We start from the raw sequence: 57,167 nt of genomic DNA on the forward strand, positions 1-57,167 counted from the left end.
TAAATGTACCCAAGCGATATAAGTGACAAAGAATGGAAGATAATAGAGCTATATTTTGAACCTAAAAAGACCGGTAGACCAAGAAAACATAGTATTAGAACAATTATTAACGCAATCCGCTATATGATGAGAACAGGATGTCAATGGAGACAACTGCCTAAAGATTTTCCACCATGGAAAACAGTGTATAGTTGTAATTAGCGATTGAAAAAAAGTGGAATATGGCAAGAGATTCATGATTTTCTAGTTAAAAAAGTAAGAGAGATAATTGGTAAGAATGAAACTCCATCAGTGGGAATAATAGATAGCCAATCAGTAAAAACTACTCAAAAAGGGGATCCAGAGGATATGATGCTGGCAAGAAAGTAAAGGGTAGAAAGCGCCACATCGTTGTAGATACTGTAGGTCTTGTAATTGCTGCTGAAGTACAAAGTGCAAGCATTCAGGATCTTGATGGTGCACTAAATCTTTTTGTTCAAGCCAAATGCAAAGCTCCAACATTACATAAGTTTTTTGCTGATCAAGGATACACAGGTAAATTGCAAAACCTCTGCTTATTGGAAACTGGATGTTTATTGACGATTACCAAGAAAATAGTTGATACAGGATTTCAGGTTATTCCCAAACGTTGGATTGTTGAGAGAACCTTTGCTTGGCTCTCCAATTTTAGACGTATGAGTAAGGATTATGAGCATTCTCCTCTCACTTCAAAAAATAACATCTTCTTTAATATGATCACTATTATGCTTCACAAATTAGCTCATTCTTGAGTTTGAAGACAGGCTCTAAGCAAGCTACAACACAGAAGTGTTTGGTATTCAGAAAGCAAGACAGAGTGGCATAGACTTATTAGTTTACTACAAGCCCTTTTTCGTGTATAAATCTTCAGAAGATTCTAACAGAGGATTGTGTTGTTAACAAAGAGCAGAGTAAAAAGGGATCTAGTCTATGCCTATCAGATTTTGTCTTACCTTAAACTGGATGATCATACATATACTCACCTCTCGGTATGTTCTGAAGATCAAAAGTCGTTTTATATTTACCCATTTGGTATACGCTTTGACGAAGTGAATGAAAATTCATTGATGAGAGTATCACTAGATGGAAATGTGATTGAGGGTACAGAATATCAATATAATAAAACTGGCTATATAATTCATGGTTTTGTTTATCAAGCAAGGAAAGACATTCAAGCAATTTTTCACCTGCATACACCTTCTATTGTAGCAGTTTCCTCTCTAAAAGATGGACTACTTCCAATAAGTCAATGGGCACTGCACTTTTACAATAAAATCTCTTACCATAATTATAATTCCCTAGCACTTAGCAATACAGAAGGAAAGAGGTTAATAGCTGATCTGAAAGAAAATTTTGTCATGTTAATGCGCAATCATGGATCTATAACGTGTGGTCGGACTATACAAGAAGCAATGTTTTACACGTATCATTTAGAACGAGCGTGCAAAACTCAATGTTTAACGTTAGCAATGAATAGGGAGTTATCAATTCCAAGTGAAGAAATTTGCTCAAAAGCTGTAAAGGATCTCCTATCTTTTGAAAGCAATCTTGGTGAGAGGGATTGGCACGCATGGGTTAGACTAATTAAAAGTAAGTTGTAATAGGCTTTCGCACTACTATCTGTCATCCAGGTAGGGAGTCATACGCTTCAAGTTAAGAGGTTATGAGCAAATTTAGAGAGGTTAAAGTGGATACTCTGACCTTACCCAGAAAAAGTAGAGAGAAAGTTAAGACGTTTTTGGAGTAAAATAAAACGTTTTTTCAAAATATGGCAAATAGAAGGGGATATACAGCAGGATTCAAATTAGAAGCTGTTAAGCTGGTTAAAGAAACAGAAGTACAAAAATAGCAAAAGATCTAGGTATAGATGGCAGTATGTTAAGTAAGAAAATATGATGGAAAAATGCCAGAAGCATACGCATTTCCAGGCAAAGGCTCCTTATGACAAAGAGAGATTTGATCTAAAAAAAGAACTAGCAAGAGTAACAAGAGAAAGAGACATTTAAAAAAAAAGCCCTGACCAAACAAAAAGAGTAAAGTATTCTTTTATATAGAAATTGCTATAAAATACAGGAACTATGTAGGGTTTTAGACATATCTGCTGGTGGTTATTATAAATGGGTTGCTAAGGGAAAAAGCAGTAAGGAATTAGCAAGAGATGGGCTTCTAGCAGATATTCAAAAAAAGCATCCAAATGCAGATCCCTAAAATTCACGCTGAATTAAAAGCTTTAGGCAAAAATTATAACATCAAAACAGTACAAAGTGTTATGCAAGAAAATGGCATTAAAGCCAAACTTAGACGAAGGTTCAAAAATAAAAAACAGCAAATAAGCAACCGAGTTGTGGCTCCGAACACATTGGATCAAAAATTCACCACTGATCAGCCAAATAAAGTTTGGGTAAACGATATTACTTATATAAAAACTAAGGAAGGTTGTTGGCAGCAATAATTGACCTATATTCACGTATGATAGTTAATGAGTAGCTCAATAAATAAACAATTGGTTATTGACTCTTTATTGATGGCCGTTAATAAGCGCAAACCCGATAAAAATCTGCTGTTACATAGCGATCAAGGGTACCTCTCAAAATTACCAATTTCTATTGAATACAAAAAACATCATTTCCAGCATGAGCCATAAGGGATGTTGTTACGATAACTCTGTTGCAGAAAAGTTCACTCAAAAGAGAGCTGCTTATTCTCGCTCAACAAACCAGAACTGCCATATTTGAATACATAGAAATCTTTTATAACAAACAACGTAGGCATTCTACTATTAATTATTGCATTCCTGCACAATTTGATGCATCATTCTCATGACAAAAACGTCTTAACTTTCTCTCCACTTTTTCTGGGTAAGGTCAGATAAAGTAGAACCACCAAGTGAAAAATATATGCTAATTAGTACAACATCAGAGCTGGAAGATACGTGCGAAGAATTAATAGCAAAAAAGCCGAAATTTATAGCAGTTGACACGGAGTTCATTAGAAATAATTTAACCTACTACCCAAAATTATCGTTAATTCAAATTTCTTACGGAGAGAAGAGTTTTATTGTAGACGCATTAGTGCCAGAAATTGATTTATCATTCATTAAGAAAATAATGCTAAATCAAGGGATAACCAAAGTGTTTCATAGCTGCCGGCAGGATATAGAATCCTTACTCACTGTGTTTAAATGTATTCCCACTCCCATTTTTGATACCCAAGTTGCCGCTATGTTTTGTCATTATTATCATGACTTTATTGGTTACTCAAAAGTAGTAGAGCAATATCAAGGAGTAGTGCTGGATAAAATTAAAGCTAAAAATTCAGATTGGTTAAGGCGTCCGTTGTCCGAGGATCAGTTAGACTATGCAATAAACGACGTGGTACACCTATATGACTTATACCAAATATTGTGCAATAAACTTGAAGAAAATAATAGGATGTGTTGGTTTCAAGAAGAGATGGAATCAATAGTTAATATAAATAAGTATTTACATAGTCCAAAAGATGCATGGAAGAGAATTAAATTTAATTATGAAGCAAATCCAAGATTGGTATTAACTGTTAAAGCAGTTAGTGAATGGCAAGAGACCTTAGCACAGCGCTATAATATGAATCGTAATAAAGTAATTAATAATGCTGTAATAGCTGGTTTTATTGAAAAAAATGTAGAGCATGTTGATGAGATTTTAGATGATCTCAAGAGGAATGCAAAAAATATAAAAGATGCAGATTTACTAGAGTTTGTGAATATTTTTAATGAAAATGAAAAAAATTGGATGCAGCAAAACAACATCTTACCGAATAATTATGACAAATCTGTATTCGATATACTCTCAATTATTTTAGATAGTAAATGTAAAGAAAGTAACATATCAAGGAAATTAGTTTCTTCAAAAGATGAGTTAACCGGGTCAATATCTGGGCAGATAGATAAACTATTCAAGGGGTGGAGATACGATTTTTTTGGCAGGTCAGTTGAATCATTTTTGAACACAAGCTCAAAATTTGAGATTTCAGCAGTGAAATCCGCAAATAATACAACTAAAATTCGGAGTAATTTGGTGGAGAATAACTGTTGCTAAAGTAACTTAGATTGATCGACAATCGTCATTCCGCTGCTTGTTAGCGGGATCTAGAGATATCGCGGCGGTATGGCGGTTCGCGGCAGTATGAAGATAACCTCGTCATTCCGCTGCTTGTTAGCGGCCAAGAGATACCGAGGCGGTATGACGTAGAGCTACGTGTTTAGGTTTAATGAATCCACTATATCTTTTACTTGAGAAAAAACATACTCTTTGCTTACACTGGTGTCGATAATAAAGTCACTCATCTTCCTTTTCTCCTCAATAGATAACTGAACATTGAAGATTAAATTTAGCTTTTCTTTATCTATGTTGCGTTTGTTAAGTCTTTGAGCTTGCACAACGCTATCTGCATAGATAAAAATAATAAGGTCACAGTATGAATGAAATTTTGTTTCTAATAGAAGTGGCACATCTAAAACTAAAAGCTTTCTATCGATCTTTTTTTCCTTGGCAATAAAAAATTCTAATTCACGCAGCACAGCAGAGTGAATCAAAGATTGAAATTGTTTCCAATTTTCATCGTAGGCTAAGAAATATTTAGACAGTACTGTTCTACCTATTTCACCATTGACTACCACTCCAGGAAAATTTTTTTCTGCATAACTTATTATGCTTTTATCCACTTTATAAAGTTGGTGTACAACAGAATCAGCATCAAACACAGCAGCACCAAACTCTTGAAAGCAATTAGCTACAAAGCTCTTTCCTACCCCAATTCTGCCTGTTAGACCTATGATCATATAGCAAAATACATTAGACTTCTTTCGAAACTATATTACAGTAGCTGCTGTGTCTACTCAAAACCCAAATTTGGCTATGCAGAGGCTCTGATGATATAAGAAAAAATAAACAGCTATTATTTTTTTAGTAATTAAGTAAAATAGAGTGAAAGATTGCGAGAAAGTTTTGAAAAATAAGATAAAAAAGATAGTAATCTCAGGAAAGGAAGTGTGGCCAATCATTGAGGGCGGCAAAGGCATCGCAATCAGTGATGGAAGGTCAAGTGGAGCATTTGCTGCAGCAGATGCTGTGGGTACGTTTTCTGGTGCAAATGCTAAGCTTATTGATGATAATGGTGAGTTAGTGCCGCTGATTTACAAAGGCAAAACAAGAAATGAAAAACACAGTGAATTGATTGAGTATAGTATTAAAGCTGGAATCAGTCAGGCAAAAATAGCGAATGAAATATCAAAAGGTCATGGAAGAATACATATGAATGTGCTTTGGGAGATGGGAGCAGCAGAACGCGTGCTTCATGGCATATTAGAAAAAGCAAAAGGCTTAGTTCATGGTATTACCTGCGGTGCTGGTATGCCTTATAGGCTTGGAGAAATTGCAGCTAAATATCAGGTTTATTATTACCCTATTGTCTCATCGGTGCGTGCTTTTAAAGCATTATGGAAGCGTACTTACCAAAGAATATCTTCCTATTTGCTTGGTGGAGTAGTGTATGAAGATCCATGGCTTGCTGGAGGGCACAATGGACTCAGTAACAGTGAAGACCCAGAGCTACCACAGGCTCCATTTGAAAGAGTTGCAGAGCTTAGATCTTTCATGAACGAGATCGGTCTTTCAGAAACACCAATTGTTATGGCAGGAGGAGTGTGGCATTTGAAAGATTGGGAACATTGGTTTGACAATCTGCAAATTGGACCAATAGCTTTTCAGTTTGGCACTCGTCCACTTTTGGCGAAAGAAAGCCCAATTTCTGCAGAGTGGAAAAAGAAGCTACTCACTTTAGAAGAAGGTGATGTATTTTTAAATAAATTCAGTCCAACAGGGTTTTACTCATCTGCAGTAAAAAATAACTTCATACGTGAGTTGCAGAAACGGAATTCACGTCAAATAAAGTTTTCAGAAAATGCCAGCGAAGAATTTAGTAGTGAATTTGCAATGGGTAGCAGAGGTAGGAAGGTCTACCTTACTTCAAAAGACAAAGAGCTGGCAAATACATGGACTAAAGCAGGGTATACAGAAGCAATGAAAACTCCAGATACAACTGTTATTTTTGTGACGCCAGGCAAATTTGCAGAGATAAGACAAGATCAAATCAATTGTATGGGATGCTTAAGTCATTGTTTGTTTAGCAATTGGAAGGATCACGGCGACCATTCAACAGGACGAAAGCCAGATCCACGGAGTTTTTGTATACAAAAAACACTGCAAAACATTATACATGACGGCAATATTGAAAATGAACTCATGTTTTCCGGGCACAATGTGTACAAATTTAAGCAAGATCCGTTTTATGAGAATGGCTACGTACCGACAGTAAAAGAGCTGGTGGAAAGGATATTAACTGGGTATTAAGTTATGGTTGATTTGACAAGAAGACGTTATTTTGTTATAATAAGTATTTATTAATTTAGTCTTAACTTAAGAGGGTATTTATGGTAGCAAGTGATAGTGTTTTAAAAAGGTATGCGTTAGCCTATATAAAAAAATCTGGTAGTAGCAGGAATGTTGAAGAGTTTTTACAATTTTGTAGTACGCAAAATATCACAGACTGGAATGATGGGGATTTGTGTGCCGTAGAAGCATAAAGGATGCTCAGACAAAGAGCAAACTAAGTGCAAAAGCTACATAATAGATGAGGGTGGGCCCCTCAAAGCCGGTTTACAAGAGCAGGCTTTAAACAACCGTAAGCTGCTTTGATAAAGAGTCAAGGTAGTGAGAGTTACGGAAAAGGCACAATTATGTGTCATGTGTTAAATAGAGAGACGAACGCAAGTGAACCACTGATGAAGTGTCGAAACATCAAAGGTGACGTCAAAACCAGGGGGTAATTTCTAACTTGGGATAAACCTATCGGAAACTTGTTTACTGGGTAGGTGGCGTCCGGCATAAAGGTGGCGTGAATCTATTTTGGGCTATTGTGTGGAACTACGGGAACCTGTCGTTTCGATGACAAGGGAGAAATCCAAGAAGCTAAACTTCAAGGATGAGAGTACCGATGCGAAAAACAGGGGCGCGTAGTAGTGAAGAAATTTCTGTAATGGAAATGGAGCGAAGGGGCTGAGTTATTCAGTTTTATTAGTTGGGCAACCAGAAATGGGAGGAACTGACAAATAAAACGAGGCCATCAAATATATGACTGATGGCTGAATAATGGGAGCTGTGTGAGTCGAGAGGTTCATGCACAGTTCTGCGACTTACTATTACCCATAAATCTATAGCTAACCGAAATAAGGTTTCCTCAAAGGAGTGTAAAAAGGTATAATACTGCTTTAATTAAGGTAGAATGATGGCAAGCCATATAGTGAGGACCTGAGGGAACGAGTTTTAAAAGTGGTTGACGAGAAAAAAATGACTATGGAAGAAGTAAGCAAGATGTTCAAAATTGATAGAAAAACTATATACTGGTGGAGGAAAAGAAGAGAAGAAACAGGAAGTATAAAACCGTCTTCAGGCTACCAAAAGGGACATAGTCATAAAATTAAATACTTAGATGGCTTTGTCAAATTTCTGGATGAAAACCGAGATATTACGGTTGAAAAAATAATTGAAAAATTTGGCAACATGTGCAAAGACACAGTCTACAATTATCTTAAAAAAGTAAACTATACATATAAAAAAAACTTTTCTTTATCAGGAAAGGAATGAAGAGAAACGCAAGGAGTTCATAAAAAAAATAGAAGGAATAGAAAAAGAAAACTTGATATTCATAGATGACTCTGGAGTAGAAGACAACAGATTTTATGAATATGGGTGGTCTCAAAAAGGCAAGAGGTTATTTGGGAATGTTCAAAAAAGTGTGTCAAACCGCATTTTTAGTTCAACTCAATTTTCAATCTATCTGGAAAGAAAATATCAAGTTGAGACATAGTTAAAGCCCAATTAGGCAGAGCCATAGTCCATTTTTGCTCTACCTTCTTTATAGCACAATATACCTGTTTATACAAGGCATTTGTGCTGGTAAATGAGCCCTTGGTTTTAGTGAATTTTCTGATCTGTCTGTGCAGCCCCTCAATTGGATTTGTGGTGTAAATTAGCCTTCTAACTGGGCTAGAATACTTGAAATAACCAGATAAATTTTCCCAATTGTTCTGCCACGATTTTATAACTAAAGGATACTTTTCTCCCCATTTTTCTTCCAGCTCAAGTAAGTAATTTTCAGCAATTTCTTTACTTGTAGCACGATATATTTTTTTCAAATCATTCATGAAAACTTTCACATCTTTGCTGGATACATATTTTAGTGAATTTCTTATCTGATGCACTATACATAGCTGTACTTCTGCTTTAGGAAACGCACTATTTATAGCTGCAGGAAAGCTTTTTAGCCCATCTACACATGCAATCAGAATATCTTCTACTCCTCTTTCTTTGAGGTCATTTAGCACTCCCAACCAAAAGTTAGCTCCTTCACTTTCAGCCAAATAAAAGCCCAGGACTTCTTTTCTGCCATTTTGGTCTATGCCCAATATATTGTACATACATTTACTTACGCAATGTCCATTCTCTTTGACCTTAAAGAACATCCCATCCATAAATACTATCGGGTATACTGATTGCAGTGGACGACTACGCCATTCATTGATTATAGGCAGTAATTTGTCGGTAATACTTTATATCTCTGCCGCCGATATTTTGTGATCATAAATTTCCTCAACGTGTGACGCTATATCTCTATAGCTCATACCACTGGCAAATGTGCTCAAAATCTTCGTTTCAAGCTCTGGATGTAAGCTTGTTTGCCTTTTTTTGACTATTTGCGGCTCAAAACTTCCTTCTCTATCCCTTGGCGTCAAAAGTTCAAATGAACCGGCACTTGTCCGTAAAGTCTTTCCATTTCTCCCATTTCTTCGATTATTCTCTTCACTTTCAGCTAATAAGTGGTTTTCTATTTCACCTTCCAAACTTGCCTCCAGCAGCTTTTTTATAAATGGTGTTAATGCTCCCTCCCTTCCTGTCAACGGTCTTCCTTCTCGTATAGACGACAGGATATTTGTTTCCAACTCTTTATAATCTACCAATCCGTTAGTTCTGTTTACTACTTTCTGACTCATTGTCAAACCTCCATTTTTTTATATCAATTTATTACTTTTTTTTCGGTTTGACACACTTTTTTGAACATTCCCCACTTCAAAAAACAACATCTTCTTTAATATGATCACTATTATGCTTCACAAATTAGCTCATTCTTGAGTTTGAAGACAGGCTCTTAGAAATAGTTATCGTTATTATAGAGTTTATATACAGAATTTATGTTTCTAAATTACATAATATCTTAACTATAAAAATAATTTTCTATATAATATTTCATATGTTTTAAAGCTTTATTTTTATGTTATTATAAATGTAAGTTTCAAGATTGAAAATAATATGGTAAGTATTAACACAAAAAAACAGCCAGCAGGATTTTTCATATATCTCTCTGGTCTTTCAGGAAGTGGTAAACTTTCCACAGCAATAGAATTGTCCAATATGATAGACGCATTAATTGTAAATAGTAAGTTCTATAACAATGTTCAAGTTTGCTCTATATACAATGGTGTCTTTGAACGTGATCAAATACCTAAAGAAGTTCAAGATAGAATATATGACATTATGCAAATTATGCTTCAGGTAATAGAAAATTATCCGATTCACTCAAAAAATTACATATTTATTGATGGGTTGATGGAAAATAATGACCAGAACATGAGGATGTATGATTCAATAGTAAGGCTTAGTAAAAAAATGAACACAGAAATCCTTCCTGTGGTACTTAGGTGTGATCTACCGACATTACAAAAGCGTATTGCATTAAAAAGGCAAAGAAAAAATAGGAAGGTGACTAATGTAAATAGCATGATAGAGCAATTTAGGATTAACAATTTATTTATACCACCGAGTGCCATAGAGATAGAAAATTCAGATATGAGTATAAAAGAAGTAGCTCAAGAGATAGTAAACCAGATGCACAGGCTTAGCCACATTGTATGTACGCGAAAGAATAGTCTATAATGATTTCATATACTGAGGCTCATTTAAATATAGAGCCTCAACTTCATTTAATTTTTGCTTGTTCTTCAGTCTATAATGAACCAATAGTCCTGCATGGCTAGCATTTAAATTGCAATCCATATGTGTAATGCAGTCACTGCTTGTAGCGTGACACTTGGATCCAGGGTCACGTGCTGCAGTTGGACCAGATAGCGGCAATAAATTGAAATCAAATAACTGTGTATAAAACCCTTGAGCATTTTTGATTATAGCTCTGATATTTTTTTTGCTATTCGTACAAAGCAAAGATATTGTGTAAGCTTGAACTTCCAGCGCATTAACTCCGTATAATGGCTTATTTGTAGCAAGATTTATACCTTGTGCTGCTGATATACCAACTCTAATTCCAGTGAAACTTCCTGGTCCAACTACTACCGCTAAATGATCTATTTTATCATAATTATAATTGTGCTTATCAAACAAAGTATTCAGAATTTGAAAAAATGATTCTACATGATTGTTGCTGGCGGAATTGCGCTCTACAAAACAATTACCATCACAATCAACTATTGCTATTGAACTACCAGTACCTACAGTATCAATCGCTAAAATAGACATTACTTAAGCTTATCATAGAGTTTTGTAAACATCATAGTAAAGGCACCATTACCCATAACATTTGCTGAAGTGATTATTGGATCAAACACTATATACAAGGCTGTGATTAATGAAAGCATTTCTGGAGAAAATTTGAGGTATTTCTCAAGAATAGGTAGCATTACCATAATTCCTCCTGCCGGCACTGCAACGATAGCAAACTTAAATAACAAAAAATAGAGAAGAAAAGTTACATAGTCCGTTGTGGACAATAAATAACCAGAAGTAATTACCATCGATAATATTATAACAAAAAAGCAATCACCTACTAAATGGAAGCTAGCAGTTATTGGTATAACAGACGATGCTATATCAGGTTGCTTTACATTTTTTTTGCTTCCTCCAAGAGTAAGCGGCATAGTTGCATTACTAGACATTGTGCTCATTGCAGTAATAAATGCCGGTATCATATTGCTTATACTAGCTATCCAGCTTGTGATCTTGAATGAATTTGCTGCTCCATATAAGAGGAAAACATAAAGGTAGGTTGCAGATGCTATAATAATGAAAATTATTGAGTAATCCTTAAATATTATAGATAAAACTTGATCATGCTGCATTTTTAAAGCAAGCCCAAGTACAAATATTGGAATAATCGGCGTCAAAAACTTCTTCAAAATAAAGAGAGTTAAATCTAACATTTTGTTCGAAAGCTCTTTGCTTTTCTTAGGTAGCAGTATAGACACTACTATGCTGGACACAAATCCACAAGCAAGAGCATGAAAGTTAGAAAGGAGTAGCGGAAGCCTAAACGACCATAAAGGAACAATTGTTTCTTCATACGTTATATCTTGTATTGAATAAGTGTTTTGTATGATAAAATGCCCAACAGAATAAGCTATTAAACTTGAAGCCAGATTCGATAAGAAGATCATTATAATAAGTAACAATATAAACTTTATAGCTGACTGCTTAAGATTGTTAACACTGCTAAAGATTAACGCAAAAATAATAAAAGGCATTATAAATAGCAAAACCTCTTTTATACTCAGGCTCGTTGAGTACAAGAAGGTTTTTGCTTCCATTGGAACTAAATGACCAAAGAATGCAACTGAAGTGATGACCGTGAGTAAGATTAATAGTTGTAGCACGTTCTTATATACCAATGTCCTATGGACATATATATGGTAAGTTAGTTGTTAAGTAAAGCAAAACTGCCTATTGCTACGAAACATTATGAAAGACAAGCAACTTTTGTTACTCCCGCGCGTACTGCACGAATATTATCTATTAGAGCCTGTCTTCAAACTCAAGAATGAGCTAATTTGTGAAGCATAATAGTGATCATATTAAAGAAGATGTTGTTTTTTGAAGTGAGAGGAGAATGCTCATAATCCTTACTCATACGTCTAAAATTGGAGAGCCAAGCAAAGGTTCTCTCAACAATCCAACGTTTGGGAATAACCTGAAATCCTGTATCAACTATTTTCTTGGTAATCGTCAATAAACATCCAGTTTCCAATAAGCAGCGGTTTTGCAATTTACCTGTGTATCCTTGATCAGCAAAAAACTTATGTAATGTTGGAGCTTTGCATTTGGCTTGAACAAAAAGATTTAGTGCACCATCAAGATCCTGAATGCTTGCACTTTGTACTTCAGCAGCAATTACAAGACCTACAGTATCTACAACGATGTGGCGCTTTCTACCCTTTACTTTCTTGCCAGCATCATATCCTCTGGATCCCCTTTTTGAGTAGTTTTTACTGATTGGCTATCTATTATTCCCACTGATGGAGTTTCATTCTTACCAATTATCTCTCTTACTTTTTTAACTAGAAAATCATGAATCTCTTGCCATATTCCACTTTTTTTCAATCGCTAATTACAACTATACACTGTTTTCCATGGTGGAAAATCTTTAGGCAGTTGTCTCCATTGACATCCTGTTCTCATCATATAGCGGATTGCGTTAATAATTGTTCTAATACTATGTTTTCTTGGTCTACCGGTCTTTTTAGGTTCAAAATATAGCTCTATTATCTTCCATTCTTTGTCACTTATATCGCTTGGGTACATTTAAAATATATCTTATAACACACTTCTTAACTCCTTTCTACTTAGTTTGAAGACAGGCTCTAAGATAGCAGCTTTTTCTCCTTTTAGATTTATGGGTAATAGTAAGCGCTAACACGTAGCGGGATGACGATTGTCATTTAGCCATAAATGTTTAATAAATTCACCAAACGAAAAAAAAAAGATACCGTCTCGCTAGTCAACAAGAAAATTATAAAAATTGAATCTCAAGCTGTATTGTAAAATCAAAAAGTACTTCCTATTCATATCCTGTGTAGCGGTATACAGATTATAGTTAATGTATATGTTGATAAGTTTCGTTGGAACGAAAAAGATTTAGTAGCTTACGAAGAAAGAATAATGGATCTACGCAAAGAAGAAGCCATTCTTGAATACAGACTTGATCTTGCTACTGAAAAAGGTAAAAAAAATTGGTAAAGAGGAAGGGAAAATTGAAGTCGCAAAAGCAATGCTGGCTAATAATGTTGATGTCAACACTATTGTTAAGTTTACTGGCCTCTCCATGAGTGAGATCAAAGAATTGCAGAATTAAGTGTGAATGGTTACAGAGTAATTTCAAAGTGCATTTGCAGTTGGACTGGCTGAATGGATATATTTAATGAAAGTCCCATTTCACGGTGTTCAAATCTACTCCTTCTTGTACCATCTCCCAAAGTGGGCTCATTTCTCTCAGTCGGCCAATATTTTTAGCAACAAGATCTGCTGCGTACAAAACTTCTTCTTTAGTTGTAAATCGGCCTAGGCCAAATCTAATTGATGAATGCTCAAGGTCGTGGCCATTATTTAGCGACCGTATGACATAGGAAGGCTCAAGAGACGCAGACGTGCACGCAGAACCAGAACTTACTGCTAAATCCTTGATTGCCATGATGAGAGACTCACCCTCAACATAGGGAAAGCTCAAGTTTAGGTTGCCAGGAATTCTATTTTCATAATCACCATTTAAAACGATATCAGGAAATGCTTCTTTTATCTTATTGTACAAAATATCTCTCAGTCCTTCCAATTTGCTTGCTTCTGTTTCCATTTCTTCTTCAGCAATACGTGCCGCTTCACCAAAACCAACTGCAAGAGGTGTTGGAACTGTTCCAGAACGCATACCTCTTTCTTGTCCACCACCACTAATCAATGGTATCAGCCTAACACGAGGATTCTTTCTACGGACATATAATGCGCCTATTCCCATAGGTCCATAAATTTTGTGGCTAGAGAGACTCATAAGATCAATGCACATCTCATTAACATCAATTGGAACTTTTCCAAAGCTTTGAGCTGCATCTGTATGGAAAAATATATTATGCTTTCTGCATATTTTACCAATCTCCTTTACAGGCTGAATTACTCCGATTTCATTATTTACCATCATCACTGAAACCAGGATTGTTTTATCAGTAATTGCTTCCTCAAGCTTTGATAAATCTATAATTCCGTTTTGCTTAACAGGCAAATATGTAACTTTAAAGCCTTCATTTTCCAGATGCCGACAAGAATCCAGAACACACTTATGCTCCGTGCAGACAGTTATTATATGATTTCCTTTATTTTTGTAAAAGTGAGCAATGCCCTTGATTGCTGTATTATTTGACTCAGTTGCACCTGAGGTAAAGATAATTTCTTTGCTATCTGCGTTCACCAGATCAGCGATGTGTTTCCTTGCTTTTTCCACTGCTTCTTCAGCAGTCCAACCAAATGAATGGCTGCGAGAGTGTGCATTACTGAACTCACCAAAATAAGGTATCATTACCTCCAAAACACGGGGATCCACTTTAGTAGTAGATTGATAATCAAGAAATATTGGTAATTTTATTTTAGTATCATGTATTTTCTTACTTGCAACATTCATAAAGCTACCACAGAGACAAAATTTACAACTATTTAATAGCACTAAAACTTAATTTTTTCAAGGTATAATCTTGCATCAACAAACATTTTCACCAAAGGGATGTGTGTATGACGCTGGTTCACTCTGTGATGGTGTCATTCCAGCGCCCCTATGATGTCATTCCAGTACCTTGACTACTTAGATCCAGGAAACTTAACTCTACACCAAGTAAATGTACAATAAGAACTAGATTCCAGACTGGAATGACAGCAGTCCTACGTCATGCCACCGCGGTATCTCTTAGCCGCTAACAACTTACTATTACCCACAAGTATAGAATGAATGAGCAAGTCTCCATCCTTCTGCTAAATCAAAGAGACGTTTCCATCCCTTCCACAAAGCTATAGGGCCTGGTTCTAAGTCATTTTTGCGAGCTAAAAACCCTCCTAACTTGGCCACCCACCTCACAATTTCTCTTATAGGTGGTGGAGTCTCAGGATAGTTTTTTGTCTTAAGCATTTTGGTATATAAAACCTTCCATTCGTCATCAGTCAGTATGACAGTGCAAGAAAGATTCGGATTTGTTCTAGCTACCAATGTGATAAAAAATATTCTCCATGCAATTATACTCATAATTGTAAGAAAGCGGATCAATCTATCTGCTGTTTGGAGCCTACATTCTTCAACTTTAAGACCGGATTTCAAAATTTTATGAAAAACCTCTATTCTCCATCTTAAGCAATACCATTGTATTTTTTCTACTGCTTCTTCAAAATTATTAATATTTATATTTGTTAACAAAATCCAGTTCATGGGCTCTTCGCCAAATGGGGGATATTTTTCTATAACATAGACAGCATTTAAATTTAAATTAGGAAGTTTTTGCGTTTTACGTCTAGCGTTGTTTTTTGATGCATTCATCACAAAGTTACTAAACTTTACTTCTATAGCTAACCGAAATAAGGTTTCCTCAAAGGAGTGTAAAAAGGTATAATACTGCTTTAATTAAGGTAGAATGATGGCAAAGCCATATAGTGAGGACCTGAGGGAACGAGTTTTAAAAGTGGTTGACGAGAAAAAAATGACTATGGAAGAAGTAAGCAAGATGTTCAAAATTGATAGAAAAACTATATACTGGTGGAGGAAAAGAAGAGAAGAAACAGGAAGTATAAAACCGTCTTCAGGCTACCAAAAGGGACATAGTCATAAAATTAAGTACTTAGATGGCTTTGTCAAATTTCTGGATGAAAACCGAGATATTACGGTTGAAAAAATAATTGAAAAATTTGGCAACATGTGCAAAGGCACAGTCTACAATTATCTTAAAAAAGTAAACTATACATATAAAAAAAACTTTTCTTTATCAGGAAAGGAATGAAGAGAAACGCAAGGAGTTCATAAAAAAAATAGAAGGAATAGAAAAAGAAAACTTGATATTCATAGATGACTCTGGAGTAGAAGACAACAGATTTTATGAATATGGGTGGTCTCAAAAAGGCAAGAGGTTATTTGCCGATAAACCAGGGTTTAAAAGAAAGAGGGTAAGCATAATAGGAGCACTAAATGAGGGAAAAGTTAAAGCTTCCTGGGTAATTGAGGGCTACTGCAACAGCGAGATTTTTGATGCTTATGTAGAAAATATACTTGTTCCTATATTAAAACCTGGACAGACTATTGTTCTCGATAATGCAAGCTTTCATAAATCTGCAAGAACGAAAAATTTGATAGAAAATGTTGGGTGTAAAATTTTGTTCTCGCCGCCATACTCACCGGATTTAAATCCGATTGAGAAGTTCTGGTTTGCCATTAAGCATGCCATAAGAAAAGTGCTGCCAAGCTTTTGGCCCAATATTAATTCGGCTATTGATTTTGTCTTTCAGCTCTCGGGGAAATCTTACTTCGGTTGGCTATAGATACATTAGGCCTAATCAATGTAGCTGACGTTCATAGTGCAAGCATTCAAGATCGTGACGGCGCTCTGAATCTTTTTTCTCAAGCTAAACAGAAAACTCCAACATTACAGAAGTTTTTTGCTGATCAAGGATATACAGGTGAGCTTCAAAATCGCTGTTTTCTGAAGACAGGATGTCTACTCACAATTGCCAAAAAAGCTAGTGATTCTGTAGGGTTTCAGGTCATTCCTAAACGATGGATTGTTGAACGCTTGGCTTTCGAATTTTAGGCGCATGAGTAAGGACTATGAACACTCGCCACTTACTTCAAAAACTAATATCTTCTTTGATATGATTACTATTATGCTTGCTAAATTACCCGTTTAAATCTTTTCAAGACATGCTCTTAGAAATTTCAGAATTGTGTTGTAGCTCCGCTTCTTGTATATCTTGATCCATTTTGGCCTGTAATTTTTTACTGATCTCACCAAAATCTTTGGATAAATCCCTATGAGCAAGATATTTTAATATAACAGGTAAAGCTAGCGCATTTTCTTTATAAAGTGAAGACAAAAGCTCTAAAGCGAAAGAATTAGGTATTGCTTTTCTTGGTAAAGTTAAAATTAAAGTTGAATCGTAGGGATACTCGATAACTAACTTTACTGAAGAATCTTTGAATCCTTTTCGATCATCTATATGAAATACCCTTTCAGCAAAGAAGTTTTCTAATTTCTCAAAAGGACAACAGTTTTTCTCTAATTTTACTTTTATAATACTACTTAACATTGCAACCTCACTAATTATTTTATGCACGCAGTTTAACACTATTTTAATAATGTGTCAAATTAGTAAAAATATTAACTATATCATTTTATTAATAAAGCTTTGGCTTCTTTAATAAAAAGCAATCTAAGATAGACGGCTGCTAGAAAATCTCATCGCTGCCTTTTTGTCAACAGTGGTATTAGACTTCAAGTTACTGCAAAAAATGTTTTAAAACATAATTGACTTTATCTAGTTAATACTCCAAATTATAAAAAAACAGATAGTTCTATGATGACAAGTCTATTACAAGGCAAAAAGGGGTTAATAACTGGAATAATAAATAAGAGATCAATAGCATACGGTATAGCAAAAGCTCTCTCAGAGCACGGGGCAGAACTTGCAATCACCTACCAGAACGAAATAGTAAAAGAAAAGTTATTACCGATAGTAGATGAATTAAATGTGGAGCTAATATTACACTGTGATGTTTCAAATACAGAAATCATAGATAACGCTTTTGAAATAATAGAGAAAAAATGGGGTACTCTTGACTTTTTGGCGCATGCAATAGCATTCTCCGATAAAAATGAGTTAGATGGTAAATATGTCAATACTTCACTGAATAACTTCCTCAATGCAATGCATATATCGTGCTATTCTTTCACTGCTTTAGCGCAAAGAGCTGAAAAAATGATGTTAAATGGTGGTAGTTTACTTACTTTATCTTATTATGGTGCTGAAAAAGTTATGCCAAATTATAACGTTATGGGTTTATGTAAAGCAGCACTTGAAGCAAGTGTAAAATATATAGCATGTGATCTTGGACCACAAAATATCAGAGTAAATGCCATTTCCGCTGGTCCAATCAGAACTTTAGCATCTTCTGGAATAAGCGATTTTCACTTCATATCAGAATGGAATAGAAATAATTCTCCGCTTAGACGCAATGTTACAATAGAGGATGTTGGCAAGGCAGCACTATACTTATTAAGCGACTTAAGCAGTGGCACTACTGGAGAAATTTTGCACGTCGATTCAGGATATAACGTTGTGGGAATGAAGGTGGTTGACTAACAAAGCGCTAGTTTCTTCGGGTTCATACACAACTCTATCAGGAGTTTTGTGACTGTGATTGCGGAAAACATCGAGCATAAGATTCCTATTGATAAAGTAACGGAAAAACCTCTTATTGCTCCACTGCCAATAATGAACATTATTCCTGCGGCAATTAATGTAGTGATATTTGAATCCAGTATTGTCTTTATAGCGTTTTTAAACCCTTCTTCAATAGCACGTTCCACTCTCTTGCCAGATTTGATTTCCTCACGAATTCGCTCAAATATTAAAACATTTGCATCCACCGCCATACCGACAGTGAGTGCAATACCGGCAATTCCAGGTAAAGTTAGAGTTGCTTCAAGCAGAGTAAGAATTGATAATATAAGAATTACATTAGAAAAAAGCGCAATAGAGGCTAATACACCTAATTTGCCGTAAGTGATAATTATAAATAAAGCCACGGCTATAATAGAGATTGTTGCTGCCATTTCCCCTGCCTTTATTGATTCTTCTCCAAGGCTTGGACCAATGTTTTTTTCTTCAATTATTTTAAGTGGCGCTGGCAGTGCTCCAGATTTTAAAAGTATTGCAAGTTCGCTTGCTTGTTTTTCAGTAAAATTACCGCTAATTTCTCCCTCTCCATTTAAAATTGGCTCACGTATTGTAGGTACTGTTAAAACTGTGTTATCCAGAACAATTGCAAAAGGTTTTCCCACATTTTCTTTAGTGATTTTCGCGAATCTTTTACTCGCTATGCTGTCAAATTTAAAATGCACTGTTGGTTTACCTAAGTGACCAAATCTAACTGATACATTAATCAGTGCATCACCACCTATTTCAGTTTTGCGGAATATTGGATAAGAATTACCTAAAGAATCCTTGAGCATGACAGTAGTTTCGTAATCTATATCCTGCACCTTGGCTACGTTAGTGTTTGCCAAGTGGAAAGCTAGCTTAGCAGTTTTGCCAAGCAGAGATTTTATCTGTTCGGTGTCTTCTACTCCAGGCACCTGCACTAATATTTTATTCTGCCCTTGTTTTTGAACGCTGACTTCCTTTGTGCCAAGTTTGTCCAAACGCCGCTGGACATTGTTTATTGATTCTGCAGCTACTTCACTGATCAAAGAATTTTTATAATGGGGTTTATACGAAATGAGAATTGAAGAATCTTTTCTATTTAGCTCTAAATTTGGATTTATTGCATTAATCAACACAGATGCTTTTTTATAGTCATCAATATTATTTAAAGTTACAATTACTTGTTCGCTATTTTGTACGTTAGATTCAATATTTTTTGTTAGCAATGTCTCTTTTATCTCACCTGCTAGCATGCCTAGCTTTTCCTTAAAATAGAAGTCTAAGTCTATGTTTAGAAGCAAAGATGCCCCTCCTTTCAGGTCAAGGCCTAAGTTTATTCTTTTTTTCGAAATAAAAAGCTTATTATCAAAGAAATTTGGCAGTGTTATGTATAAAGCAAGTAAACAGATGCATAACACTGAAAAAGATTTGACTATAAGCCTGTTGTACATAAGTTGTAGGTTTAAAATTGCAGTGTAAGTTAAAAATAGATTTTTGTAAAATTCTCTGTTGCCTAAATAACCTATGGTGTCATCCAAGTAGCTATAGAAACGAAAAACTTCCTTGACAAGTTTCGCCAGCCCCCTTATCATAACAGTGAAGCTATTTATTTATCTTCGCAATCTCTGCAGTGGATTAATGACAAAAAACTTAATGTATTTGGCGTAAATCATGCTTAATTTTTGCACTGTGTGCACCTCATGTCTTTATAAAACTTCTAGGTTTCTACCTATATAAGCTGAAACGCGCTTATAAAGCGTTTAAGACAGTAAAAGACGTCAAATAGACAATGGAGAATTTGAATACTAGCTACCCTAGGGTTTCTTTGCCTTTTTTTCCGCTCAGTAAATTTCTTAACGTTTATAATTTAGGTTAATCGCATTCAAAAGCGGCTGAATCGTAGCGTTTAGAATAGAAAACGCCAATATTTTGAAGTACATATAAATAACTAGCCAACCATGGGGCTTCTTTTGCCTTTTTTTTCATTTGGTAAATTTCTTAAATATTTATGGCTTAGGTTAGTTACAAATTAAGAGCAATATTCACGGAAAGGGTGTCATTCCAGTGCTTGACACTGGAATGACACCCTTTTGGATGGAAACCAGTGTCGGCTACTTGGATGACACCCTATGGTTGTTGAGACTGCGTTTACACACTCCACCATGTCATTCCAGCGCGTGACACACAGCTGTACGAACCATACGCGTCAAGTTAAGAAAATAAAGGTATGAAGAAGATAGGATAAGAAGGTATAAGTTCTCTCGGATATATTTTAGTGAGAGAACTAATGATGAATAAAATAACTTGCTTATCAAATTACCTAAACAAATTTTTCAATGAAAGAGCAAATGAAGTATCAATTGAAACAGGATTTATAAAAAGGAAGAGAAAATTGAGTGGTTCATCATTCATAAAAGCTATAATTTTGGGTAATATAGGAGTTGCAAACTGCAGCATAGATACAATGTGCCAATTATTAAACGAAGCATCTGTAATAATAACAAAACAGAGTCTAGATTTGAGGTTTACTGAAGAGGCAGTGGAATTTATGAAAAGGATGTATAATGAATCTATGGCTTTATTTAAAAATACCCTGCAAATTGATTGTAGAATCTTGCAGCAATTTAAAAGCGTTAAGTTATTGGATAGTAGCTATATTAGCCTGCCTAACAGTATGGAGAATATGTATAAAGGATATGGTACCAGCTACAGCGGCTATGAAAGTAATACCAAGTCCGGGATAAAGTTGCAATTAGTTTTCGACTACTTAAATCAGACATTTGATCAATTAAATATAACGGAGGGAATAAGGTCAGATCAAGGGTATAGGAAACATTTGAGTAATATATCAAGTAACGATTTGCTAATATCTGATCTTGGTTATTTTGTGCCAAGTTCTTTTAAACAGATTAAGGAAATAGGAGCTTATTTTATTAGTCGTTATAAATCTGATACCAATATATATGATATAGAAACAAATCAAAAAATGGAGTTACTGGAATGTTTAGAACGTGAATTCTGGATTAAAGGAGAATAGAAAAGGCAAGAAAACAGGGTAAACTCAGCAGTGATAAAAAAATAGATGAGGTTACCCATGGAAGATATAACAAAACTGTTTTGTTTGGTCGATGATTTTTGCAGAGATATAGAGAAAAATTTTGCAGATAAACTACTGCCAAATGGTAAAAACCCCACAAGAACAACGGAAATTGAGCACTCCGAAATCATGACAATAATCCTGCTATATCAACAATCTCCGTGTAAAACTTTCTATCTACATTACCTAACGTTGCTCTACAAATCAGAGTTTCCAAAGTTACCTTCATATACCAGGTTTGTTGCTCTAAAGCCTAGGGTTTTGTGGCATTTAGCAATGTTGTTGCATTGGCTTTGTGGACAGTCAGAAAACACTGGAATTTCATATATAGACACAACTCCCATTGCAGTTTGTCATGCAAAAAGAATATCCAAAAACAAAGTTTTTGCTGGAATTGCAAAATTAAGCAAGAGCACTTACGGCTGGTTTTTTGGTTTCAAATTACATATGGTAATCAATGAAAATGTTGAAATTCATGCACTTACGCTAACAAAAGGCAATGTTGATGATAGGATACCTGTGCCAAATCTGACGGAAAAATTAATCGGTCTTTTGTTTGGTGACAAAGGTTATATTGCAAAAGAGCTTTTTCAGAAGCTGTTTGACCGAGGTTTGAAACTTGTTACCAAGGTGAAAAAAGGTATGAAAAATACATTGATTTCGCTAAATGAGAAGATTTTACTGAGAAAAAGGTCTATCATTGAGACTGTTTTTGGTTACCTAAAAAATAGACTAGAAATTGAACACACTCGCCATAGATCCCCTGTTAATTTTTTGGTTCATATCTTTTCTACTCTCATTTCCTATTCCATCAAATCCACAAAGCCTTCTATTTCCTATACTTTCTTCCTTCCTTAATCCAGAATTCGCGTTTAAAAGACAAATATAGAAAAACAAGAATATCAACTTTGAGTGCACTAAATTTGCTCATTTTTCCTTAACTTGACGCGTATGGCTGTACGAACATTGCAATATGGCACATAGTAAATGATGTCATTCAAGTAGCTGACATCGAAATCCAGTAAGCTTATTTATGCATATAAAAGGTTATTATTTTGTAAAGGCAAAGTTGCTTTTGGTTTTAAGTTAAAGTACAATAAATGCAAAGGCTCATATGATGAATTAAACTGGATCCAAGTAGTCAGCTACTCAGATGACATCAGAGAGATGGTAACCGAAGTTCATGCGATACACGCTACCAAAGTGTTTAAATAATTAATTAGGTTAAGGTTTGGTATTCAAACAGTCATACATATGCTAGTCAAAATAGGTACCAGAGGAAGCAAGCTTGCAGTTGCCCAGGCTTTGGAAGCAAAACAAAAGTTGCTGGACTCTTTTCCTAACTTATCTATTGAAATTGTTAAGATAAAAACTTCTGGAGATAAGTACGCAAACGCAAATCTTGCTGAAATAGGAGGTAAAGGATTATTCATTAAAGAAATTGAGGCTGAATTGCTCGAAAATAATATAGATATGGGAGTTCATTCGCTAAAGGATGTGCCTGCGTTTTTCTCAGGGGGTTTAACAATTCCTTGTGTTTTAGAAAGGCTAAGTCCATGCGATGCGTTTATTTCTCATAAACACAATAGCCTTGAGTCTTTGCCACAGCAGGCTACTATTGCCACTTCTTCAATAAGAAGAAAAGTTCAGTTGTTAAATGTTAGACCAGATCTAAATATAATATCGCTACGTGGAAATGTAACAACTAGATTGCAAAATCAAAGTTTTGATGGAATAATTCTAGCTGAAGCAGGACTCATAAGATTAGAAAAGAATCACTTAATTACAGAGGTATTGCCACCAAAAGTTATGTTAAGTGCAGTGGGACAGGGAGCGATTTGTATTCAATGTAGAAGGAATGATGTAAAAATTATCGATCTTGTAGAGAAAATTAATAATAATATGTCTTTTATAAGAGTGAAATCAGAGCGCAGTTTTATGAAGACAGTGAATGGTTCATGTTTTACACCACTTGCAGCTTTGGCTGAATATGTGAACGAAAATATGCTACACCTTTGTTGTATGTTAGCAAGTGGAAAAAATATATACTTCACTGAGCGCACTTCATTTATAGAAGATGCGGAGAAAATGGGTATGGATGCAGGACTAGAGTTGAAATCAAAATGCTTATAAGCTTACCTAAAGTACGTGGAATCTATCGTTATGACATCTTAATGTCTAAAGCGACGTGGTTAAACGTCGGTGGACGAGCTGATGTGTTATTTAAACCATGTGATATTGAAGATTTAACATACTTGATTAAAAATACTGAACTGCCAGTTAGCGTTATTGGTGCAACATCCAACATAATAGTACGAGATAGTGGCATTCGAGGAATAACAGTAAAATTAGGTAAGGAGTTTGCATATATTAAAAGTAAGGGTAACAACTCCATTGTTGCAGGTGGTGCTGCGCTGCTCAGGAACCTTGCTTACTTTGCAGGAGAGCAACAAATTAGTGGACTCGAGTTTCTAGTTGGAATTCCAGGAACAGTTGGTGGCGGAATAGAAATGAATGCAGGTGCGTATGGTAGTGACATCGCAAGCGTTGTACAATCCATAAAAGCAGTGAATCTAGAGGATGGAAACCTATATGAGTTCTCCAGCGAAGAAATGGGGTATTTTTACCGTGGACATAGCCTAAAAGGAAATTGGATTTTTGTTGAAGCTGAGTTTAAAGGAGTAAACTCAAAGTATGAGCTTATATTGCAAGGGTTAAAAGAAATTGTTGAGAAAAAAAATAAAAGCCAGCCAATAAGAGGAAAAACTGCTGGGTGCATATTCAAAAATCCAAAAAACTACCGAGCATGGGAGTTAATTGATAAATCTGGCTGCCTAGGGTTAAATATTGGTGGAGCTAGCATCTCTAAGAAACATTGTAACTTCTTGCTCAATTACGATAATGCAACTGCATCTGACTTGGAAAACCTTGGCAACAGAGTAAAAGATGCAGTGAAGGATAAATTTAATGTTGAACTTGAGTGGGAAATAAGGGTTTTGGGTAGCTATTAGACAGTTTTTATAGCTTCTGTATATTCTAATCTTTCCTAATGACTCAGCATGATCGTAACCTTTCACACTTAATTAAACAGACTAAATTCTGTAATTTTGGGATGTTGAAAAATTTACCTTACGTTGTTATTCCAGTGCATAACGCTGAAATCCAGATTTATATAGCTAACCGAAATAAGGTTTCCTCAAAGGAGTGTAAAAAGGTATAATACTGCTTTAATTAAGGTAGAATGATGGCAAAGCCATATAGTGAGGACCTGAGGGAACGAGTTTTAAAAGTGGTTGACGAGAAAAAAATGACTATGGAAGAAGTAAGCAAGATGTTCAAAATTGATAGAAAAACTATATACTGGTGGAGGAAAAGAAGAGAAGAAACAGGAAGTATAAAACCGTCTTCAGGCTACCAAAAGGGACATAGTCATAAAATTAAATACTTAGATGGCTTTGTCAAATTTCTGGATGAAAACCGAGATATTACGGTTGAAAAAATAATTGAAAAATTTGGCAACATGTGCAAAGACACAGTCTACAATTATCTTAAAAAAGTAAACTATACATATAAAAAAAACTTTTCTTTATCAGGAAAGGAATGAAGAGAAACGCAAGGAGTTCATAAAAAAAATAGAAGGAATAGAAAAAGAAAACTTGATATTCATAGATGACTCTGGAGTAGAAGACAACAGATTTTATGAATATGGGTGGTCTCAAAAAGGCAAGAGGTTATTTGCCGATAAACCAGGGTTTAAAAGAAAGAGGGTAAGCATAATAGGAGCACTAAATGAGGGAAAATTAAAGCTTCCTGGGTAATTGAGGGCTACTGCAACAGCGAGATTTTTGATGCTTATGTAGAAAATATACTTGTTCCTATATTAAAACCTGGACAGACTATTGTTCTCGATAATGCAAGCTTTCATAAATCTGCAAGAACGAAAAATTTGATAGAAAATGTTGGGTGTAAAATTTTGTTCTTGCCGCCATACTCACCGGATTTAAATCCGATTGAGAAGTTCTGGTTTGCCATTAAGCATGCCATAAGAAAAGTGCTGCCAAGCTTTTGGCCCAATATTAATTCGGCTATTGATTTTGTCTTTCAGCTCTCGGGGAAATCTTACTTCTATTAGCTATAGATGAACCTGACGTTATATTTCGTGGTATAGTTCCAGCATATGCTGCCAATTGTCTGGCATCTCTAAGAGCCTGTCTTCAAACTCAAGAATGAGCTAATTTGTGAAGCATAATAGTGATCATATTAAAGAAGATGTTATTTTTTGAAGTGAGAGGAGAATGCTCATAATCCTTACTCATACGTCTAAAATTGGAGAGCCAAGCAAAGGTTCTCTCAACAATCCAACGTTTGGGAATAACCTGAAATCCTGTATCAACTATTTTCTTGGTAATCGTCAATAAACATCCAGTTTCCAATAAACGCGAATTCTGGATTAAGGAAGGAAGAAAGTATAGGAAATAGAAGGTTTTGTGGATTTGATGGAATAGGAAATGAGAGTAGAAAAGATATGAACCAAAAAATTAACAGGGGATCTATGGCGAGTGTGTTCAATTTCTAGTCTATTTTTTAGGTAACCAAAAACAGTCTCAATGATAGACCTTTTTCTCAGTAAAATCTTCTCATTTAACGAAATCAATGTATTTTTCATACCTTTTTTCACCTTGGTAACAAGTTTCAAACCTCGGTCAAACAGCTTCTGAAAAAGCTCTTTTGCAATATAACCTTTGTCACCAAACAAAAGACCGATTAATTTTTCCGTCAGATTTGGCACAGGTATCCTATCATCAACATTGCCTTTTGTTAGCGTAAGTGCATGAATTTCAACATTTTCATTGATTACCATATGTAATTTGAAACCAAAAAACCAGCCGTAAGTGCTCTTGCTTAATTTTGCAATTCCAGCAAAAACTTTGTTTTTGGATATTCTTTTTGCATGACAAACTGCAATGGGAGTTGTGTCTATATATGAAATTCCAGTGTTTTCTGACTGTCCACAAAGCCAATGCAACAACATTGCTAAATGCCACAAAACCCTAGGCTTTAGAGCAACAAACCTGGTATATGAAGGTAACTTTGGAAACTCTGATTTGTAGAGCAACGTTAGGTAATGTAGATAGAAAGTTTTACACGGAGATTGTTGATATAGCAGGATTATTGTCATGATTTCGGAGTGCTCAATTTCCGTTGTTCTTGTGGGGTTTTTACCATTTGGCAGTAGTTTATCTGCAAAATTTTTCTCTATATCTCTGCAAAAATCATCGACCAAACAAAACAGTTTTGTTATATCTTCCATGGGTAACCTCATCTATTTTTTTATCACTGCTGAGTTTACCCTGTTTTCTTGCCTTTTCTATTCTCCTTTAATCCAGAATTCACGTAATAAGCAGAGGTTTTGCAATTTACCTGTGTATCCTTGATCAGCAAAAAACTTATGTAATGTTGGAGCTTTGCATTTGGCTTGAACAAAAAGATTTAGTGCACCATCACGATCCTGAATGCTTGCACTTTGTACTTCAGCAGCAATTACAAGACCTACAGTATCTACAACGATGTGGCGCTTTCTACCCTTTACTTTCTTGCCAGCATCATATCCTCTGGATCCCCTTTTTGAGTAGTTTTTACTGATTGGCTATCTATTATTCCCACTGATGGAGTTTCATTCTTACCAATTATCTCTCTTACTTTTTTAACTAGAAAATCATGAATCTCTTGCCATATTCCACTTTTTTTCAATCGCTAATTACAACTATACACTGTTTTCCATGGTGGAAAATCTTTAGGCAGTTGTCTCCATTGACATCCTGTTCTCATCATATAGCGGATTGCGTTAATAATTGTTCTAATACTATGTTTTCTTGGTCTACCGGTCTTTTTAGGTTCAAAATATAGCTCTATTATCTTCCATTCTTTGTCACTTATATCGCTTGGGTACATTTAAAATATATCTTATAACACACTTCTTAACTCCTTTCTACTTAGTTTGAAGACAGGCTCTTAAAACTGTAATTTTTTTATTGTTACAGCTTCTCAGGAATTTTTCCGTAATACTTGGCATTCTCTCGTACACTTGAGCGTTTACCTCAACTGTAAAGTTATTTTTAGCTTCAAGACAACTGAGTGAATAAATAATACGATTAAACATTCCAAGATGACATGCACCATTTCCTTCTTGTAAACGCATTAGTAACATGCATTTTAGAAAATCTGTATCTAACTTTTGATCCTTAGCTGCAGTCAAAACTAAATTTGCAGCTTGCGTGAGAGTAAGGCTAGTTTTTGATTCTTGCCAAGTTGCCCGGCTGGAGCAACTAAAATTAAGATAAAGTTTTAATTGCTCTTTTTGTTGAGTTGTAAGCTCATCCGAATTATTTATGTAGTCTTCAAACTCTTTATTGAGTACATTTGGTTGAGCTCCAAATTTCTGTTTTAACTCTTGAGCGCATTGGAAAATACTATGTTCAAAACTACTCGTGTGAACGCTCTGACTGCCAGTGCCCACATCACTTACATTAAACAAAAAGCTTAGCTGCTTTACATTCAAACCTAAAGGTGAGAAGAGCTTTACTAACGGATACTTTATCAATTCAAGAAGTGCTACTGGAATTAATAATACAGCATTTATAAGTACAAGAAATATGTTAATACCTGATATCTTTCCGTCACTGTTCAGTAGCAGCCACTGATTAAGGGCAGATATTTTCGATGCACAGTACAAAAATGGTAATTGAATGCAATATATCAAATATATAGAGAAAAACAAAATTTTATCTTTCAACCCTATTGTTGGGTCATTATATACTTCAGAAAAAATACCATCACCACTATTTTCATTTTTGAAAGATTGATAGCTGCTTGTAATCTTTTCTGTAAAGATAGAACAGAGCTTATGCAGCCCGTAGCACGAAACGCCAATAGCTAGAAAAATTGCAAGTGTTCTAAAAACAGCTAACACCTCACTTGAAGTTTTGGCAAGAAGGAATGCATAAAGCGCATCAATAAAGATCTCAAGTAAGTAGTCAAATAAAATAATTGCTCCAATAGCAGAAACAAATAGTAAAATATACCCACAAACAACCAAAAATTTTTTTAACCCCGGATTTACAACTCCCTCTTAATAATCTATTAATATACTCTATATTCAGACATAAATTGAAAAAAATGCAAGTTTTTATAAAGATCGATTGAAATTTCTGAGCTTCAGTTATATCGTTAGTCTATTTAGATAAAAATTATTGTGTCAAATAAAATAGGTTTTTGGGCTATTTTTGCCTTAGTGATTAGTAGTCAAATTGGCTCTGGAATTTTTATGCTTCCAATTAGCCTTGCTCCATATGGCGCTTATAGCCTTATAAGCTGGGTGATATCAGGGCTTGGTGCTATATCTCTTGCTTTGGTTTTTGCCTTACTCTGCGCAAAATTTCCAGAAACGGGTGGCCCTCATGTCTATGTAAAGCATGCTTTTGGCCCTGCTGCAGCTTTCTTTGTTGGTTGGACGTATTGGGTGATTTCATGGGTTAGCACGACAGCAGTAATCGTTGCAAGTATTGGCTATCTTACTTCGCTTTTTCATGGAGATATTCAAAATATACGCTTATTTTTAGAAATACTATTATTTACGATCATTACACTAATAAATTTAAGAGGTGTCACTGCTGCTGGATGTGTTGAGCTTTTATTGATGACTGTCAAAATTACCGCACTGCTTGCTATACCAGTAACAGCGTTGTTTTTCTTTGATAGGAATAATTTTATCATAAGTGAGGAAATATCAACCCTCACGATGTCTCAAGTCCTTGCTCGCTCTACACTACTCACTCTATGGTGTTTTATTGGACTTGAATCAGCAACAGCACCTGCAGGATCAGTAAACGATCCAGCCAAGACTATACCAAGAGCCATAGTGCTTGGCACAATCTCTGTTGCAGTTATATATTTCATTAATAGCCTTGCAATCATGGGATTGATAAACGGCAATGATCTAGTTAATTCAAAAGCGCCGTATGTTGACGCAATAAAAATTATGTTTCCAGGTAATTGGCATTTGATCATTTCTATTGTTGCTTTTATTGTTTGTGTTGGCAGTTTAAATGCTTGGGTACTAGCTAGTGGACAAGTGGCCCTTGGCCTTGCAGAAGATAAACTGATGCCACAGTTCTTTGCTAAAAGAAACAAGCACGGTTCTCCTTTCTGGGGCATAACAATCAGCTCCGTTGGCACTTCAGTTCTACTAATTCTCACTTCAAGCAACAATTTTGCTAAACAGATCACATCAATTATCGACTTTTCTGTAGTTTCATTTTTATTTGTTTACCTTGCATGCAGTCTTGCTTTTCTCAAGGTTATTATAAAGGAGAAAAACTATTACAAATTTTTAATTGGCAGTATAGCAACAACCTTTTGCTGCTGGGTAATATTTGAAACTTCTGTGAATACCTTGCTGATCGCAAGCTTATTCACCGCAAGTGGCATACCCATTTATTTATTTTGGTACTGCAGAGCTCCTGCACAATAAAATAGAGTTTAACGACTTTTCTTATTTTCCACTTGTTCAACATTACCCTTCTCAAGTTTACTATCTACTTCTTTTGCGTGTTCATCATCTACACTAGTCTCATCTTTTATCTTACTGGAGTGACCTGCTTGCGATTTTTCATATGCTTCCATGTTGTCATATATAGGGTTACTGATGATTTCTATTTTTTCAGGTGTGAAAATCCTTGCTAAAAATCTCCCTATTATTGGTATTGATCTTAAGAAATCTCTTAGCTTTGAAGATTCTTGTCTTTTATTTAGGAACTGTTGGTCTATTTTAAGGTTTTTTACACCATATTTTTTATCATCAAAATTTATTGCAGGCTTTCTTTTTTTCGAAAGAACATTTTGAGCTTTTAATCCATTGGTTCTTTCAGGCTCTTGAGGTGTAGACATTGCAGGTTTAACCTTAGTTTTATTGTATTCTTTATTCATCTTTCACTTTATCATGTAATATTACTAATATTGCATAATAATAGCTAAATTACAATTAATTGCAAGGTGAAAATATTAAAACAATTGTAAATTTTGTCAGTAAAAATATAATAGAACTTTAAAGTTAGAGGTTCATCTATATGGGATACAAAATTGCTGTTATTGGAGCAACCGGAAGAGTAGGGCGTGAGGTATTAAGCACGCTTGCTGAGTTTCAAGATGAGGCAATAGATTCTGTAATTGCACTTGCATCGAAAAAATCAGAAGGGAAGAAGGTGAGTTTTGGTGACAAAGAGTTAACAGTTTTATGCCTTGAGGATTATGACTTCGTTGGAACTAATGTAGCCATTTTCTGTGCTGGATATCATGTTTCTGAAAAGTATGTACCAATTGCAACACAGGCTGGATGCATCGTGATAGATAACAGTTCCCATTTTAGAATGAAAGAAGGTGTGCCACTCATTATTCCGGAGATTAATAAAGAAAAAATTATGGAATATAAAAACCACAACATAATATCCAACCCAAACTGTACTACAATACAGATGCTGCTAGTACTACATCTATTACACCAGAAAGCAAAAATAAAGAGAATCGTTGCTTCAACTTATCAATCAACTTCTGGCGCAGGCAAAGCAGCAATGGATGAGCTCTATGACCAGACAAAAAAAATCTTCATGAATGAGACTAAAAAGCCCGAGATATTCCCCAAGCAAATAGCGTTTAATTGCATTCCCCATGTAGGGAAATTCATGGAGAATGGTTCTACAGAAGAGGAATGGAAAATGCAAGAGGAGACAAAAAAAATTTTAGAGGAAGATATAAAAGTTACTGCAACTTGTGTAAGAGTACCCGTCTTTATCGGTCACGCTATGGCAGTAAATGTAGAGTTTGATCAACATATCACTGAAGAACAAGCTCGTGAAGTGCTAAGTGAAGCCGAAGATAGTGGAGTTTTAGTGTACAACAGGCGTGAAGACGGTGAATACATCACTCAAATTGATGTTGTACAAGAGAATGCTGTATATGTATCGCGTATTAGAAGAGACAATACTGTTGAACACGGATTAAATATGTGGATAGTGGCTGATAACCTGCGCAAAGGCGCAGCATTAAATATAGTGCAGATTCTTGAGATTTTGATAAGAGAGCATTAAGTGCATATAGAGTGCACGTACGTTGTAATTCGGAGGAAATTTGTATACCACATGGCAGCGTGTGACGCAAAAACCATGAGAGCTACAAAAACTTCCTTGACATCCTCCGCCAACTCCCTTATCATGAAACTGAAGCTATTTATTTATCTTCTCTGTACAGATTAAATGACAAAAAAACTCAACGTGTCTGGCGTCTCATGTTTAATTTTTTGCACTATGTGCACTCTATGTCTTTATCAAATTTCTAGATTTTTACCTATACAAGCTGAAATACGCTTATAAAGCATTTAAAACATCAAAAAACGCCAACTTAAAAAATGGATAGTGAATAATTAGCTACCCTAGGGTTTCTTTTGCCTTTTTTTCTGTTTAGTAAATTTCTTAATGTTTATAATTTAGATTAGTTGCGGCTTAAAAGCAACTGAATCGCGGTTATTAAACGTTTAGAACGCGAATTCTGGATTAAGGAAGGAAGAAAGTATAGGAAATAGAAGGCTTTGTGGATTTGATGGAATAGGAAATGAGAGTAGAAAAGATATGAACCAAAAAATTAACAGGGGATCTATGGCGAGTGTGTTCAATTTCTAGTCTATTTTTTAGGTAACCAAAAACAGTCTCAATGATAGACCTTTTTCTCAGTAAAATCTTCTCATTTAGCGAAATCAATGTATTTTTCATACCTTTTTTCACCTTGGTAACAAGTTTCAAACCTCGGTCAAACAGCTTCTGAAAAAGCTCTTTTGCAATATAACCTTTGTCACCAAACAAAAGGCCGATTAATTTTTCCGTCAGATTTGGCACAGGTATCCTATCATCAACATTGCCTTTTGTTAGCGTAAGTGCATGAATTTCAACATTTTCATTGATTACCATATGTAATTTGAAACCAAAAAACCAGCCGTAAGTGCTCTTGCTTAATTTTGCAATTCCAGCAAAAACTTTGTTTTTGGATATTCTTTTTGCATGACAAACTGCAATGGGAGTTGTGTCTATATATGAAATTCCAGTGTTTTCTGACTGTCCACAAAGCCAATGCAACAACATTGCTAAATGCCACAAAACCCTAGGCTTTAGAGCAACAAACCTGGTATATGAAGGTAACTTTGGAAACTCTGATTTGTAGAGCAACGTTAGGTAATGTAGATAGAAAGTTTTACACGGAGATTGTTGATATAGCAGGATTATTGTCATGATTTCGGAGTGCTCAATTTCCGTTGTTCTTGTGGGGTTTTTACCATTTGGCAGTAGTTTATCTGCAAAATTTTTCTCTATATCTCTGCAAAAATCATCGACCAAACAAAACAGTTTTGTTATATCTTCCATGGGTAACCTCATCTATTTTTTTATCACTGCTGAGTTTACCCTGTTTTCTTGCCTTTTCTATTCTCCTTTAATCCAGAATTCACGTTATAAGAGATGAGGAAACTAATGAGCATGACTTACAATGCTTAAGCTTAAAGCATTAGATGCTTTTTACAAGATACAAGGCAGAAACTTATCAATAAGCCCCATCAAGAATCTTATCTGTTAGCTATATATAAAATTTGATACTCTGACTACAATATACTACTATAGATAAAAGTGTTATCAATGGAGCAAAGTATGGAATTAATAGTAGGAAATAATGTACCATACTACTATAATACCACAGAAGTGGTATTAATGGAGCAAGGTATGGAATTAGCAGTAGGAAATAATGCACCTGATTTTAGCTTACCAACAGATTCTGGTGAAAATTTATCATTGAGTGAATTTTTTGATAAAAAAAATGTAGTTCTTTATTTTTATCCTAAAGACGATACTCCGGGTTGTAGGATGGAGGCAAAAGGCTTTAGAGATAAAATAGATGATTTTTCTTCCCTTGACACAGTGATAATTGGTGTATCAAAAGATAGTGTTAAGCGCCATGCTAACTTCAAAGCAAAATATTCTCTGCCATTTTCCTTAGTTTCTGATGAGAATGCTGAAATGTTGGAAAAATATGGTGTTTGGGTAGAGAAAAGTATGTTTGGCAAAAAGTATATGGGAATAGAGCGCACTACTTTTTTAATAGATAAAAAAGGTAAAGTAGTGAAGATCTGGAAAAATGTAAAAGTTAGTGGGCATGTTGATGAGGTTCTGGAAGAAGTAAGGAGAATGTAAACTAAAGAATAGGTTAATGGCTACCCATTGCTACATAAAAAAGCTGAAATTACATAATTTTCGTAGCCACTCAAACTTTGAACTGGATTCAGATGATAGCTCAGTTGTAATAACTGGCGAAAATGGTATTGGTAAAACTAATATACTTGAAGCAATCTCGTTGCTTGCTAAAAGCAATGGAATGAAAAAAGCAAAAACCAGTGAGATACAAAATAGATTCAGTAATGAAGATTGGGTAGTGCACTATGATTTTTTTAATGGAACGGATTTTAATTCAATTGGTATCGCAAAGAGTTTTGATAAGAAACTAATACAAATTGATGGAAAAACGCAATCAAGTTATTCATCTCTGTATAAGATATCCAATGTAATATGGCTGATTCCACAAATGGACTATGTTCTTCTTAATTCTCCAAGTGACAGATTGAAATTTTTAGACCGTATAGTTTCACTGTTTGAAGAAAATTACACTTGCTGCTACATGAAATATAGAAAAGCTAAACATGAGCGAAGTAAACTATTGAGGAAGAACATTTTGAACAAAAACTGGTTCTCTAGTCTTGAAAACATAATGGCCGTTAATGCAGTTAGTATTTTACATATGCGATCGTCTGTTTTAAAAATATTACAAGATACAATTGATAACCATTCCAGTAAGCTTTTTCCGAAGGCAAGTTTGAAATTCAGCAGCCAGCTAACTTTGGACGATACTGCAGAATATTTTCAGAATCGTCTAAAGGAAAACAGAGAAAAAGATTCATTGACTGGTAGAGTAACCCTTGGTGTGCATAACGATAATTTTCGGGTTTTTTGTCAAAAAAGAAACGTACCAATAAATCTGTGCTCCACTGGGGAACAAAAGTTATTACTGCTTTCTATTATTTTATCCAGTGTAAAAGCAAGGTGTATTCATTACAATAAGGCACCACTTCTTCTACTTGATGATATAATGTCTCATCTAGATAAACATTACAGAAAGGCGTTAATAGAGGAAGTGTTAAGTATTCAATGTCAAACTTGGATAACTGATGTAAATCAAGATAATTTCAATAGCTATCTTTATTCTTTCAAGTTTTTTGAATTGTTAAGTAAATAAGTGACAATATTCTTCTGCAAAAGGAAAGAAATACTTACGTCCTTGGTCTTTTATTATATGACTGTGACCTTACCCAGATGATATGAATAAGTATTGCTTGGTTGAAAGCAAGAGAAGATAATAACTTTTCAGAGTGGATAGGTGGCAGGTTGATACTTCTTTTGAGGCACTTTCTGCTCTTACATGGAGTGTAGGAAGAAGACCTCGTGACCCAGATTAACCACCCCTGCCACCGGCGAGGCTCACAAAATGTGATGACCTCGTATAGGAGTTTGGAACAACCGGTACTCTGATATATTGAAATATGCAATTGGAGGAAAAATGCGTCACATTGGAGTTATACTAATAGCTTTACTGCTTGTTATCTGCAAGAAGGGAAGCCAGAGTATATTCAAACGTTTTGCTTAAAAGACTTGGATAATTTTATCGAAAATCTTCAAGAAACAGATAAAGTGGCTATAGAAGCAACAGGCAATAGCTGTTTCTTTTATGATGCAGTTTCACCTTACGTTAAGCGTGTGGTAATAGTCGCTCCCGGACAGTTTGAAGTTGTGCGCCGCTCTATACACAAAACAGACAAGCATGATGCAAGAGCTATTGCTTTCTTTCTAAGCAAAGATATGTTGCCTGAGGCAAGGCATAAAAGCAAACAATGTTAGCAGTTATAGTATTTTCTAAAACGAATGATAAACGTCTAAAATGGTATTACCAACTAAAAGGTGTAAGTCTGTACATTGATGCATTAGAGGTCTGAGGCGACTTTTGATGGTGTGCCAACAATGCTCTATCGGATTTAGATCTCACTTTTACCCACAATTTTGAGAGGTCATTATGTGAAGCATAACTATGCTCTCCTTAAGGTTTTCATAGCCCCGCCATAGAGTCATAGACCCTGGTAAATTATCACTTTTTCTATTCATAAATCCACCCAATTTTCCTAACCAAATAATAGCTTGTTTTATGTTTGGAGGTTCTTCGGGTAATGTTGCTACCCGATACTCACGCATGTAAAGGACCTTCCACTCTTCGTTACTTAAAATTTTAGTACAAATTTCCATGGGATTTGATAAAGCCACTTTTGTCAAATATAAAATTTTAAACGCGATTATACTTTTTATAGCAATTAACTTCTGTAATCTTTCTTTTGTAGCTAAGCAAGAGCTTTCTATCTTAGAGCCTGTCTTCAAACTAAGTAGAAAGGAGTTAAGAAGTGTGTTATAAGGTATATTTTAAATGTACCCAAGCGATATAAGTGACAAAGAATGGAAGATAATAGAGCTATATTTTGAACCTAAAAAGACCGGTAGACCAAGAAAACATAGTATTAGAACAATTATTAACGCAATCCGCTATATGATGAGAACAGGATGTCAATGGAGACAACTGCCTAAAGATTTTCCACCATGGAAAACAGTGTATAGTTGTAATTAGCGATTGAAAAAAAGTGGAATATGGCAAGAGATTCATGATTTTCTAGTTAAAAAAGTAAGAGAGATAATTGGTAAGAATGAAACTCCATCAGTGGGAATAATAGATAGCCAATCAGTAAAAACTACTCAAAAAGGGGATCCAGAGGATATGATGCTGGCAAGAAAGTAAAGGGTAGAAAGCGCCACATCGTTGTAGATACTGTAGGTCTTGTAATTGCTGCTGAAGTACAAAGTGCAAGCATTCAGGATCTTGATGGTGCACTAAATCTTTTTGTTCAAGCCAAATGCAAAGCTCCAACATTACATAAGTTTTTTGCTGATCAAGGATACACAGGTAAATTGCAAAACCTCTGCTTATTGGAAACTGGATGTTTATTGACGATTACCAAGAAAATAGTTGATACAGGATTTCAGGTTATTCCCAAACGTTGGATTGTTGAGAGAACCTTTGCTTGGCTCTCCAATTTTAGACGTATGAGTAAGGATTATGAGCATTCTCCTCTCACTTCAAAAAATAACATCTTCTTTAATATGATCACTATTATGCTTCACAAATTAGCTCATTCTTGAGTTTGAAGACAGGCTCTTACATCCTGATTTTAAAATCCTAAAATACTCTTCAATTTTCCATCTTAGCTTATACCAATTTATCTTTTCTATGGCATCTAAAGTATGGTACATTAGTTAGTAGAGTCCAGTCGACAGCTTCCAATCCATCAGGAGCTTTTGCACTTACCACATATACAGGGACTTATTTTATGTATTGTATCTTTTGACTCATAAATGGAAGAAGATCTGATAGGCTTTCATATACTTAACTTCAATATTAGCTTTCCTTGATCTCTGGTTTCCACCTTTAGTAACTTCTAGAGAAATTTTCTTTTTTTTACTGGCAGTTGAGTGATGCGTGTTTGCAAATCTGTTTTTCCGACTTCAGTACAGATAAATCTTCTATTAGCTCGATTGCGGATTACATAAAAACTACCTAACGTCTCAGCCACCCATAAAAATTTGAAGATGTCTGCTTCCCTATCACCAAGGGTAACAAGTTGTACATTTGGAGGAAGGTTGTTTGTAGTTTCTTTGAGAGCTGTTATCCACTTATAACTTTCTTTTTCTTCTATGGAGGTACGGTATTTTCTGTTTGCTTTTTCTTGTGCCGTTTCTTCTTCCCTAATAGAACGCGCCCAACATTGTTGGGAAGATAGACCTAAAGACGTGAATTCTGGATTAAAGGAGAATAGAAAAGGCAAGAAAACAGGGTAAACTCAGCAGTTATAAAAAAATAGATGAGGTTACCCATGGAACGCGAATTCTGGATTAAGGAAGGAAGAAAGTATAGGAAATAGAAGGCTTTGTGGATTTGATGGAATAGGAAATGAGAGTAGAAAAGATATGAACCAAAAAATTAACAGGGGATCTATGGCGAGTGTGTTCAATTTCTAGTCTATTGGGAATGTTCAAAAAAGTGTGTCAAACCGAAAAAAAAGTAATAAATTGATATAAAAAAATGGAGGTTTGACAATGAGTCAGAAAGTAGTAAACAGAACTAACGGATTGGTAGATTATAAAGAGTTGGAAACAAATATCCTGTCGTCTATACGAGAAGGAAGACCGTTGACAGGAAGGGAGGGAGCATTAACACCATTTATAAAAAAGCTGCTGGAGGCAAGTTTGGAAGGTGAAATAGAAAACCACTTATTAGCTGAAAGTGAAGAGAATAATCGAAGAAATGGGAGAAATGGAAAGACTTTACGGACAAGTGCCGGTTCATTTGAACTTTTGACGCCAAGGGATAGAGAAGGAAGTTTTGAGCCGCAAATAGTCAAAAAAAGGCAAACAAGCTTACATCCAGAGCTTGAAACGAAGATTTTGAGCACATTTGCCAGTGGTATGAGCTATAGAGATATAGCGTCACACGTTGAGGAAATTTATGATCACAAAATATCGGCGGCAGAGATATAAAGTATTACCGACAAATTACTGCCTATAATCAATGAATGGCGTAGTCGTCCACTGCAATCAGTATACCCGATAGTATTTATGGATGGGATGTTCTTTAAGGTCAAAGAGAATGGACATTGCGTAAGTAAATGTATGTACAATATATTGGGCATAGACCAAAATGGCAGAAAAGAAGTCCTGGGCTTTTATTTGGCTGAAAGTGAAGGAGCTAACTTTTGGTTGGGAGTGCTAAATGACCTCAAAGAAAGAGGAGTAGAAGATATTCTGATTGCATGTGTAGATGGGCTAAAAAGCTTTCCTGCAGCTATAAATAGTGCGTTTCCTAAAGCAGAAGTACAGCTATGTATAGTGCATCAGATAAGAAATTCACTAAAATATGTATCCAGCAAAGATGTGAAAGTTTTCATGAATGATTTGAAAAAAATATATCGTGCTACAAGTAAAGAAATTGCTGAAAATTACTTACTTGAGCTGGAAGAAAAATGGGGAGAAAAGTATCCTTTAGTTATAAAATCGTGGCAGAACAATTGGGAAAATTTATCTGGTTATTTCAAGTATTCTAGCCCAGTTAGAAGGCTAATTTACACCACAAATCCAATTGAGGGGCTGCACAGACAGATCAGAAAATTCACTAAAACCAAGGGCTCATTTACCAGCACAAATGCCTTGTATAAACAGGTATATTGTGCTATAAAGAAGGTAGAGCAAAAATGGACTATGGCTCTGCCTAATTGGGCTTTAACTATGTCTCAACTTGATATTTTCTTTCCAGATAGATTGAAAATTGAGTTGAACTAAAAATGCGGTTTGACACACTTTTTTGAACATTCCCCTAGAATACTTGAAATAACCAGATAAATTTTCCCAATTGTTCTGCCACGATTTTATAACTAAAGGATACTTTTCTCCCCATTTTTCTTCCAGCTCAAGTAAGTAATTTTCAGCAATTTCTTTACTTGTAGCACGATATATTTTTTTCAAATCATTCATGAAAACTTTCACATCTTTGCTGGATACATATTTTAGTGAATTTCTTATCTGATGCACTATACATAGCTGTACTTCTGCTTTAGGAAACGCACTATTTATAGCTGCAGGAAAGCTTTTTAGCCCATCTACACATGCAATCAGAATATCTTCTACTCCTCTTTCTTTGAGGTCATTTAGCACTCCCAACCAAAAGTTAGCTCCTTCACTTTCAGCCAAATAAAAGCCCAGGACTTCTTTTCTGCCATTTTGGTCTATGCCCAATATATTGTACATACATTTACTTACGCAATGTCCATTCTCTTTGACCTTAAAGAACATCCCATCCATAAATACTATCGGGTATACTGATTGCAGTGGACGACTACGCCATTCATTGATTATAGGCAGTAATTTGTCGGTAATACTTTATATCTCTGCCGCCGATATTTTGTGATCATAAATTTCCTCAACGTGTGACGCTATATCTCTATAGCTCATACCACTGGCAAATGTGCTCAAAATCTTCGTTTCAAGCTCTGGATGTAAGCTTGTTTGCCTTTTTTTGACTATTTGCGGCTCAAAACTTCCTTCTCTATCCCTTGGCGTCAAAAGTTCAAATGAACCGGCACTTGTCCGTAAAGTCTTTCCATTTCTCCCATTTCTTCGATTATTCTCTTCACTTTCAGCTAATAAGTGGTTTTCTATTTCACCTTCCAAACTTGCCTCCAGCAGCTTTTTTATAAATGGTGTTAATGCTCCCTCCCTTCCTGTCAACGGTCTTCCTTCTCGTATAGACGACAGGATATTTGTTTCCAACTCTTTATAATCTACCAATCCGTTAGTTCTGTTTACTACTTTCTGACTCATTGTCAAACCTCCATTTTTTTATATCAATTTATTACTTTTTTTTCGGTTTGACACACTTTTTTGAACCATACGCGTCAAGTTAAGGGAAAGTAGCATAAGGAAAAAGAAAAGTGGTAAAGATTATTTTAGATATTAAGTAATAAAGCTAGTAATTTATAGACTCTTCTAAAAGAATTATCTTATTTTAGATCAAAATTTCCCAAAAAATAAATGTAACAAACAAGATACCCACTTTAAATGGTGCTATATTGGGCCTTAACTTGACGCGTATGCTTTTTTGAACATTCCCCCCTGTTAATTTTTTGGTTCATATCTTTTCTACTCTCATTTCCTATTCCATCAAATCCACAAAGCCTTCTATTTCCTATACTTTCTTCCTTCCTTAATCCAGAATTCGCGTTACAACGATGTGGCGCTTTCTACCCTTTACTTTCTTGCCAGCATCATATCCTCTGGATCCCCTTTTTGAGTAGTTTTTACTGATTGGCTATCTATTATTCCCACTGATGGAGTTTCATTCTTACCAATTATCTCTCTTACTTTTTTAACTAGAAAATCATGAATCTCTTGCCATATTCCACTTTTTTTCAATCGCTAATTACAACTATACACTGTTTTCCATGGTGGAAAATCTTTAGGCAGTTGTCTCCATTGACATCCTGTTCTCATCATATAGCGGATTGCGTTAATAATTGTTCTAATACTATGTTTTCTTGGTCTACCGGTCTTTTTAGGTTCAAAATATAGCTCTATTATCTTCCATTCTTTGTCACTTATATCGCTTGGGTACATTTAAAATATATCTTATAACACACTTCTTAACTCCTTTCTACTTAGTTTGAAGACAGGCTCTTAGACTTCTTGCATAACCCAAACTAAGTAGAAAAAAGGTATCATCCAAGTAGCTCTCTTGGACTCTTTTAGCTATAAATATTAAGAAATTTACCAAATGAAAAAAAAGGCAAAAGAAACCCTGGTAGCTAGTTATTCACTATCCATTTTTTAAGTTGGCGTTTTTTTGATGTTTTAAATGCTTTATAAGCGTATTTCAGCTTGTATAGGTAAAAACCTAGAATTTGATAAAGACATAGAGTGTACATAGTGCAAAAAATTAAACATGAGACGCCAAATACGTTGAGTTTTTTTGTCATTTAATCTGTACAGAGAAGATAAATAAATAGCTTCAGTGTTTATGATAAGGGGGTTGGCGAAGTTTGTAAAGCAATTTTTTCGTTTCTATTTCCAATGTTATATGGTTATGCAAGAAGTCTATTATTTTTAATCTATAGCTAACGTAAAAGAGATATGCAAAAACTCTATTGATCCATAGTCTGCAAATTATTAATAACACTTACTTTAAAGAACCTTACTTTACGCTGATCTTTGAGCGCTCTTTTGTGGTATTTTGTAAGAGTATAACTTGTGAAATCTTCTTCACTATAGATTAAAGAGTTACACTGCTTTATATGTGATGCTATCCACTCTGCATAGTCCTGATGATCGGTTGCAATGAATATTTTCCCTGTTATAAGTATTTTTTTTGCTAATAAATTTAAAAATTCCTTATTAATTAATCGTCTTTTATTGTGACTTCTTTTTGGCCATGGATCTGGAAAGAGGATAAAGAATCTTTCAACACTGTTGTCAGGAAAATTTGCAATCAATTCTCTTGCATCTTCTGTCCATATTAAAATGTTTTTTATGTTTTGTATTTCTATGTTTGTTAGCAAGCGAGAAACCCCCTTTAAGTAGGGCTCACATCCTATAAATAATAGATCAGGTTCATTGAGCACCTGGTAAAGCATATTTTCACCGTTGCCAAAGCCTATTTCTACCCATATTCTTTTTCGTGAATTTACAATCTTCTCTATAGATTCCTTGCTGTTTTGAATAGAATATTTTTCCAATATTTCATCAACATCCGGTTTTAACCTGGACCTTCTGGAGAACGATCTAATCCACTTGCTATTCTTAAATAGCATATTCTTGATACATATATAATTTTCTCACTATATTTTATATAGCTTAAACAATTCTCGAAATGAATTAACGAAAAATTACTTGTCAATAATTATTAATATTATATAATATATGAGTTCTAATAAAGTTTAAATTAAAGGTCACATTGCATGAATAATAATGATTCAGTTGTAAATCTACCGGTTACTATCAGAAAGCTATCATCAAACAAGTTTATAGAAGAGATATGTCAAGGCCAATTTGAGGATCAAGATAATGCCTTGTTTGAAGATTCTTTTGTTAACAAAATTAAAGAAGGAGATGTGGTAGAAGGTGTAATTACAAGAATAAACCCTAACGACGTTGTGGTTGATATTGGTTTAAAGTCTGACGGGAGAATTCTGATCAAGGAACTCGGTTGTAATGATGAGATCATTATTGGCTCGAAAATTAGAGTTTATGTGGAAAGAATTGAAGATTATCATGGTAATGTTGTTCTTAGCCGTGAAAAAGCAATTAGAGACGAGAAATGGAATAAGTTGGAAGAAGATACAGTTACAAGAGCTGAAGTAAGCGGAGTTATTAAACGCTCAATTAAATGTGGTTTTATTGTTGATCTTGGTGACGGAATAAGCGCTTTTTTACCGCTGAGTCATGTGGATTTGAAGCAAGTAAAAGACGCGAAGCACCTTATTGAAACTGAACAAAAGTTCATCGTGCTTAAAATGGATAAGAAGCAAGGTAATATTGTAGTATCAAGAAAGCTGGTGTTAGAAAAATTGCACGCTGGTGAAAAAATTAAATTTTTAGAATCTTTAAATGAAGGCGATATAATAGAAGGAAAAATAAAAAGCATCACTCATTACGGTGTATTTGTCGGTATTCATGAATCAGATGTAGTGGGAGTTATAGATGGATTGCTACATATTACAGATATCTCTTGGAGTAGAGTGAGTCATCCATCTGCAGTTTTTGCTTGTGGCCAGACTATAAAAGTTAAAATTATAAAAATAGATAAGGAAAATGCTAAAATTTCCTTGGGTGTGAAGCAGCTAGAAGATAGCCCTTGGCAAGATGCAGAGTCAAAATATCCAGTTGATAGTGTGCATAAGGGTTATGTAACAAGCATAGAAGATTATGGATTGTTTGTTGAGCTTAGACCTGGAATTGAAGGTTTAGTGCACTCGTCAGAAATAACTTGGGTTAAGAGTAATTTACCAGTTAGTAGTCTCGTAACAAGGGGACAAGAAGTATATGTAAAAATTCTCAGTATTGACATTGCTAAGAGTAGGATGAGTTTAAGCATGAAAAGGTGTGTAGACAACCCTTGGCAAGTATTTATCAATAAATATCCTCCTGGTTCTATTGTTTCTGGTGAAGTGAAGAATAATACCGGCTCATATGTATCTGTTGCTTTCAATGATTCTGAAATAGATGAGAACGTAGAAGGGACAATATATGTGAAAGATTTAAGTTGGTCTAAAAATAGCTCAGATGAGATAAAGAAGTATAATGTAGGTGATAAAATAGAAGCAAAAGTAATAAGGGCTAACGTGAATCGGGCAAGAATTTATCTTGGAATAAAACAAATAGAGTATGATCCTCTTGAAGAACTGATAAAGAAAGTTAAGGTAGGCGATAAAATACAGGTTATTGTAGGTAAGAGAGAAGATAATGGACTAGTCGTTGAAGTTGAGAACGATGTAACCCTTCTAATAGATCAAGAGCATTTACCGGAAAATAAAAAGTTCTCTATATCAGAAAAAATAGAAGTTGAAGTATTGGGTGTTGAAGAATATAACATAGTATTATCTGCTAAGTGATAAGGTTTACTTATTTTGGCTTCATATAAATGGCAACAAAGTCTGATATAATAGCGAGGGTAGCAAAAAGACATCCTTTTTTAGATAAGATTGTTATAGCAGCTATAGTTGATAGATTTTTTGGGATACTTTCAAGCACATTGAAGCATCATAATAGAGTTGAAATTAGGGGGTTTGGTTCTTTTTCAGTTAGAAGTTATAACTTGAAAGAAACAAGCCATTTAATGTTACAGAAGTTTACAAAGAATCAATACTTTAAAACATATTTTCGTAGCAGTAAAAAATTATCTGATTTGATAAATGAATAAAAATTTATACCATAAATAAGATGAAAGTAGGGGTTTGAGTTTATACTGTACGATAGAAATTTTTAGCACCATATGCAAGTAGTAGAAATAGTTATACGTAATAACACATACAAAATATCTTGCGAAAGTGGGAAGAAGAGCCATTTATTACGTCTTGCTAATAGTTTTGACAAGCTAGTTGGTTCTGTATCTCAAAAAACTGGAGGTAAGGGTTCGGATGCATTAAATTTCTTACTTGCAGCGCTAATTCTTGAGGATAAAATTTTAGAATTAACAAAGCGGTTGGATGAAGCAAATCAAGAGCGCGAAAAGTATAGAAACGAGAAAAGAATAGAATATATTGAGGTACTAGATAAGGTAAATAAGATTATCACTAATCTTGAGTGCATAAAGGATTAGCTTCAATAAAGCAAGCAATTAAATTGACTATCTGACTATTTAAGCCAGGAGGGAGGTTTGTCTTACGAGTTATGTAACAATATAATTCGTAATCATCAAGATCAACTATTTTTTCGTATTCGATTAGTTCACTCAAGGAAAATTTATCAAGATATTTCAATGCGAAATGCCCTAAAAGTATATCGGTTTCTTTGCAACCCCTATGCCAGCTTCTATACATCAATTTTCTTCTGAGTAGTGAGGTATCTGTCATTACAATTAAACTTTTTTTTAATTTAAAAGTTAAACTAAATACTTGTCAAGCGAGGCGCGTTTTAATATACTTAACATTTGTTTAAGATCTAAATACACAGGTGGAGTTAATTTCGAATTTCATTCATCAGTTTGGCAATGGAATATATTGTTTTTTGTCATTTGCCTTAATCATTTCTGTTATAGTGTTTGTGCATGAATATGGGCATTATGTTGTTGCCAAAGCATGCAAAGTTAAAGTTGAATCTTTTTCTATAGGTTTTGGTCCTGAAATTTTTGGTTTTAACGATAAGTCTGGAACTAGATGGAAACTAAGCGCTGTTCCATTGGGTGGTTATGTTAAAATGTTAGGGGATACTAATGCAGCGAGTGCCCCAGCTGATCAAAAAGAATTAACTGAAGAAGAAAAGTTGTATTCATTTCATACAAAACCGCGGTATAAAAAAGCAGCAGTGGTTTTTGCAGGACCTTTTGCAAATATGATACTTGCTGTTATAGCTTTTACAATATTTTTTAGCACGGCAGGTTATTACCGCACTCCACCGGTGATTAGGGATGTAATTGAAGGAAGTGCAGCCAAACAAGCTGGCCTATTACCAGGTGACACTATTACACAAATCAATGAACATAAAATAAGATACTTTGAAGATATTTCACGTGTGATAATGTCGAACCCCAAGACGAGAATGGAAATTAAATATAGCAGAAATAGTGAGGAGCGTAGAACTAGCCTGACTCCATTGACAATTGAGAGTAGAGATGTTTTTGGCAACATAATAGAAAGAGAAACTATAGGGATTATTTCAGTCAATACATTAAAGCAGTCATCTTTTCTTGGGGCTGTGAGCTTATCAGTAAGTGAAACTTACCACACTATGTGCTTAACTATCAAAGCTATCTTTCAAATTATCGTTGGTAAGAGAAGTGCAAGTGAAATAGGTGGACCAATAAAAATTGCAAAATATTCAGGGCAATCAGCCAAAAAAGGATTTATTATGGTTGTGTATCTCATGGCAATTATTTCAGCTAACTTAGCTGCGATTAATTTACTGCCAATTCCGCTACTGGATGGGGGGCATTTATTTCACTATATTATAGAAGCAGTTATACGTCGAGATTTAAGTTTGAAATGTCAAAAATATGCAGCTATTTTTGGTGCTTTAGTATTGTTTTTGCTTATGGCAACTGGAATGTCAAATGATATTAGGAGTCTTTTTTAAAATAAACATGAAAAAGCTACTTTGCATATTATTGATAGTAATTTTTCCTGCTTTACTTGTTGCTTTAGAAAATAAGGAAAAAGTACAGATAAAAGATATCAAATGCATTGGCAATAAGCGAGTAAGCAATCAAACAATAGGGTTTTATATAAAGTTAGAACCTGGTAGCTATGTAGACGACGATGATATAGATTCGATTATAAAAGGTTTATATAAAACAAAGTTGTTTGCTAGTGTTAACGCTTATATCGATGATAAAAAAAATTTAGTAGTAAAAATTCAAGAAAATCCACTAATTAACAAGATAATATTAAAGGGTAATAAATTATTTAACAGCAAAGAGCTGCTAAATAATGTAATTCAATCAAAATCGCTAACTATTTTCACTGAAACAAAATTGCAAAACGATTTAATGAATTTAATCACTACTTATAGAAATAACGGTAAGGTTGGTGTTAACGTTGCATATGAGCTGAATAAGCTTGATAGTAATAGGGTCAATCTAATTTTTAAAATAAAAGAAGGTAAAACCTCTAAAATTAAGGATATAAGATTTATAGGTAACAAAAACTTTTCTGAAAACGAGCTAGAGCAAGCTATTAAAGTGCATAGTAATGACATATTTAGTAAGTTATTTAGAGCCATGTTTAAGGGCGGAACTCGTTATTCACCACAATATTTATTGATTAACACAGAATTGCTCGATCGTTTTTATTCGTCTAAGGGATATACTCAAAATAATATTCAACCGATTGTTGAGGTTGATAATAACAATCAGATAGAATTGACTTTTTTGATTGACGAAGGACAGCAATATTTGTTTGGAAATAATGAGGTTAATATTGAAACTGAAATTCAGGATTTAAGCCTAAAAGAAGAAATATTGGACTTTATAACAGAGGAAAACGATAAGATATTTAATAGAGTTAAAATTAATAATACAGTAGAAAAAATAAACAAGTATTTAAATGAGAAAGGATATATATTTGCAAAAGTTAATCCAGAGTATGCACAACGTGACAATGTTGTAGATGTGACCTACAGAGTGCTGCCGGGTAAAAAGATTTATATAAATCAAATTACAATTGATGGTAACGATCGCACTTTAGATAAGGTGATCAGAAGTAAGCTAAGTATAGCAGAAGGTGATGCGTACAATATATCTGAGATTCAAAAATCACGTAAAAAACTAATTAGTAGTGATTTTTTTGAAACAGTGAAAGTAAATAGTTACGCAGTTAATGACGATGCAGTAAATCTTGACTTAAATGTTAAAGAAAAAAACACTACTTTGTTGTATTTGGGAGGAGGTGTGTCTCTTCCTGGTGGAGCATTGATTAAAATTAACCTCAAAGACCGTAATTTATTTGGTACTGGAAAAGAGCTCTCTTTTGCTCTCGAAAAAAGTCAATACGTATTTTCTACTGATTTAGAGTTTGTTGAAAATAATTTTAACGATTCTGATACGTCACTAGGCATGGGTGTATTTTATGAAAAACAAGATAAACCAAACACTACTTTCGATACTTGTAACTGGGGAGGAACAGCAAAATTATCATATAAAATCTCAGAAAATCTCATCAATTCCTTTCACTATTCTTATAAGTATAATCATATACACATGGATAATAAGGGTGGAAAAGATGAGGATATCTCTCAGATAATAAGAGATCAAAAAGATGAACATCAGATTTCATCAGTGGGATACACGTTGGCATATAATAAATTGGATAATCTATACGCTCCAAGAGAGGGGTATTTATTACGCTTAAGTCAGGATATTTCAGGATTGGGAGGAAATGTAAACTTCCTAAAATCTGAGTTCTTGTCTTTTTACACGCATCCTATATTAAGTAAAATTGACGATAGCATAATACTACGCTTTAAGATGGCAGCAGGTCATATTTTTTCTTATACCGATGAAGATCTAAACATTGGCCAGCACTTTTTTAAAGGGGGTAATGAGATTAGAGGGTTTGACCTTTCCGGCATTGGACCAAGAGCAGAAGACAAAAATAAAAGCTCATTGGGAGGCAAAACTTATTTTAATTTAACACAGCAAGTAGATTTCCCACTACCAAAACTATATGACTATGCTGGTATCAAAGGCTCATTATTTGTTGACTATGCAACACTTTTTGGCTTAGATGATAAAAATGAGAAATATAAAGATCCATATAATGATAGTAAGCTTATAAGAGTGTCACCAGGTTTTGGCTTTTCAATGCCTTCTCCTTTTGGTAGATTTAGATTAGATTTTGGGTTTCCTTTAGTAAAGGAATCTTATGATATAATACCATCACCAAATGTTAAATTTTCTATTGAAGCGGGGATTTGAATGAAATATATACAGTTATTTATATCAGTTATTGCCTTAATTATTTTCTTATTTGTGGGGTATAAGTTTGCAGGATATCAACCTCAGAACACAAAGGCTGCCATTATTGATAGTGATAAAGTTATCAATGAATCTCTTGCTCTGCAAAACATACAACAACAAATAAAGGAGCAGAATTCTAGATTACAACAAGAATTTGAAAGTGAGTTAGAAAAACTTAAGCCATCAAAAGAAGAATTTGAACTTTTGTCAGAAGAAGCAAAAAAGGAAAAGACAGAACAGTTTAATAAGCATACTGTAAATGCTAGAGATGCTTACGCTAAAAAAATGTTGTATTTAAAGAAAGTTATAGAGATGCAGTAGAGAGTGTTTTTAACAAGATAAAAGAAGTTGCTAAAAAAACAGCAGAAAAAGACAACATAGATTTGGTACTATTTATTTCAAAAAAGAACCAAGTTTTATACTCTATGGATGAAGTTGATTTATTGGATATGGTATTAAACAATATAAACAAGGAAATACCTGAATTTGCTTTAAAAGGCATTGAGTAGGCTTATGCAATTTAATATCAGTGATATTATAAAAATACTACCACATTCTTATCCGTTTCTCTTAGTAGATAGGGTTATAGAGTGTGATCCTGGTAAAAGTATAAAAGCAATCAAAAATGTGACTTTCAATGAGCCATTTTTTATTGGTCATTTCCCTGGTCATCCAATAATGCCAGGAGTCTTGATAATTGAATCTCTAGCTCAAGCATCTGCTATATGTGTTCTTGGTAAAGAAAGTCAAGGTACAATAGAAAACAAAGCTATTTACTTTATGTCTATTGAAAATGCAAAATTCAGAAAGCCAGTCACTCCAGGGGACACACTGATTCTGCAAGCTAATGTTAAAAACGCACGTTTAAGTGCATGTAAATTTGAGTGTATTGCCTGTGTTGGTGAAGAAAAGGTTGCAGAAGCAACGATTTTAGCTATGCTACAAAATACGTAATATACAAAAGACAGTGTGCATACTGTATAATGCAGCTTAATATCTCATTTTCAAATTTATATACTCGCAGTGGATTAATAAAATTGGATGAGACATTTTTGAATTATATTAAATCATGTGATGAAAGCTTGTTTTGTTCATTAATTGAAGCAAGGGAAAATCAGATTGGTGATAGCCAGTTAATAATAGACCTCTCATATTTATTTGACGAGTTCATTGCAAAACTTTTCAACATTGAAAAAGAAATAGAAGAGCTAAAGAAAAAACACAATGACTTTGCTGTGATATATAAATGCAAAAGGTTATTTGTCCAACGCTACGCATTGAAGAAATACATTAATGTGGCGAATATAGATATTACTAACAAACTAAGTCATTTTCTCACTTTGCCAACAACAGAAAAAAATTTTGCCGAGCAGGTGATGCATTGGTTTGAAGATAAAGAAAATCACAAAGAAGAAATAGAACTTGCGGCACAATATGCAGTGTGGAGAGTAAAAAATAAACAGAGTATATTATTCAGTATTCATAAAAAAATCGACCACGAAAACCTCATGCCATTTTCTAAAAAAGAAGTGGACAAAGTTGAAGTGCTGTATTCAAATGAAGTAAAAAGACGATATGGTTTTGATCTAACAAGCAAAAAGGTGAGTTTGAACAAAGCATTAGATAACGCTCACTACTGCATATTCTGTCATAAGCAAAATAAGGACAGCTGCTCAAAGGGGCTAATTAATAACGACAATACTTTTAAACAGTCCCCACTAAAAGTTGAGCTGCATGGCTGTCCACTAGAACAGAAAATATCAGAAATGAATCTGGTGAAAAGCGAAGGTTACAGCATAGCAAGCCTTGCAATTGTGATGATAGATAACCCATTATGTGCGGCTACTGGGCACAGAATATGCAATGACTGCATGAACTCGTGCATATATCAGAAACAAGAACCCGTGAATGTGCCAATGATTGAAACAAGGATTTTGGATGATGTGCTTAGTTTACCGTACGGATTTGAAATATATTCTCTGCTCAGCCGTTGGAATCCTTTAAATTTTCAGCGTTCATTGCCAAGAGAAAACACCGGAAAAAACGTTCTAGTTGTAGGCCTTGGTCCTGCTGGTTTTAATTTAGCTCATCATTTGTTGAATGATGGGCATAACGTTATCGCCATTGATGGACTAAAGATTGAACCTTTAATCGATAATTTCCAGCTAATTAAAGATTTTGAACACGAAAAATTGAGTGAACGTACGGCAGGTGGGTTTGGTGGAGTGGCAGAATATGGCATTACTTCTAGGTGGGATAAAAATTACTTAAAGATTATTAGATTACTGCTGGAAAGACGTGAGAATTTCGCACTTTATGGGGGCATTCGTTTTGGTGGCACGATTAATGTTGATGATGCTTTCAACTTGGGTTTTGATCACATCGCACTAGCACTTGGCTCTGGCAAGCAACGAATGATCAAAATAAAGAATATACTAGCTCGTGGAGTGCGTATGGCATCTGACTTTCTTATGTCGTTACAACTGACTGGCGCTCTTAAATTTGATTCTATAGCAAATCTGCAAGTTCGTATGCCGATAGTTGTCATAGGTGCGGGGCTTACTGCGATTGACACTGCCACTGAAGCTTTAGCGTATTATCCAATTCAAGCAGAAAAATTTCTTCTTCGTTATGAGATATTAGTTGATAAGTATGGAAAGGACTGTGTTGAAAAGGATTGGACAGAGGAAGAGCGCGAAATTGCGAATGAGTTTATATCGCACGCACAATTGATCCGAGAAAAGCAAAAGTTAGCAAAAAAAGAGAGTAGAGAAATAAAAATATTAGAGTTAATGCAGAGTTTGGGGGGAGTGAAAGTTGTATATAGAAAAGAGCTAAAAGATTCGCCAAGTTATCGATTAAATAGCGAAGAGGTGCAAAATGCACTTTCAGAAGGGATTTACTTTATTGAAAACTTAGAGCCAGTTGAAGTTGTGACGGATAAATATAATCATGCTGAATCAATAAAACTAATAGACACAAAATCCGGCGAAATCAAATGCATGAAAGCACGTTCTATTTTTATAGCAGCAGGTACTGAGCCAAATACAGTTATTGCAACAGAAGATAAAAAGCATTTTAAATTAAGCAATGGGTATTTTACTCATTTGAATTCATCAGGAAAAGAAATAGATCCAATATTTTCTCCTAAGATGCAGAATAAAGACAGAATATTAGTATATAAGCAAGGCAATAAAACAATTAGCTTTTTTGGTGATCTTCATCCTTCGTATAGCGGCAGCGTCGTGAAAGCTATGGCAAGCGCTAAGAATGGTTACCCTATCGTTTCTCAGCTTTTGAATAGAGTTAATAGCTTCATTTCTGCCACTCCAGCTAGAATCTCGGAGTCATATGCACAATTGTATGAATGTTGTAATGTAAGAGTAACTTTCACCAAAAAAGATGTCATTCCAGTGCCCAGACACTGGGATCCAGAAAACTTAATTTTGAATGAGTACACCAGATGGTTGTATAGTCAGAACTGGATTCCAGTGTCAGCTACTTGCATGACACCACCTGCTATGCGAATTACCTACAAATTGCAGCATTTGTACACTAAAGCGTCACGCGCTGGAATAATATCAGAACACCTGGCTAACAAAGAATTTTTCAATAAAATCAAAGAGCAATTCACTGCAAAGGTTATAAAAGTTCAATATTTAACAGACAAAGTTGTGGAAATAGTGATCAAAGCACCACTTGCGGCAAAGAATTTTAAACCTGGACAATTCTTTAGGTTGCAAAATTTTGAAACCAATAGCAGAAAAGCCAATAATACAAACCTTGCTATGGAAGGTATAGCCGTAACCGGCACTGAAGTAGACAAAAAAAAAGGAATTATTTCCACTATTGTGCTTGAAACTGGCGGTTCCACTAATTTATGTAAATGTTTTAAAGAAGGTGAACAAGTAATTCTTATGGGTCCAACTGGCAGCCCTACTGAGGTTTACTAAGTCTGGATATTAAAGTGATGCCAAATTTTATTTCAAAAAGTAAATAATTTACTAACGCTCGTGCACAAATTAAAAATAAATTATGCACGAGTGTAGCATTGTGAATTAAGAATGCTATATTAAAGCTTACCTCACTATTAAAGCTATCGGTCAGATTAGATTAAAAACCTAATCTGACCGGTTTCTCTATAACCCTCTAAACTCTGATATAATTATATGATAATTAGTTTAATTAGTGGTTAATATGCAAATTGATTTTATTCATATATTGAGATAGCATAACCCATATTGGTTTAAATTATTGTGCAACTTTATAAATCTTCACTGTTACTTCTACTGACTGTATTAATAGTTATAGTCCTAAAATTACCTGAAAATTTGAGCATTGCAGTAAATTGGTCTCTCCCAATTCTGGATTTTGATTTATCTTTTCATATCATACTAATATCTTTTTTATCAGCTGCATTTTTAGCTGTTCTACCAGCACAAAATTTGACTTTTTCAGAGATGCTATCTTTTGCTGCTTACACTATTAGTTCACTTTATGCAGTTTTATCTGAACATATGATATTGGTTATAATATTCTGTGAATTAATGACCGTCAGTGCATTTTTTACTATCGCAGCTGGCTGTAGAGATAGTGGACCTGCAATAAGGTACGCTTGTGTACACTTTTTCGTTGGAGTTATATTAACAGCAGGATTGGCACTGCAAAGTACTAACCTGATAATTTTAGGTTTATTGATAAACTGCACTTGTTTCCCTTTTTCGTTTTGGGTTGTTGATGCATATCCTGCTGCATCGCTACATGGCACTACATATCTCTCTTTATTTACCACTAAAGTCTCTTTTTTAGTGATGCTTTTACACACTTATAACCTATGGCAAGATTGTACTGAAATATTAGCGCTTGTAGGCGCCATCACTGCAATTTACAGCATTATATTTGCTTCTCTTGAGCAAAATATTCGTAGATTTTTATGCTATAATATTGTAGGACAAATGGGCTTGCTGATTATTGCAGGAGGTTTACTCAACTCTTCGGAAAAGGCAATACCAATTTTGATGCTGCATATAATCTTCTCTCTTGTTTATCAATTATTATTGTTTGTGGTCAGCAATTCGATTATTTCACGAACAAAAACAATTAGTTTTAATGGAGTAGGTAAACTGATGTCAGTGGAAGGCATGTGTGCTATAATCGCAATACTTACAATGGCTGCATTTCCTGGAACCGCTGGATTTATCAGTAAATCATATATCACAGCTGAAATTGAAATGAACACTGTTGCCTTAAAAGGTTATAAAAATTTATATAAGGTTCTAAATTTGCTGCTTCATTTAAGCGTGGGGCTAAAGTTTCTTTATTACTTATTTATTGCAAAAAGTAAGTCAAAACCTTTAGCAGAGAGGGGGGGCAAAATGACTATGATCATTTTAGCATTTATATGCGTAATCACTGGCAATCCTTACTTACCTATTTACAATAAATCTTCGATTTTCGATTTTGTGTACAACACAAAAAATATTTTGTCGCAATTTAATTTGTTATTATGTACCACTTTATTGTTTATTCCTTTACGCAAGTTATTTTACCCGAGAATAAATTTTAAAATGGATGTTGATTGGACTTTTAGAGCTTTCATACCCTATATTGTCTTGCTGTTCAATCAGTTAGTCTCTAAAACTAGAGAAATGTTTGCCAGCATAGTGCAAAACTTGACTAATTCACTTGCTGGTTTATACTTTAATAATATTACTAAACTTAAAGAAGTGCTGGATTATAACTCAGTGAGTTTTGTTTCAGCTTCTTCTCTCTTTTTAATGAGTATTCTACTAACGCTATTATGTTTAAATCGTTAACTGAAAGTTTAAATTCTGTATTTAGTAAACTGAGAGGAAAGTCAATCATTTCTGAAGATGATTTTAATCTTGCCATGCGTGAAATACGTATAGCTTTAATTGAAGCTGACGTTTCACTTGAAGTTGCGAAAAAATTCATCAATGACATTAAAGATAAAGTGATTGGGGAAAAAGTCATAAAGAGTGTTTCTCCAGCACAAATGATAATTAAAATTGTGCAGGATAATTTAGTTGCAGTTCTCGGATCGGAGAAAAGTGACTTAAATCTAGCAGTTAAACCCCCTGCTGTGATTATGATGGTGGGCTTACAAGGTGCAGGTAAAACAACTACCTCAGGAAAGCTTGCTTTAAAGCTAAAAAAGCAAAAGAAAAAAGTGATGCTTGCCTCTTTAGACATTTATAGGCCGGCTGCCCAGAAACAACTTGAGGTGCTGGGTAAACAAATAGACGTACAAACTTTATCTATAGTAATAAATGAGGGGCCTATTGCAATTACAAAAAGGGCACTGGCAACAGCAAAGAACGATAATTGTGATGTATTAATACTAGATACCGCAGGCAGGCTTCATATTGACAATAATATGATGAATGAGTTGAAAGCCGTAAAGGAAATAGCTTCACCTGCAGAAGTTATTTTAGTAGCCGACGCAATGATAGGCCAGGATGCGGTCAACATTGCCAAATCATTCAATGAGGCAATAGGTGTAACCGGCATTATTCTTACCCGTGTTGATGGTGATGCACGTGGTGGTGCTGCTCTTTCTATGAAAATGATCGCCGATTGTCCAATTAAATTTATTGCTTGTGGTGAAAAATTAAGTGACCTCGATGATTTTTACCCCGATAGAATTGCAAAAAGGATACTTAGTATGGGTGATGTTGTCTCATTGGTTGAAAAAGCTGCTGAGATTGTTGGTCAGGAAGAAATTGATAAGTTACAAAAGAAAGTAAAAAAGGGTAAATTCGACCTAAACGACCTAGTGGGAATGTTAAAAACTCTCAATAAAATGGATGGTATTAGCAACATAATGAAATTCATTCCTAGTTCATTCACAAAAAAGCTAAGTAGCAGTGTGCCAGATGACAATAAAGTGAAAAAATATATAGCTATCATAAACTCAATGACTGAAAAAGAAAGGCAAAATCCAGATATTTTAAATGGCAAAAGAAGACTTAGAATTTCTAAGGGGTCCGGAACAAGTGTAACTGAAGTTAATCTTCTGATTAAGCAGTATAATCAAATGAGCTCTGTGGTAAATAAGTTCAGTAAAGTTGACCATAGTAAACTCAAAGAATCTGATTTGATGGATATGCTAAGCAGAAAGTAAGTCAGCAGGTAGTGGAATGAGACGATTGTCAGTAAACCTTTAGCTATATCAAAAGTGGCTTAGGTCTCGCAAAAAAATTTACAGCTTCTTGCTAGCCAAGAAATTTATTATTAATTTTAGGGAATACTATAGCTAACCCAAGAAAGGTTTCCCTACGTCATACCGCCGCGGTATCTCAGTATAGATTCCGCTAACGAGTAGCGGAATAACGAATTTGTTGTTTTTCAAATTGTAGGTAAACCTAAGCCACTTTAGCTATATACTTTCCAACCTGTTTTCACTCCTAATCTTTTCTTATTGATTTACAGCAGGTTCTTTGTTACAGTTCGTAGTTATGCAAAGAAACCTAAAGCCTTATGAGTTTATTTACAGTCAGTGATTTACATAATTTGGAACTGTATAGCTGAGTATTGTATATGATAATATTGATAACAAACGATGATGGCTTTGGGAGTGAAGGAATAAAATTACTCAAAGAGATTGCACGGAATTTTGCGTCAGAAATATGGATGGTGGCACCAGATACTGATAGAAGCGGGGCTGCAAGATCTCTTGATTATCCAGTGAAACAATCTATTGGAATAAACCAACATAGTGAAAGGGAATTTAGTGTGTCTGGTACTCCTGCAGATTGTGTCATTATTGCGCTAAATAAAGTTATGAATAAAAAACCAGACTTAATATTGTCCGGAGTAAATATTGGATCAAATGTCGGGGACGATATTTGTTATTCAGGAACAATTGGTGCTGTAATGGAAGGTGCTGCAAGGTCTATACCTTCTATTGCGCTGAGCCAAGTTTATCATGATAAAATAGACTGGCACAATACAAAGGTTTTTGCACCAAAGGTTATTGCCAAGCTAGTTAAGGTTGGTTGGCCTAAAAACATAGTGATGAGTGTAAATTTTCCTGCTACGGAAAAAGTAAAAGGAGTAGAATTTGCTGAACAAGGTGAATATAACATTGATGGGGATTTAACTTTTACTGAAAATTCGAATGGCTTTTTTAGCTTAAATTGGTCTCGAGAGCACTCAGGCAGTGGTAGTGTAAATAAAATAAAAGAAGGATTTATTACTATCACACCAGTAAAATTAGATTTTACAGATTATGATACATTGAATGCTATGAAAAATTCTTGTGCAGACGAATTTTCTTCTATAGCTGACTAAGAAAAACATTTGCATTGCTCCTAATTGATGTTTTCTATTGTGTTATCGCGAGCAATTATTTTTTCTTCACCTGTATCCATGTTTTTAATCTTTAAAGTTTTACTACTCAATTCTTCATCGCCAAAGATTAAAGCAGCTTTAGCATTTGCTTGATTTGCTTTTTTCATTCGGTTTTTAAGTGCTCCGCTATATTCGTAGACTACATATAAACCATTTCTGCGCAATTCATTCGCAAGTGTTAGAGCATGTTCATCAGCCTCTCTGCCGATCGGAATTAGGTAAATAGGTCGCTCTTCTTTCGGAGAATAATTGATTAACTCCATTATGCGTTCAATACCTCCTGCAAATCCTATCGCTGGGGTGTGTTTTCCACCTACTGAAGATACTAGATTATCGTATCTTCCACCGGCAAAAACTGCCCCTTGTGCACCTAAATCTTCTGTGACAAATTCAAATACTGTGTGACAATAATA

Annotated in this window: 63 protein-coding genes and 11 pseudogenes (1 of these 74 running past the window's edge); 44 read left to right on the forward strand and 30 right to left on the reverse strand. The window is 34.8% G+C overall.

The features are described from left to right. The first annotated feature begins 3 nt into the window (after positions 1-3). The 7 genes from ACFELZ_RS02270 (at position 4) to ACFELZ_RS02300 (ending at position 4,094) form a co-directional block, all read left to right on the forward strand. Positions 4-201 carry a transposase gene (locus tag ACFELZ_RS02270; RefSeq protein WP_375315805.1) on the forward strand — a complete coding sequence of 66 codons (198 nt, stop codon included), beginning with the start codon at positions 4-6 and terminating at the stop codon, positions 199-201. Positions 202-204: 3 nt separating this feature from the next. Further along, positions 205-369, forward strand: a complete 165-nt coding sequence (locus tag ACFELZ_RS02275) for a hypothetical protein (protein ID WP_375315781.1) — start codon at positions 205-207, stop codon at positions 367-369. A 17-nt stretch (positions 370-386) separates the two neighbouring features. Then, on the forward strand, positions 387-770 hold the full coding sequence (locus ACFELZ_RS02280) for a transposase (RefSeq protein ID WP_375316621.1): 384 nt from the start codon (positions 387-389) through the stop codon (positions 768-770). 138 nt (positions 771-908) lie between these two features. Further along, positions 909-1,619, forward strand: coding sequence for a class II aldolase/adducin family protein (locus ACFELZ_RS02285; RefSeq protein WP_253307196.1), 711 nt, complete (start codon positions 909-911; stop codon positions 1,617-1,619). Positions 1,620-2,212: 593 nt separating this feature from the next. After that, a complete protein-coding gene (locus ACFELZ_RS02290; protein ID WP_264328803.1) occupies positions 2,213-2,470 on the forward strand; it encodes an IS3 family transposase in 258 nt (85 codons plus the stop codon). Between the two features lie 215 nt (positions 2,471-2,685). Further along, on the forward strand, positions 2,686-2,841 hold the full coding sequence (locus ACFELZ_RS02295; RefSeq protein WP_375316419.1) for an IS3 family transposase: 156 nt from the start codon (positions 2,686-2,688) through the stop codon (positions 2,839-2,841). Positions 2,842-2,915: 74 nt separating this feature from the next. Further along, positions 2,916-4,094, forward strand: a complete 1,179-nt coding sequence (locus ACFELZ_RS02300) for a ribonuclease D (RefSeq protein ID WP_264731940.1) — start codon at positions 2,916-2,918, stop codon at positions 4,092-4,094. A 155-nt stretch (positions 4,095-4,249) separates the two neighbouring features. Here ACFELZ_RS02300 and coaE read toward each other — a convergent pair whose 3' ends face one another. Further along, positions 4,250-4,837 carry a dephospho-CoA kinase gene (gene coaE / locus ACFELZ_RS02305; protein WP_375316420.1) on the reverse strand — a complete coding sequence of 196 codons (588 nt, stop codon included), beginning with the start codon at positions 4,835-4,837 and terminating at the stop codon, positions 4,250-4,252. A 166-nt stretch (positions 4,838-5,003) separates the two neighbouring features. On the opposite strand from coaE, the gene ACFELZ_RS02310 reads away from it, so the two are divergent. The 4 genes from ACFELZ_RS02310 (at position 5,004) to ACFELZ_RS02325 (ending at position 7,923) form a co-directional block, all read left to right on the forward strand. Then, the gene (locus ACFELZ_RS02310) at positions 5,004-6,407 is read left to right on the forward strand and encodes an NAD(P)H-dependent flavin oxidoreductase (protein WP_375316631.1); all 1,404 of its coding nucleotides are present in this window, start codon (positions 5,004-5,006) and stop codon (positions 6,405-6,407) included. A gap of 80 nt (positions 6,408-6,487) precedes the next feature. After that, positions 6,488-6,640, forward strand: a complete 153-nt coding sequence (locus ACFELZ_RS02315) for a hypothetical protein (protein WP_375316421.1) — start codon at positions 6,488-6,490, stop codon at positions 6,638-6,640. 745 nt (positions 6,641-7,385) lie between these two features. Further along, the gene (locus ACFELZ_RS02320) at positions 7,386-7,700 is read left to right on the forward strand and encodes an IS630 transposase-related protein (protein WP_375316331.1); all 315 of its coding nucleotides are present in this window, start codon (positions 7,386-7,388) and stop codon (positions 7,698-7,700) included. A gap of 52 nt (positions 7,701-7,752) precedes the next feature. Continuing rightward, complete coding sequence (locus tag ACFELZ_RS02325; RefSeq protein WP_375316422.1) at positions 7,753-7,923, forward strand: hypothetical protein; 171 nt, start codon at positions 7,753-7,755, stop codon at positions 7,921-7,923. Here the strand turns inward: ACFELZ_RS02325 and ACFELZ_RS02330 are convergent. Further along, a pseudogene (locus ACFELZ_RS02330) lies at positions 7,868-9,106 on the reverse strand (IS256 family transposase). The gene ACFELZ_RS02325 and the pseudogene ACFELZ_RS02330 overlap by 56 nt on opposite strands. Positions 9,107-9,422: 316 nt before the next feature. On the opposite strand from ACFELZ_RS02330, the gene ACFELZ_RS02335 reads away from it, so the two are divergent. After that, positions 9,423-10,046 (forward strand): AAA family ATPase, encoded by a 624-nt coding sequence (locus tag ACFELZ_RS02335; protein ID WP_375316423.1) that lies wholly within the window; start codon positions 9,423-9,425, stop codon positions 10,044-10,046. On the opposite strand, the gene tsaB is transcribed toward ACFELZ_RS02335, so the two are convergent. From tsaB to ACFELZ_RS02360, 5 genes are all read right to left on the reverse strand, one after another. Beyond that, positions 10,041-10,643 (reverse strand): tRNA (adenosine(37)-N6)-threonylcarbamoyltransferase complex dimerization subunit type 1 TsaB, encoded by a 603-nt coding sequence (tsaB, locus tag ACFELZ_RS02340; protein ID WP_375316424.1) that lies wholly within the window; start codon positions 10,641-10,643, stop codon positions 10,041-10,043. The genes ACFELZ_RS02335 and tsaB overlap by 6 nt on opposite strands. Next, a complete protein-coding gene (locus ACFELZ_RS02345) occupies positions 10,643-11,773 on the reverse strand; it encodes a cation:dicarboxylate symporter family transporter (RefSeq protein WP_375316632.1) in 1,131 nt (376 codons plus the stop codon). Before ACFELZ_RS02345 ends, tsaB begins: the two co-directional genes overlap by 1 nt. A gap of 158 nt (positions 11,774-11,931) precedes the next feature. Next, positions 11,932-12,390 carry a transposase gene (locus ACFELZ_RS02350; RefSeq protein WP_375316633.1) on the reverse strand — a complete coding sequence of 153 codons (459 nt, stop codon included), beginning with the start codon at positions 12,388-12,390 and terminating at the stop codon, positions 11,932-11,934. Beyond that, entirely contained in the window at positions 12,333-12,497 is a 165-nt protein-coding gene (locus ACFELZ_RS02355; protein WP_375315781.1) for a hypothetical protein, read from the reverse strand. Before ACFELZ_RS02355 ends, ACFELZ_RS02350 begins: the two co-directional genes overlap by 58 nt. 3 nt (positions 12,498-12,500) lie before the next feature. After that, positions 12,501-12,698, reverse strand: a complete 198-nt coding sequence (locus ACFELZ_RS02360) for a transposase (protein ID WP_375315805.1) — start codon at positions 12,696-12,698, stop codon at positions 12,501-12,503. A 303-nt stretch (positions 12,699-13,001) separates the two neighbouring features. Between ACFELZ_RS02360 and ACFELZ_RS02365 the strand changes: the two are divergent. Continuing rightward, a pseudogene (locus ACFELZ_RS02365) lies at positions 13,002-13,248 on the forward strand (transposase); the annotation flags it as partial. A 63-nt stretch (positions 13,249-13,311) separates the two neighbouring features. On the opposite strand, the gene ACFELZ_RS02370 reads toward ACFELZ_RS02365, so the two are convergent. Continuing rightward, the gene (locus tag ACFELZ_RS02370; RefSeq protein WP_375316425.1) at positions 13,312-14,559 is read right to left on the reverse strand and encodes an IscS subfamily cysteine desulfurase; all 1,248 of its coding nucleotides are present in this window, start codon (positions 14,557-14,559) and stop codon (positions 13,312-13,314) included. A 300-nt stretch (positions 14,560-14,859) separates the two neighbouring features. Further along, positions 14,860-15,486: pseudogene (locus tag ACFELZ_RS02375) on the reverse strand (IS4 family transposase); the annotation flags it as partial. A gap of 67 nt (positions 15,487-15,553) precedes the next feature. On the opposite strand from ACFELZ_RS02375, the gene ACFELZ_RS02380 reads away from it, so the two are divergent. From ACFELZ_RS02380 to ACFELZ_RS02390, 3 genes are read left to right on the forward strand one after another with little or no spacing between them, the layout of a single operon-like run. After that, positions 15,554-15,916 (forward strand): helix-turn-helix domain-containing protein, encoded by a 363-nt coding sequence (locus ACFELZ_RS02380; protein WP_375315796.1) that lies wholly within the window; start codon positions 15,554-15,556, stop codon positions 15,914-15,916. A gap of 19 nt (positions 15,917-15,935) precedes the next feature. Next, positions 15,936-16,451 (forward strand): IS630 family transposase, encoded by a 516-nt coding sequence (locus tag ACFELZ_RS02385; RefSeq protein WP_375316634.1) that lies wholly within the window; start codon positions 15,936-15,938, stop codon positions 16,449-16,451. After that, positions 16,442-16,720, forward strand: a complete 279-nt coding sequence (locus ACFELZ_RS02390; protein ID WP_375316035.1) for a transposase — start codon at positions 16,442-16,444, stop codon at positions 16,718-16,720. The genes ACFELZ_RS02385 and ACFELZ_RS02390 overlap by 10 nt, the downstream gene beginning before the upstream one ends. A gap of 103 nt (positions 16,721-16,823) precedes the next feature. Here ACFELZ_RS02390 and ACFELZ_RS02395 read toward each other — a convergent pair whose 3' ends face one another. After that, the gene (locus ACFELZ_RS02395; protein ID WP_375316426.1) at positions 16,824-17,216 is read right to left on the reverse strand and encodes a hypothetical protein; all 393 of its coding nucleotides are present in this window, start codon (positions 17,214-17,216) and stop codon (positions 16,824-16,826) included. Between the two features lie 267 nt (positions 17,217-17,483). On the opposite strand from ACFELZ_RS02395, the gene ACFELZ_RS02400 reads away from it, so the two are divergent. Then, a complete protein-coding gene (locus tag ACFELZ_RS02400) occupies positions 17,484-18,269 on the forward strand; it encodes an enoyl-ACP reductase (RefSeq protein ID WP_375316427.1) in 786 nt (261 codons plus the stop codon). Here the strand turns inward: ACFELZ_RS02400 and secD are convergent. Next, positions 18,266-19,783 (reverse strand): protein translocase subunit SecD, encoded by a 1,518-nt coding sequence (gene secD, locus ACFELZ_RS02405; RefSeq protein WP_375316635.1) that lies wholly within the window; start codon positions 19,781-19,783, stop codon positions 18,266-18,268. The two genes, ACFELZ_RS02400 and secD, sit on opposite strands and share 4 nt — an antisense overlap. An 839-nt stretch (positions 19,784-20,622) precedes the next feature. Here secD and ACFELZ_RS02410 point away from each other — a divergent pair. The 6 genes and pseudogenes from ACFELZ_RS02410 to ACFELZ_RS02435 all read left to right on the forward strand — a co-directional run. Continuing rightward, a pseudogene (locus tag ACFELZ_RS02410) lies at positions 20,623-21,366 on the forward strand (IS4 family transposase); the annotation flags it as partial. A 60-nt stretch (positions 21,367-21,426) separates the two neighbouring features. Next, positions 21,427-22,287, forward strand: coding sequence for an IS982 family transposase (locus tag ACFELZ_RS02415; protein WP_375315786.1), 861 nt, complete (start codon positions 21,427-21,429; stop codon positions 22,285-22,287). Positions 22,288-22,683: 396 nt separating this feature from the next. Beyond that, positions 22,684-23,562 (forward strand): hydroxymethylbilane synthase, encoded by an 879-nt coding sequence (gene hemC / locus ACFELZ_RS02420; protein ID WP_375316428.1) that lies wholly within the window; start codon positions 22,684-22,686, stop codon positions 23,560-23,562. Continuing rightward, positions 23,553-24,440 (forward strand): UDP-N-acetylmuramate dehydrogenase, encoded by an 888-nt coding sequence (murB, locus tag ACFELZ_RS02425; protein ID WP_375316429.1) that lies wholly within the window; start codon positions 23,553-23,555, stop codon positions 24,438-24,440. The genes hemC and murB overlap by 10 nt, the downstream gene beginning before the upstream one ends. Positions 24,441-24,670: 230 nt before the next feature. Then, positions 24,671-25,033, forward strand: a complete 363-nt coding sequence (locus ACFELZ_RS02430; RefSeq protein ID WP_375315839.1) for a helix-turn-helix domain-containing protein — start codon at positions 24,671-24,673, stop codon at positions 25,031-25,033. A gap of 52 nt (positions 25,034-25,085) precedes the next feature. Beyond that, a pseudogene (locus tag ACFELZ_RS02435) lies at positions 25,086-25,561 on the forward strand (IS630 family transposase). Here the strand turns inward: ACFELZ_RS02435 and ACFELZ_RS02440 are convergent. Genes ACFELZ_RS02440 through ACFELZ_RS02470 form a run of 7 tightly spaced genes read right to left on the reverse strand, consistent with a single transcriptional unit; the run spans position 25,515 to position 28,525 of the window. After that, on the reverse strand, positions 25,515-25,616 hold the full coding sequence (locus ACFELZ_RS02440; RefSeq protein ID WP_375316330.1) for a hypothetical protein: 102 nt from the start codon (positions 25,614-25,616) through the stop codon (positions 25,515-25,517). The pseudogene ACFELZ_RS02435 and the gene ACFELZ_RS02440 sit on opposite strands and share 47 nt — an antisense overlap. 33 nt (positions 25,617-25,649) lie before the next feature. Beyond that, a complete protein-coding gene (locus tag ACFELZ_RS02445; RefSeq protein WP_375316430.1) occupies positions 25,650-25,862 on the reverse strand; it encodes a transposase in 213 nt (70 codons plus the stop codon). A gap of 17 nt (positions 25,863-25,879) precedes the next feature. Then, entirely contained in the window at positions 25,880-26,740 is an 861-nt protein-coding gene (locus ACFELZ_RS02450) for an IS982 family transposase (RefSeq protein WP_375315786.1), read from the reverse strand. A gap of 57 nt (positions 26,741-26,797) precedes the next feature. Next, entirely contained in the window at positions 26,798-27,073 is a 276-nt protein-coding gene (locus ACFELZ_RS02455; RefSeq protein WP_375316636.1) for a transposase, read from the reverse strand. Beyond that, positions 27,016-27,180: a hypothetical protein gene (locus ACFELZ_RS02460; protein WP_375315781.1), complete on the reverse strand. Its 165-nt coding sequence runs from the start codon at positions 27,178-27,180 to the stop codon at positions 27,016-27,018. The genes ACFELZ_RS02455 and ACFELZ_RS02460 overlap by 58 nt, the downstream gene beginning before the upstream one ends. Positions 27,181-27,183: 3 nt before the next feature. Continuing rightward, positions 27,184-27,381 (reverse strand): transposase, encoded by a 198-nt coding sequence (locus ACFELZ_RS02465; RefSeq protein WP_375315805.1) that lies wholly within the window; start codon positions 27,379-27,381, stop codon positions 27,184-27,186. A gap of 37 nt (positions 27,382-27,418) precedes the next feature. Next, positions 27,419-28,525 carry a hypothetical protein gene (locus tag ACFELZ_RS02470; RefSeq protein ID WP_375316431.1) on the reverse strand — a complete coding sequence of 369 codons (1,107 nt, stop codon included), beginning with the start codon at positions 28,523-28,525 and terminating at the stop codon, positions 27,419-27,421. 156 nt (positions 28,526-28,681) lie between these two features. On the opposite strand from ACFELZ_RS02470, the gene ACFELZ_RS02475 reads away from it, so the two are divergent. Beyond that, complete coding sequence (locus ACFELZ_RS02475) at positions 28,682-29,959, forward strand: APC family permease (protein ID WP_264328823.1); 1,278 nt, start codon at positions 28,682-28,684, stop codon at positions 29,957-29,959. A gap of 8 nt (positions 29,960-29,967) precedes the next feature. On the opposite strand, the gene ACFELZ_RS02480 is transcribed toward ACFELZ_RS02475, so the two are convergent. After that, positions 29,968-30,414 carry a hypothetical protein gene (locus tag ACFELZ_RS02480; RefSeq protein WP_375316432.1) on the reverse strand — a complete coding sequence of 149 codons (447 nt, stop codon included), beginning with the start codon at positions 30,412-30,414 and terminating at the stop codon, positions 29,968-29,970. Positions 30,415-30,554: 140 nt separating this feature from the next. Between ACFELZ_RS02480 and ACFELZ_RS02485 the strand changes: the two genes are divergently transcribed. Continuing rightward, positions 30,555-31,571, forward strand: coding sequence for an aspartate-semialdehyde dehydrogenase (locus tag ACFELZ_RS02485; RefSeq protein ID WP_375316433.1), 1,017 nt, complete (start codon positions 30,555-30,557; stop codon positions 31,569-31,571). A 462-nt stretch (positions 31,572-32,033) separates the two neighbouring features. Here ACFELZ_RS02485 and ACFELZ_RS02490 read toward each other — a convergent pair whose 3' ends face one another. Beyond that, a complete protein-coding gene (locus ACFELZ_RS02490; RefSeq protein WP_375315786.1) occupies positions 32,034-32,894 on the reverse strand; it encodes an IS982 family transposase in 861 nt (286 codons plus the stop codon). 351 nt (positions 32,895-33,245) lie between these two features. Between ACFELZ_RS02490 and bcp the strand changes: the two genes are divergently transcribed. From bcp to ACFELZ_RS02505, 3 genes and pseudogenes are all read left to right on the forward strand, one after another. Further along, positions 33,246-33,713: a thioredoxin-dependent thiol peroxidase gene (bcp, locus tag ACFELZ_RS02495; RefSeq protein ID WP_264688477.1), complete on the forward strand. Its 468-nt coding sequence runs from the start codon at positions 33,246-33,248 to the stop codon at positions 33,711-33,713. Positions 33,714-33,729: 16 nt separating this feature from the next. Beyond that, positions 33,730-34,809, forward strand: coding sequence for a DNA replication/repair protein RecF (recF, locus tag ACFELZ_RS02500; RefSeq protein WP_375316434.1), 1,080 nt, complete (start codon positions 33,730-33,732; stop codon positions 34,807-34,809). Between the two features lie 302 nt (positions 34,810-35,111). Beyond that, positions 35,112-35,465 (forward strand): annotated as a pseudogene (locus ACFELZ_RS02505) (hypothetical protein); the annotation flags it as partial. A 150-nt stretch (positions 35,466-35,615) separates the two neighbouring features. Here ACFELZ_RS02505 and ACFELZ_RS02510 read toward each other — a convergent pair. Further along, positions 35,616-35,996, reverse strand: a complete 381-nt coding sequence (locus ACFELZ_RS02510; RefSeq protein WP_375316435.1) for an IS4 family transposase — start codon at positions 35,994-35,996, stop codon at positions 35,616-35,618. Between the two features lie 46 nt (positions 35,997-36,042). Between ACFELZ_RS02510 and ACFELZ_RS02515 the strand changes: the two genes are divergently transcribed. The 3 genes from ACFELZ_RS02515 to ACFELZ_RS02525 are packed head-to-tail and all read left to right on the forward strand — an operon-like array spanning position 36,043 to position 36,809. After that, a complete protein-coding gene (locus ACFELZ_RS02515; RefSeq protein WP_375315805.1) occupies positions 36,043-36,240 on the forward strand; it encodes a transposase in 198 nt (65 codons plus the stop codon). Positions 36,241-36,243: 3 nt separating this feature from the next. Further along, positions 36,244-36,408, forward strand: coding sequence for a hypothetical protein (locus ACFELZ_RS02520; protein ID WP_375315781.1), 165 nt, complete (start codon positions 36,244-36,246; stop codon positions 36,406-36,408). Positions 36,409-36,425: 17 nt separating this feature from the next. Beyond that, positions 36,426-36,809, forward strand: a complete 384-nt coding sequence (locus tag ACFELZ_RS02525) for a transposase (RefSeq protein WP_375316621.1) — start codon at positions 36,426-36,428, stop codon at positions 36,807-36,809. Here the strand turns inward: ACFELZ_RS02525 and ACFELZ_RS02530 are convergent. The 3 genes and pseudogenes from ACFELZ_RS02530 to ACFELZ_RS02540 all read right to left on the reverse strand — a co-directional run. Then, complete coding sequence (locus ACFELZ_RS02530) at positions 36,795-36,920, reverse strand: transposase (protein WP_375316436.1); 126 nt, start codon at positions 36,918-36,920, stop codon at positions 36,795-36,797. The genes ACFELZ_RS02525 and ACFELZ_RS02530 overlap by 15 nt on opposite strands. A 185-nt stretch (positions 36,921-37,105) precedes the next feature. Continuing rightward, positions 37,106-37,492 carry a hypothetical protein gene (locus ACFELZ_RS02535; protein WP_375316437.1) on the reverse strand — a complete coding sequence of 129 codons (387 nt, stop codon included), beginning with the start codon at positions 37,490-37,492 and terminating at the stop codon, positions 37,106-37,108. 67 nt (positions 37,493-37,559) lie between these two features. Further along, positions 37,560-37,691: pseudogene (locus ACFELZ_RS02540) on the reverse strand (IS982 family transposase); the annotation flags it as partial. Between the two features lie 72 nt (positions 37,692-37,763). On the opposite strand from ACFELZ_RS02540, the pseudogene ACFELZ_RS02545 reads away from it, so the two are divergent. Continuing rightward, a pseudogene (locus ACFELZ_RS02545) lies at positions 37,764-39,002 on the forward strand (IS256 family transposase). Positions 39,003-39,008: 6 nt separating this feature from the next. Here the strand turns inward: ACFELZ_RS02545 and ACFELZ_RS02550 are convergent. After that, a pseudogene (locus tag ACFELZ_RS02550) lies at positions 39,009-40,040 on the reverse strand (IS256 family transposase); the annotation flags it as partial. 290 nt (positions 40,041-40,330) lie between these two features. On the opposite strand from ACFELZ_RS02550, the pseudogene ACFELZ_RS02555 reads away from it, so the two are divergent. Beyond that, positions 40,331-40,426 (forward strand): annotated as a pseudogene (locus tag ACFELZ_RS02555) (IS982 family transposase); the annotation flags it as partial. Between the two features lie 40 nt (positions 40,427-40,466). Here ACFELZ_RS02555 and ACFELZ_RS02560 read toward each other — a convergent pair. From ACFELZ_RS02560 to trmB, 3 genes are all read right to left on the reverse strand, one after another. Further along, positions 40,467-40,631 carry a hypothetical protein gene (locus ACFELZ_RS02560; protein WP_375315781.1) on the reverse strand — a complete coding sequence of 55 codons (165 nt, stop codon included), beginning with the start codon at positions 40,629-40,631 and terminating at the stop codon, positions 40,467-40,469. A gap of 3 nt (positions 40,632-40,634) precedes the next feature. Further along, positions 40,635-40,832: a transposase gene (locus tag ACFELZ_RS02565; RefSeq protein ID WP_375315805.1), complete on the reverse strand. Its 198-nt coding sequence runs from the start codon at positions 40,830-40,832 to the stop codon at positions 40,635-40,637. 524 nt (positions 40,833-41,356) lie between these two features. Further along, complete coding sequence (trmB, locus tag ACFELZ_RS02570; protein WP_375316438.1) at positions 41,357-42,022, reverse strand: tRNA (guanosine(46)-N7)-methyltransferase TrmB; 666 nt, start codon at positions 42,020-42,022, stop codon at positions 41,357-41,359. 147 nt (positions 42,023-42,169) lie between these two features. Here trmB and ACFELZ_RS02575 point away from each other — a divergent pair, with 147 nt between their 5' ends. The 3 genes from ACFELZ_RS02575 (at position 42,170) to ACFELZ_RS02585 (ending at position 44,529) form a co-directional block, all read left to right on the forward strand. Beyond that, positions 42,170-43,822, forward strand: a complete 1,653-nt coding sequence (locus ACFELZ_RS02575) for a 30S ribosomal protein S1 (RefSeq protein ID WP_375316439.1) — start codon at positions 42,170-42,172, stop codon at positions 43,820-43,822. Between the two features lie 29 nt (positions 43,823-43,851). Continuing rightward, the gene (locus tag ACFELZ_RS02580) at positions 43,852-44,130 is read left to right on the forward strand and encodes an HU family DNA-binding protein (protein ID WP_010963035.1); all 279 of its coding nucleotides are present in this window, start codon (positions 43,852-43,854) and stop codon (positions 44,128-44,130) included. A 72-nt stretch (positions 44,131-44,202) separates the two neighbouring features. Further along, positions 44,203-44,529: a cell division protein ZapA gene (locus tag ACFELZ_RS02585; RefSeq protein ID WP_182183710.1), complete on the forward strand. Its 327-nt coding sequence runs from the start codon at positions 44,203-44,205 to the stop codon at positions 44,527-44,529. On the opposite strand, the gene ACFELZ_RS02590 is transcribed toward ACFELZ_RS02585, so the two are convergent. Then, positions 44,504-44,782: a succinate dehydrogenase assembly factor 2 gene (locus tag ACFELZ_RS02590; protein ID WP_182158663.1), complete on the reverse strand. Its 279-nt coding sequence runs from the start codon at positions 44,780-44,782 to the stop codon at positions 44,504-44,506. The genes ACFELZ_RS02585 and ACFELZ_RS02590 overlap by 26 nt on opposite strands. Before the next feature lie 100 nt (positions 44,783-44,882). Here ACFELZ_RS02590 and rseP point away from each other — a divergent pair, with 100 nt between their 5' ends. The 8 genes and pseudogenes from rseP (at position 44,883) to surE (ending at position 56,694) form a co-directional block, all read left to right on the forward strand. Then, positions 44,883-46,001, forward strand: a complete 1,119-nt coding sequence (rseP, locus tag ACFELZ_RS02595) for an RIP metalloprotease RseP (protein WP_375316440.1) — start codon at positions 44,883-44,885, stop codon at positions 45,999-46,001. A 7-nt stretch (positions 46,002-46,008) separates the two neighbouring features. Beyond that, positions 46,009-48,339, forward strand: a complete 2,331-nt coding sequence (gene bamA, locus ACFELZ_RS02600) for an outer membrane protein assembly factor BamA (protein WP_375316441.1) — start codon at positions 46,009-46,011, stop codon at positions 48,337-48,339. Continuing rightward, positions 48,340-48,890, forward strand: a pseudogene (locus ACFELZ_RS02605) (OmpH family outer membrane protein). It abuts the gene before it with no gap. 4 nt (positions 48,891-48,894) lie between these two features. Next, positions 48,895-49,335, forward strand: a complete 441-nt coding sequence (gene fabZ / locus ACFELZ_RS02610; protein ID WP_253309601.1) for a 3-hydroxyacyl-ACP dehydratase FabZ — start codon at positions 48,895-48,897, stop codon at positions 49,333-49,335. Between the two features lie 29 nt (positions 49,336-49,364). Next, on the forward strand, positions 49,365-52,334 hold the full coding sequence (locus ACFELZ_RS02615) for a WPE palindromic element domain-containing protein (protein ID WP_375316442.1): 2,970 nt from the start codon (positions 49,365-49,367) through the stop codon (positions 52,332-52,334). 303 nt (positions 52,335-52,637) lie between these two features. Beyond that, on the forward strand, positions 52,638-54,197 hold the full coding sequence (locus tag ACFELZ_RS02620) for a proton-conducting transporter membrane subunit (protein ID WP_375316443.1): 1,560 nt from the start codon (positions 52,638-52,640) through the stop codon (positions 54,195-54,197). Further along, positions 54,182-55,525, forward strand: a complete 1,344-nt coding sequence (gene ffh / locus ACFELZ_RS02625; RefSeq protein ID WP_374698764.1) for a signal recognition particle protein — start codon at positions 54,182-54,184, stop codon at positions 55,523-55,525. Before ACFELZ_RS02620 ends, ffh begins: the two co-directional genes overlap by 16 nt. A gap of 416 nt (positions 55,526-55,941) precedes the next feature. Continuing rightward, complete coding sequence (surE, locus tag ACFELZ_RS02630) at positions 55,942-56,694, forward strand: 5'/3'-nucleotidase SurE (RefSeq protein ID WP_375316444.1); 753 nt, start codon at positions 55,942-55,944, stop codon at positions 56,692-56,694. 20 nt (positions 56,695-56,714) lie between these two features. Here the strand turns inward: surE and hisS are convergent, their stop codons facing one another. Continuing rightward, positions 56,715-57,167, reverse strand: partial view of a histidine--tRNA ligase gene (hisS, locus tag ACFELZ_RS02635; protein WP_375316445.1) — the 3' portion only. Its footprint extends 774 nt past the window's final position; only the last 453 of its 1,227 coding nucleotides appear in the window; its start codon lies off the right edge, out of view; the stop codon is at positions 56,715-56,717.

It is taken from the genome of Wolbachia endosymbiont (group A) of Colletes cunicularius (assembly GCF_964264715.1).
GTDB lineage: Bacteria > Pseudomonadota > Alphaproteobacteria > Rickettsiales > Anaplasmataceae > Wolbachia.

Excerpts from the sequence above, each read along its gene's own strand:
- ACFELZ_RS02270 (WP_375315805.1), top strand. The coding sequence starts at position 4 with ATGTACCCAAGCGATATAAGTGACAAAGAATGGAAGATAATAGAGCTA.
- ACFELZ_RS02290 (WP_264328803.1), top strand. The coding sequence starts at position 2,213 with ATGCAGATCCCTAAAATTCACGCTGAATTAAAAGCTTTAGGCAAAAAT.
- ACFELZ_RS02300 (WP_264731940.1), top strand. The coding sequence starts at position 2,916 with ATGCTAATTAGTACAACATCAGAGCTGGAAGATACGTGCGAAGAATTA.
- coaE (WP_375316420.1), bottom strand. The coding sequence starts at position 4,837 with ATGATCATAGGTCTAACAGGCAGAATTGGGGTAGGAAAGAGCTTTGTA.
- ACFELZ_RS02315 (WP_375316421.1), top strand. The coding sequence starts at position 6,488 with ATGGTAGCAAGTGATAGTGTTTTAAAAAGGTATGCGTTAGCCTATATA.
- ACFELZ_RS02335 (WP_375316423.1), top strand. The coding sequence starts at position 9,423 with ATGGTAAGTATTAACACAAAAAAACAGCCAGCAGGATTTTTCATATAT.
- tsaB (WP_375316424.1), bottom strand. The coding sequence starts at position 10,643 with ATGTCTATTTTAGCGATTGATACTGTAGGTACTGGTAGTTCAATAGCA.
- ACFELZ_RS02360 (WP_375315805.1), bottom strand. The coding sequence starts at position 12,698 with ATGTACCCAAGCGATATAAGTGACAAAGAATGGAAGATAATAGAGCTA.
- ACFELZ_RS02370 (WP_375316425.1), bottom strand. The coding sequence starts at position 14,559 with ATGAATGTTGCAAGTAAGAAAATACATGATACTAAAATAAAATTACCA.
- ACFELZ_RS02380 (WP_375315796.1), top strand. The coding sequence starts at position 15,554 with ATGATGGCAAAGCCATATAGTGAGGACCTGAGGGAACGAGTTTTAAAA.
- ACFELZ_RS02395 (WP_375316426.1), bottom strand. The coding sequence starts at position 17,216 with ATGTTAAGTAGTATTATAAAAGTAAAATTAGAGAAAAACTGTTGTCCT.
- ACFELZ_RS02400 (WP_375316427.1), top strand. The coding sequence starts at position 17,484 with ATGATGACAAGTCTATTACAAGGCAAAAAGGGGTTAATAACTGGAATA.
- secD (WP_375316635.1), bottom strand. The coding sequence starts at position 19,783 with ATGTACAACAGGCTTATAGTCAAATCTTTTTCAGTGTTATGCATCTGT.
- ACFELZ_RS02415 (WP_375315786.1), top strand. The coding sequence starts at position 21,427 with ATGGAAGATATAACAAAACTGTTTTGTTTGGTCGATGATTTTTGCAGA.
- hemC (WP_375316428.1), top strand. The coding sequence starts at position 22,684 with ATGCTAGTCAAAATAGGTACCAGAGGAAGCAAGCTTGCAGTTGCCCAG.
- murB (WP_375316429.1), top strand. The coding sequence starts at position 23,553 with ATGCTTATAAGCTTACCTAAAGTACGTGGAATCTATCGTTATGACATC.
- ACFELZ_RS02430 (WP_375315839.1), top strand. The coding sequence starts at position 24,671 with ATGATGGCAAAGCCATATAGTGAGGACCTGAGGGAACGAGTTTTAAAA.
- ACFELZ_RS02450 (WP_375315786.1), bottom strand. The coding sequence starts at position 26,740 with ATGGAAGATATAACAAAACTGTTTTGTTTGGTCGATGATTTTTGCAGA.
- ACFELZ_RS02465 (WP_375315805.1), bottom strand. The coding sequence starts at position 27,381 with ATGTACCCAAGCGATATAAGTGACAAAGAATGGAAGATAATAGAGCTA.
- ACFELZ_RS02480 (WP_375316432.1), bottom strand. The coding sequence starts at position 30,414 with ATGAATAAAGAATACAATAAAACTAAGGTTAAACCTGCAATGTCTACA.
- ACFELZ_RS02485 (WP_375316433.1), top strand. The coding sequence starts at position 30,555 with ATGGGATACAAAATTGCTGTTATTGGAGCAACCGGAAGAGTAGGGCGT.
- ACFELZ_RS02490 (WP_375315786.1), bottom strand. The coding sequence starts at position 32,894 with ATGGAAGATATAACAAAACTGTTTTGTTTGGTCGATGATTTTTGCAGA.
- bcp (WP_264688477.1), top strand. The coding sequence starts at position 33,246 with ATGGAATTAGCAGTAGGAAATAATGCACCTGATTTTAGCTTACCAACA.
- recF (WP_375316434.1), top strand. The coding sequence starts at position 33,730 with ATGGCTACCCATTGCTACATAAAAAAGCTGAAATTACATAATTTTCGT.
- ACFELZ_RS02515 (WP_375315805.1), top strand. The coding sequence starts at position 36,043 with ATGTACCCAAGCGATATAAGTGACAAAGAATGGAAGATAATAGAGCTA.
- ACFELZ_RS02530 (WP_375316436.1), bottom strand. The coding sequence starts at position 36,920 with ATGTACCATACTTTAGATGCCATAGAAAAGATAAATTGGTATAAGCTA.
- ACFELZ_RS02565 (WP_375315805.1), bottom strand. The coding sequence starts at position 40,832 with ATGTACCCAAGCGATATAAGTGACAAAGAATGGAAGATAATAGAGCTA.
- trmB (WP_375316438.1), bottom strand. The coding sequence starts at position 42,022 with ATGCTATTTAAGAATAGCAAGTGGATTAGATCGTTCTCCAGAAGGTCC.
- ACFELZ_RS02575 (WP_375316439.1), top strand. The coding sequence starts at position 42,170 with ATGAATAATAATGATTCAGTTGTAAATCTACCGGTTACTATCAGAAAG.
- ACFELZ_RS02580 (WP_010963035.1), top strand. The coding sequence starts at position 43,852 with ATGGCAACAAAGTCTGATATAATAGCGAGGGTAGCAAAAAGACATCCT.
- ACFELZ_RS02585 (WP_182183710.1), top strand. The coding sequence starts at position 44,203 with ATGCAAGTAGTAGAAATAGTTATACGTAATAACACATACAAAATATCT.
- ACFELZ_RS02590 (WP_182158663.1), bottom strand. The coding sequence starts at position 44,782 with ATGACAGATACCTCACTACTCAGAAGAAAATTGATGTATAGAAGCTGG.
- bamA (WP_375316441.1), top strand. The coding sequence starts at position 46,009 with ATGAAAAAGCTACTTTGCATATTATTGATAGTAATTTTTCCTGCTTTA.
- fabZ (WP_253309601.1), top strand. The coding sequence starts at position 48,895 with ATGCAATTTAATATCAGTGATATTATAAAAATACTACCACATTCTTAT.
- ACFELZ_RS02615 (WP_375316442.1), top strand. The coding sequence starts at position 49,365 with ATGCAGCTTAATATCTCATTTTCAAATTTATATACTCGCAGTGGATTA.
- ffh (WP_374698764.1), top strand. The coding sequence starts at position 54,182 with ATGTTTAAATCGTTAACTGAAAGTTTAAATTCTGTATTTAGTAAACTG.
- surE (WP_375316444.1), top strand. The coding sequence starts at position 55,942 with ATGATAATATTGATAACAAACGATGATGGCTTTGGGAGTGAAGGAATA.